Annotated in this window: 55 protein-coding genes (2 of these 55 cut by a window edge); 22 read left to right on the top strand and 33 right to left on the bottom strand. The window is 52.9% G+C overall.

The features are described 5' to 3' along the window. The 4 genes from otsA to ACMHLI_RS20255 form a co-directional block, all read left to right on the top strand. Positions 1–364: the end of an alpha,alpha-trehalose-phosphate synthase gene (otsA, locus tag ACMHLI_RS20270; RefSeq protein WP_413531037.1), read on the top strand. 1,043 nt of this gene lie to the left of the window's left edge; 364 of the gene's 1,407 nt are visible here — the last part of the coding sequence; its start codon lies beyond the left edge, outside the window; it ends in the stop codon at positions 362–364. A gap of 80 nt (positions 365–444) precedes the next feature. After that, the gene (locus tag ACMHLI_RS20265) at positions 445–2,100 is read left to right on the top strand and encodes an alpha,alpha-trehalase (RefSeq protein ID WP_413531036.1); all 1,656 of its coding nucleotides are present in this window, start codon (positions 445–447) and stop codon (positions 2,098–2,100) included. 76 nt (positions 2,101–2,176) lie between these two features. After that, the gene (locus tag ACMHLI_RS20260) at positions 2,177–2,575 is read left to right on the top strand and encodes a YybH family protein (protein ID WP_413531035.1); all 399 of its coding nucleotides are present in this window, start codon (positions 2,177–2,179) and stop codon (positions 2,573–2,575) included. Between the two features lie 111 nt (positions 2,576–2,686). Further along, entirely contained in the window at positions 2,687–3,364 is a 678-nt protein-coding gene (locus tag ACMHLI_RS20255; RefSeq protein ID WP_413531034.1) for a hypothetical protein, read from the top strand. Between the two features lie 339 nt (positions 3,365–3,703). On the opposite strand, the gene ACMHLI_RS20250 is transcribed toward ACMHLI_RS20255, so the two are convergent. Beyond that, entirely contained in the window at positions 3,704–4,687 is a 984-nt protein-coding gene (locus ACMHLI_RS20250; protein ID WP_413531033.1) for a nitrilase family protein, read from the bottom strand. Positions 4,688–4,799: 112 nt separating this feature from the next. Between ACMHLI_RS20250 and ACMHLI_RS20245 the strand changes: the two genes are divergently transcribed. Together ACMHLI_RS20245 and ACMHLI_RS20240 are read left to right on the top strand one after the other, a co-directional pair. Next, on the top strand, positions 4,800–5,651 hold the full coding sequence (locus ACMHLI_RS20245; protein ID WP_413531032.1) for a LysR substrate-binding domain-containing protein: 852 nt from the start codon (positions 4,800–4,802) through the stop codon (positions 5,649–5,651). Positions 5,652–5,813: 162 nt separating this feature from the next. Beyond that, on the top strand, positions 5,814–6,236 hold the full coding sequence (locus ACMHLI_RS20240) for an Hcp family type VI secretion system effector (protein ID WP_413531031.1): 423 nt from the start codon (positions 5,814–5,816) through the stop codon (positions 6,234–6,236). A 130-nt stretch (positions 6,237–6,366) separates the two neighbouring features. Here the strand turns inward: ACMHLI_RS20240 and ACMHLI_RS20235 are convergent, their stop codons facing one another. From ACMHLI_RS20235 to ACMHLI_RS20195, 9 genes are all read right to left on the bottom strand, one after another. Then, positions 6,367–6,858, bottom strand: coding sequence for a hypothetical protein (locus ACMHLI_RS20235; RefSeq protein ID WP_413531030.1), 492 nt, complete (start codon positions 6,856–6,858; stop codon positions 6,367–6,369). A 12-nt stretch (positions 6,859–6,870) separates the two neighbouring features. Beyond that, positions 6,871–7,341 carry a DUF1240 domain-containing protein gene (locus ACMHLI_RS20230; protein WP_413531029.1) on the bottom strand — a complete coding sequence of 157 codons (471 nt, stop codon included), beginning with the start codon at positions 7,339–7,341 and terminating at the stop codon, positions 6,871–6,873. A 44-nt stretch (positions 7,342–7,385) separates the two neighbouring features. Then, complete coding sequence (locus tag ACMHLI_RS20225; RefSeq protein WP_413531028.1) at positions 7,386–7,862, bottom strand: hypothetical protein; 477 nt, start codon at positions 7,860–7,862, stop codon at positions 7,386–7,388. Positions 7,863–7,907: 45 nt separating this feature from the next. Next, positions 7,908–8,381, bottom strand: a complete 474-nt coding sequence (locus ACMHLI_RS20220; RefSeq protein ID WP_413531027.1) for a DUF1240 domain-containing protein — start codon at positions 8,379–8,381, stop codon at positions 7,908–7,910. Continuing rightward, complete coding sequence (locus tag ACMHLI_RS20215) at positions 8,371–9,300, bottom strand: hypothetical protein (protein ID WP_413531026.1); 930 nt, start codon at positions 9,298–9,300, stop codon at positions 8,371–8,373. Before ACMHLI_RS20215 ends, ACMHLI_RS20220 begins: the two co-directional genes overlap by 11 nt. Positions 9,301–9,456: 156 nt before the next feature. After that, a complete protein-coding gene (locus ACMHLI_RS20210; protein WP_413531025.1) occupies positions 9,457–12,543 on the bottom strand; it encodes an efflux RND transporter permease subunit in 3,087 nt (1,028 codons plus the stop codon). Next, complete coding sequence (locus tag ACMHLI_RS20205) at positions 12,540–13,682, bottom strand: efflux RND transporter periplasmic adaptor subunit (protein WP_413531024.1); 1,143 nt, start codon at positions 13,680–13,682, stop codon at positions 12,540–12,542. The genes ACMHLI_RS20210 and ACMHLI_RS20205 overlap by 4 nt, the downstream gene beginning before the upstream one ends. 114 nt (positions 13,683–13,796) lie before the next feature. Next, positions 13,797–14,972, bottom strand: coding sequence for a sensor histidine kinase (locus ACMHLI_RS20200; RefSeq protein ID WP_413531023.1), 1,176 nt, complete (start codon positions 14,970–14,972; stop codon positions 13,797–13,799). Then, positions 14,969–15,664, bottom strand: a complete 696-nt coding sequence (locus tag ACMHLI_RS20195; RefSeq protein ID WP_413531022.1) for a response regulator — start codon at positions 15,662–15,664, stop codon at positions 14,969–14,971. Before ACMHLI_RS20195 ends, ACMHLI_RS20200 begins: the two co-directional genes overlap by 4 nt. Positions 15,665–15,792: 128 nt before the next feature. Between ACMHLI_RS20195 and ACMHLI_RS20190 the strand changes: the two genes are divergently transcribed. Beyond that, positions 15,793–16,581: a MipA/OmpV family protein gene (locus tag ACMHLI_RS20190; RefSeq protein ID WP_413531021.1), complete on the top strand. Its 789-nt coding sequence runs from the start codon at positions 15,793–15,795 to the stop codon at positions 16,579–16,581. Positions 16,582–16,664: 83 nt separating this feature from the next. Here the strand turns inward: ACMHLI_RS20190 and ACMHLI_RS20185 are convergent, their stop codons facing one another. Continuing rightward, entirely contained in the window at positions 16,665–17,300 is a 636-nt protein-coding gene (locus tag ACMHLI_RS20185) for a helix-turn-helix domain-containing protein (protein ID WP_413531020.1), read from the bottom strand. Positions 17,301–17,803: 503 nt separating this feature from the next. Between ACMHLI_RS20185 and ACMHLI_RS20180 the strand changes: the two genes are divergently transcribed. The 3 genes from ACMHLI_RS20180 to ACMHLI_RS20170 all read left to right on the top strand — a co-directional run bounded on the left by ACMHLI_RS20180 (position 17,804) and on the right by ACMHLI_RS20170 (position 21,356). Then, a complete protein-coding gene (locus ACMHLI_RS20180; protein WP_413531019.1) occupies positions 17,804–18,058 on the top strand; it encodes a hypothetical protein in 255 nt (84 codons plus the stop codon). A gap of 421 nt (positions 18,059–18,479) precedes the next feature. Further along, positions 18,480–19,865 (top strand): diaminobutyrate--2-oxoglutarate transaminase, encoded by a 1,386-nt coding sequence (locus tag ACMHLI_RS20175; RefSeq protein WP_413531018.1) that lies wholly within the window; start codon positions 18,480–18,482, stop codon positions 19,863–19,865. 18 nt (positions 19,866–19,883) lie between these two features. Further along, positions 19,884–21,356 (top strand): pyridoxal phosphate-dependent decarboxylase family protein, encoded by a 1,473-nt coding sequence (locus tag ACMHLI_RS20170; protein WP_413531017.1) that lies wholly within the window; start codon positions 19,884–19,886, stop codon positions 21,354–21,356. Positions 21,357–21,458: 102 nt separating this feature from the next. Here the strand turns inward: ACMHLI_RS20170 and ACMHLI_RS20165 are convergent, their stop codons facing one another. Genes ACMHLI_RS20165 through ACMHLI_RS20145 form a run of 5 tightly spaced genes read right to left on the bottom strand, consistent with a single transcriptional unit; the run spans position 21,459 to position 27,364 of the window. Then, on the bottom strand, positions 21,459–22,226 hold the full coding sequence (locus ACMHLI_RS20165; protein ID WP_413531016.1) for a FadR/GntR family transcriptional regulator: 768 nt from the start codon (positions 22,224–22,226) through the stop codon (positions 21,459–21,461). 28 nt (positions 22,227–22,254) lie between these two features. Then, positions 22,255–23,040, bottom strand: a complete 786-nt coding sequence (locus ACMHLI_RS20160; RefSeq protein ID WP_413531015.1) for an ATP-binding cassette domain-containing protein — start codon at positions 23,038–23,040, stop codon at positions 22,255–22,257. After that, positions 23,037–24,833: a dipeptide/oligopeptide/nickel ABC transporter permease/ATP-binding protein gene (locus ACMHLI_RS20155; RefSeq protein WP_413531014.1), complete on the bottom strand. Its 1,797-nt coding sequence runs from the start codon at positions 24,831–24,833 to the stop codon at positions 23,037–23,039. Before ACMHLI_RS20155 ends, ACMHLI_RS20160 begins: the two co-directional genes overlap by 4 nt. Beyond that, positions 24,830–25,777, bottom strand: a complete 948-nt coding sequence (locus tag ACMHLI_RS20150) for an ABC transporter permease (RefSeq protein WP_413531013.1) — start codon at positions 25,775–25,777, stop codon at positions 24,830–24,832. Before ACMHLI_RS20150 ends, ACMHLI_RS20155 begins: the two co-directional genes overlap by 4 nt. A 12-nt stretch (positions 25,778–25,789) precedes the next feature. After that, positions 25,790–27,364 (bottom strand): ABC transporter substrate-binding protein, encoded by a 1,575-nt coding sequence (locus tag ACMHLI_RS20145; RefSeq protein WP_413531012.1) that lies wholly within the window; start codon positions 27,362–27,364, stop codon positions 25,790–25,792. A 144-nt stretch (positions 27,365–27,508) separates the two neighbouring features. Between ACMHLI_RS20145 and ACMHLI_RS20140 the strand changes: the two genes are divergently transcribed. After that, on the top strand, positions 27,509–28,162 hold the full coding sequence (locus ACMHLI_RS20140) for a DUF1028 domain-containing protein (RefSeq protein WP_413531011.1): 654 nt from the start codon (positions 27,509–27,511) through the stop codon (positions 28,160–28,162). 2 nt (positions 28,163–28,164) lie between these two features. On the opposite strand, the gene ACMHLI_RS20135 is transcribed toward ACMHLI_RS20140, so the two are convergent. From ACMHLI_RS20135 to frmR, 3 genes are all read right to left on the bottom strand, one after another. Then, positions 28,165–28,410: a DUF1272 domain-containing protein gene (locus ACMHLI_RS20135; protein WP_413531010.1), complete on the bottom strand. Its 246-nt coding sequence runs from the start codon at positions 28,408–28,410 to the stop codon at positions 28,165–28,167. 126 nt (positions 28,411–28,536) lie between these two features. Further along, positions 28,537–29,646 (bottom strand): S-(hydroxymethyl)glutathione dehydrogenase/class III alcohol dehydrogenase, encoded by a 1,110-nt coding sequence (locus tag ACMHLI_RS20130; RefSeq protein ID WP_413531009.1) that lies wholly within the window; start codon positions 29,644–29,646, stop codon positions 28,537–28,539. 62 nt (positions 29,647–29,708) lie between these two features. After that, positions 29,709–29,984: a formaldehyde-responsive transcriptional repressor FrmR gene (frmR, locus tag ACMHLI_RS20125; RefSeq protein WP_413531008.1), complete on the bottom strand. Its 276-nt coding sequence runs from the start codon at positions 29,982–29,984 to the stop codon at positions 29,709–29,711. A gap of 361 nt (positions 29,985–30,345) precedes the next feature. Between frmR and ycgZ the strand changes: the two genes are divergently transcribed. From ycgZ to ACMHLI_RS20105, 4 genes are all read left to right on the top strand, one after another. Further along, a complete protein-coding gene (gene ycgZ / locus ACMHLI_RS20120) occupies positions 30,346–30,585 on the top strand; it encodes a regulatory protein YcgZ (RefSeq protein ID WP_413531007.1) in 240 nt (79 codons plus the stop codon). Positions 30,586–30,769: 184 nt separating this feature from the next. Continuing rightward, positions 30,770–31,063 carry a hypothetical protein gene (locus ACMHLI_RS20115; RefSeq protein WP_112167891.1) on the top strand — a complete coding sequence of 98 codons (294 nt, stop codon included), beginning with the start codon at positions 30,770–30,772 and terminating at the stop codon, positions 31,061–31,063. Further along, positions 31,044–31,379, top strand: a complete 336-nt coding sequence (locus ACMHLI_RS20110; RefSeq protein WP_413531006.1) for a biofilm/acid-resistance regulator YmgB/AriR — start codon at positions 31,044–31,046, stop codon at positions 31,377–31,379. Before ACMHLI_RS20115 ends, ACMHLI_RS20110 begins: the two co-directional genes overlap by 20 nt. Before the next feature lie 111 nt (positions 31,380–31,490). Next, on the top strand, positions 31,491–31,745 hold the full coding sequence (locus tag ACMHLI_RS20105) for a biofilm development regulator YmgB/AriR family protein (protein WP_413531005.1): 255 nt from the start codon (positions 31,491–31,493) through the stop codon (positions 31,743–31,745). 89 nt (positions 31,746–31,834) lie between these two features. Here ACMHLI_RS20105 and ACMHLI_RS20100 read toward each other — a convergent pair whose 3' ends face one another. Beyond that, positions 31,835–33,076: a diguanylate phosphodiesterase gene (locus tag ACMHLI_RS20100; RefSeq protein WP_413531004.1), complete on the bottom strand. Its 1,242-nt coding sequence runs from the start codon at positions 33,074–33,076 to the stop codon at positions 31,835–31,837. A gap of 353 nt (positions 33,077–33,429) precedes the next feature. Between ACMHLI_RS20100 and ACMHLI_RS20095 the strand changes: the two genes are divergently transcribed. After that, entirely contained in the window at positions 33,430–34,323 is an 894-nt protein-coding gene (locus ACMHLI_RS20095; protein WP_413531003.1) for a LysR family transcriptional regulator, read from the top strand. 56 nt (positions 34,324–34,379) lie between these two features. Here ACMHLI_RS20095 and ACMHLI_RS20090 read toward each other — a convergent pair whose 3' ends face one another. From ACMHLI_RS20090 to ACMHLI_RS20080, 3 genes are all read right to left on the bottom strand, one after another. Further along, complete coding sequence (locus ACMHLI_RS20090; protein WP_413531002.1) at positions 34,380–35,369, bottom strand: aldo/keto reductase; 990 nt, start codon at positions 35,367–35,369, stop codon at positions 34,380–34,382. Between the two features lie 34 nt (positions 35,370–35,403). Beyond that, positions 35,404–36,255 (bottom strand): aldo/keto reductase, encoded by an 852-nt coding sequence (locus ACMHLI_RS20085; RefSeq protein WP_413531001.1) that lies wholly within the window; start codon positions 36,253–36,255, stop codon positions 35,404–35,406. A gap of 191 nt (positions 36,256–36,446) precedes the next feature. Beyond that, positions 36,447–37,655 carry a multidrug effflux MFS transporter gene (locus tag ACMHLI_RS20080; RefSeq protein ID WP_413531000.1) on the bottom strand — a complete coding sequence of 403 codons (1,209 nt, stop codon included), beginning with the start codon at positions 37,653–37,655 and terminating at the stop codon, positions 36,447–36,449. A 346-nt stretch (positions 37,656–38,001) separates the two neighbouring features. Between ACMHLI_RS20080 and ACMHLI_RS20075 the strand changes: the two genes are divergently transcribed. The 3 genes from ACMHLI_RS20075 to ACMHLI_RS20065 all read left to right on the top strand — a co-directional run bounded on the left by ACMHLI_RS20075 (position 38,002) and on the right by ACMHLI_RS20065 (position 42,701). Next, a complete protein-coding gene (locus ACMHLI_RS20075) occupies positions 38,002–38,337 on the top strand; it encodes a helix-turn-helix domain-containing protein (RefSeq protein ID WP_112167899.1) in 336 nt (111 codons plus the stop codon). Positions 38,338–38,406: 69 nt separating this feature from the next. Further along, entirely contained in the window at positions 38,407–39,558 is a 1,152-nt protein-coding gene (locus ACMHLI_RS20070; protein ID WP_413530999.1) for an efflux RND transporter periplasmic adaptor subunit, read from the top strand. Positions 39,559–39,575: 17 nt separating this feature from the next. Beyond that, positions 39,576–42,701: an efflux RND transporter permease subunit gene (locus ACMHLI_RS20065; protein ID WP_413530998.1), complete on the top strand. Its 3,126-nt coding sequence runs from the start codon at positions 39,576–39,578 to the stop codon at positions 42,699–42,701. Positions 42,702–42,798: 97 nt separating this feature from the next. On the opposite strand, the gene ACMHLI_RS20060 is transcribed toward ACMHLI_RS20065, so the two are convergent. Beyond that, complete coding sequence (locus ACMHLI_RS20060; protein WP_413530997.1) at positions 42,799–43,068, bottom strand: hypothetical protein; 270 nt, start codon at positions 43,066–43,068, stop codon at positions 42,799–42,801. 88 nt (positions 43,069–43,156) lie between these two features. Next, on the bottom strand, positions 43,157–43,366 hold the full coding sequence (locus ACMHLI_RS20055; RefSeq protein WP_413530996.1) for a DUF6434 domain-containing protein: 210 nt from the start codon (positions 43,364–43,366) through the stop codon (positions 43,157–43,159). Positions 43,367–43,482: 116 nt separating this feature from the next. On the opposite strand from ACMHLI_RS20055, the gene ACMHLI_RS20050 reads away from it, so the two are divergent. Further along, positions 43,483–44,235, top strand: coding sequence for a hypothetical protein (locus ACMHLI_RS20050; protein WP_413530995.1), 753 nt, complete (start codon positions 43,483–43,485; stop codon positions 44,233–44,235). A 43-nt stretch (positions 44,236–44,278) separates the two neighbouring features. Here the strand turns inward: ACMHLI_RS20050 and umuC are convergent, their stop codons facing one another. The 4 genes from umuC to ACMHLI_RS20030 form a co-directional block, all read right to left on the bottom strand. Further along, positions 44,279–45,544, bottom strand: coding sequence for a translesion error-prone DNA polymerase V subunit UmuC (gene umuC / locus ACMHLI_RS20045; RefSeq protein ID WP_413530994.1), 1,266 nt, complete (start codon positions 45,542–45,544; stop codon positions 44,279–44,281). Between the two features lie 2 nt (positions 45,545–45,546). Continuing rightward, positions 45,547–45,966: a translesion error-prone DNA polymerase V autoproteolytic subunit gene (gene umuD / locus ACMHLI_RS20040; protein ID WP_413530993.1), complete on the bottom strand. Its 420-nt coding sequence runs from the start codon at positions 45,964–45,966 to the stop codon at positions 45,547–45,549. Positions 45,967–46,218: 252 nt separating this feature from the next. After that, positions 46,219–46,755 carry a GDYXXLXY domain-containing protein gene (locus ACMHLI_RS20035; protein ID WP_413530992.1) on the bottom strand — a complete coding sequence of 179 codons (537 nt, stop codon included), beginning with the start codon at positions 46,753–46,755 and terminating at the stop codon, positions 46,219–46,221. Beyond that, positions 46,742–48,949, bottom strand: a complete 2,208-nt coding sequence (locus tag ACMHLI_RS20030) for a DUF4401 domain-containing protein (RefSeq protein ID WP_413530991.1) — start codon at positions 48,947–48,949, stop codon at positions 46,742–46,744. The genes ACMHLI_RS20035 and ACMHLI_RS20030 overlap by 14 nt, the downstream gene beginning before the upstream one ends. A 346-nt stretch (positions 48,950–49,295) precedes the next feature. Here ACMHLI_RS20030 and ACMHLI_RS20025 point away from each other — a divergent pair, with 346 nt between their 5' ends. Next, a complete protein-coding gene (locus ACMHLI_RS20025; RefSeq protein ID WP_413530990.1) occupies positions 49,296–50,732 on the top strand; it encodes a glycoside hydrolase family 1 protein in 1,437 nt (478 codons plus the stop codon). A 43-nt stretch (positions 50,733–50,775) separates the two neighbouring features. Here the strand turns inward: ACMHLI_RS20025 and ACMHLI_RS20020 are convergent, their stop codons facing one another. The 3 genes from ACMHLI_RS20020 to uraH all read right to left on the bottom strand — a co-directional run bounded on the left by ACMHLI_RS20020 (position 50,776) and on the right by uraH (position 54,163). Further along, positions 50,776–52,176, bottom strand: coding sequence for a M24 family metallopeptidase (locus ACMHLI_RS20020; RefSeq protein ID WP_413530989.1), 1,401 nt, complete (start codon positions 52,174–52,176; stop codon positions 50,776–50,778). Positions 52,177–52,231: 55 nt separating this feature from the next. After that, complete coding sequence (locus tag ACMHLI_RS20015; RefSeq protein ID WP_413530988.1) at positions 52,232–53,458, bottom strand: MFS transporter; 1,227 nt, start codon at positions 53,456–53,458, stop codon at positions 52,232–52,234. Positions 53,459–53,752: 294 nt separating this feature from the next. Next, a complete protein-coding gene (gene uraH, locus ACMHLI_RS20010) occupies positions 53,753–54,163 on the bottom strand; it encodes a hydroxyisourate hydrolase (RefSeq protein WP_413530987.1) in 411 nt (136 codons plus the stop codon). Positions 54,164–54,363: 200 nt separating this feature from the next. Here uraH and ACMHLI_RS20005 point away from each other — a divergent pair, with 200 nt between their 5' ends. After that, positions 54,364–56,046 (top strand): Hsp70 family protein, encoded by a 1,683-nt coding sequence (locus ACMHLI_RS20005; protein ID WP_413531060.1) that lies wholly within the window; start codon positions 54,364–54,366, stop codon positions 56,044–56,046. 62 nt (positions 56,047–56,108) lie between these two features. Here ACMHLI_RS20005 and ACMHLI_RS20000 read toward each other — a convergent pair whose 3' ends face one another. Further along, a protein-coding gene (locus ACMHLI_RS20000; protein ID WP_413530986.1) for a DnaJ domain-containing protein crosses the window boundary here: on the bottom strand, positions 56,109–56,429 show its end. It continues 2,343 nt past the right edge of the window; only the last 321 of its 2,664 coding nucleotides appear in the window; its start codon lies beyond the right edge, outside the window — the gene reads right to left on this strand; it ends in the stop codon at positions 56,109–56,111.

The following is a 56,429-nucleotide window of genomic DNA, read 5'->3' as shown; positions in this document are numbered from 1 at the left end:
GATGAAGCTGTTCCGCCTGACCGACGTCGGGCTGGTCACGCCGCTGCGTGATGGCATGAATCTGGTGGCGAAAGAGTATGTGGCGGCGCAGGATCCGAAAGATCCGGGTGTGCTGGTGCTTTCTCAGTTTGCCGGTGCCGCCAATGAACTGACCGCTGCGCTGATCGTCAACCCCTATGACCGCGATGATGTCGCCGCCGCGCTGGATAAAGCACTGACCATGCCGCTGGAAGAGCGTATTGAGCGCTACAACGACATGATGAACGTCCTGCATAAAAACGATATCGCCAACTGGGGCGATACCTATCTGAAAGATCTGAACGCCATCTCCACCCACAGCATCGGCCATGACGCCGTGGCGTAAATAACATCGTCACATTCCACTTTCTGGCGCAGCCCTGAGTCCGGGCTGCGCTCTTTCAGCAATACAGAGGCTTGTATCATATGGAAAACACCAAAATTCAGATGAAGGATCCGACTGAGTTCGATGTGGAAGACGATCGCCTGACTGAACTTGAACCTATTGAACTGATTCTTGAAAGAATGATGGACGCCGAGCCAGAGCCGGAGATGATCGAAGGCCTGCCGCATTCTGATGCGCTAACGCCCGCCGACCGTTATCTGGAACTGTTTACCGCCGTGCAGTCCTCGCACCTGTTTGAAGACAGCAAAACCTTTCCCGACTGCCCGCCGAAAATGGATCCGCTGGATATTCTCCTGCGCTACCGCCGTATCAAAAATCATCCCGGCTTTAACTTACAGCGCTTTGTGGACGCCCACTTTTCGCTGCCTGCGCACCACGGTGATGAGTATGTTTCCGATCCGGGCGATTCCCTGAAAGAACACATCGATAAGCTTTGGCCAGTTCTGACCCGCCAGCCTGAAGATCACGTGCCGTGGTCTTCTCTGCTGCCGTTGCCACAGGCGTACGTCGTGCCGGGCGGGCGCTTCAGCGAGACTTATTATTGGGATTCCTACTTCACCATGCTGGGGCTGGCGGAAAGCGGTCGTAACGATCTGCTGCGCACCATGGCGGACAATTTCGCGTGGATGATCGAAATCTACGGACACATTCCGAACGGCAACCGCACTTATTACCTCAGCCGCTCACAGCCACCGATTTTTGCGCTGATGGTCGAACTGTTCGAGGAAGACGGCGTGCGCGGCGCGAAGCGTTATCTCGATCACCTGCTGATGGAATACGATTTCTGGATGGACGGTGCGGAATCATTGACGCCCAATCAAGCTTATCGTCACGTGGTCTGCTTGCCGGATGGCACGTTGCTTAACCGTTACTGGGATGACCGTGATACCCCGCGCGATGAATCCTGGCGGGAAGACGTAGAGACCGCCAAACTTTCCAGCCGTCCGGCCAACGAGGTGTACCGCGATTTACGTGCGGGCGCAGAATCCGGCTGGGATTATTCGTCGCGCTGGCTGCGTGATGCCGACCGCCTCGCCAGTATCCGCACCACGCAGTTTATCCCGGTGGATCTCAACGCGTTTCTCTACAAGCTGGAAAGCGCTATCTGCAATATTTCCGGCCTGAAAGGCGATAAAGTCACCGCCGCGCAGTTTCGTGAAAAAGCTGACCTGCGCCGCGAGGCGATCAACCGCTATCTGTGGGATGAAGAAGAAGGGTGCTTCCGCGATTACGACTGGCATCAGCAAAAAATGGCGCTGTTTTCTGCCGCCAGCGTGGTACCGCTGTACGTCGGCCTCGCGACTCACGCGCAGGCCAAACGGCTGGCCGGGGCGGTGCAAAATCGCCTGCTCACGCCGGGTGGAATCATGGCAACCGAATACGACACCGGCGAACAGTGGGATAAACCCAACGGCTGGGCACCGCTGCAATGGATGGCCATTCAGGGCTTTAAGCTGTACGGCAACGACGCGCTCGGCGATCTCATCGCCCGCAGCTGGTTGAAAACGGTCAATCAGTACTATCAGCAGCATCATAAACTGATCGAGAAATACCACATCTCCGGCGATGCCTCTCGCGGCGGCGGCGGTGGCGAATATCCGCTACAAGACGGTTTCGGCTGGACCAACGGCGTGGTGCGCAGGCTGATCGGTTTGTATGGTGAGAATTATGATTGACCGCTTGTCTGTATGCCGGTCTCTCTGATAAAAACGGGGACTGGCTTTCTTTCACAGGCATACAGGAACCGTTCAGATGTCGACACACCCGATACGGCAGGTCATTGAAGCCTGCGACAAAGCGATCACCGCCCGCGATTTCGACCTGCTGATGACGTACTACGCCGAAGATGCGGCGCTGGTGGTGAAGCCTGGTATGGTCGCCACCGGCAAAGACAATATCCGCAAAGCTTTCGTGGCGATCTCTGATTATTTTCAGGGGCAGCTGGTAGTGGAACAGGGCGAGATGCAGGTCATCGAAGGCGCAGGCGATGCGCTGGTCATTATGGAAACAGTATTACATTACCCGGACGGAGAAGGTGTTTTCGTGACAACGTCACGTCGCGCCACTTATGTTTTTCGCCATGATGCGGACGGGCATTGGGTGTGTACCATCGATAACTCCTATGGGACGGATTTGCTCAACATAAGGTGAGTTGACAGGATTATTTGCTGCAACCGATTCTGAAAGTAATCTCAGCATCTGGTAAGGGCAATATCACTTAGGCAGAATAAGAAAAAACGGGAGAGTAAATCAGGGATAGTCATGAAAGCCAGAATGATCGTTACCAAACTTGAAGTACGCAATATTAAGCTCACACGGAGTACGGGGAGAGTCGGACACGACTTTGATTTAGTCGCGAAAGTGAGAGTCCAGCCGCGGACAATGGGTGCGCTTTCTGGTGAGGGTATTGATTGCCCTGAATTACAATGGATTGAAACGATTGACTGGTACCGGTTTGATACGTTTGCCAATCACTGGATACATGCGGGTACGCAAACGCACAATAAAGATCTATACAAAGCGAACCCCATGTCTCAAACGTTTATCACCTGGCGGGAAGAGAGTCGTTACGCATTTGCCCGACATACACCCTGGTTTCCAGCCACACTGAAAAATACCTACGGTACTGAAGCCAAACACTGGATCGCCCAGAACGGTTTCGAATGGGAGATCCCCATCAGGGATATTCCCGCCATAAGTTTGCTGGACGGCTCGGGTGGCGGTGCAGGCGCCAGTCTGGTCATCGGCCCCACCCGCCGCCGGGTCATCCGTTTCGAACTCGGTTTTACCGGGTGTCATCATCGAATTCATTGCGCACAAATACTCGAAACCATGAATGGCCAACCCACGATAAATGCTTTTGTACAAAGAAAATTAACCGACGCAGAGCTAAATGCCCCCCACAACGTTATCGCTTGGCGAAATTTAGCGGGCTCGTAGTTCAGCCACATCACGGGCTCCCACATGGCCCGTGAAATTCCCTTTCGCACCAGCAATCACCTAAGCAGTACGCTTTCAGGATTTATCATCCGCATTTAAAAGGACCCTGAACTCTCCCGCCATTATGACACCGTCGAAAAGCTGCTCGCCAACCAGAATATTGATCTGGTTGTCGTATTAGCAACGCACGCGGTGTTGAGAATAAACATGACAACCTGGTAGAGGGAATGCAGGACGTCGCATACCTTTATGCGGCCTACGCGCGCGATAAAACGACAGGGTCGTCAGAGGCCACGACGTTTGAAGATGCATTACGACAGCACCAGCTGATCGACCAGATCACTTCCGCTGCGGTAATTCCTCAGAAAACCGTACCGTAATGGCGTCGCGTTCATACCCCTGACGCTCGGTCAGAATGTGGTACAGCTCAGGCCGGCGACCGGATATCCAGCGGCGGCCGGTGCTCATCGGGATTAACGAGAGATCGAGCACCGCGCGTACCATCGCGTCACCGGCGGCCCAGGTTTCTTCGGCGATGCGGCCATAGGGATCGAGGATCATCGCGTTGCCGGTGCGCACTTCGTCATCGTCAGCGCCGACGCCGTTGCTGAACAGAATAAACAGCCCGTTATCGTGAGCGCGGGCGGGCAGCCAGCGCATCAACCATTCGCGGCCGTTGGGGCCTTTGAACGCGGCGGTGATTTCCGCTTTGCGCTCTGCGCGTTGCTCCCAGAGTTCCAGCGGGATTGGCTTCATGCCATGCGGGCTGCGCGAATGCGTGCCGCCGGTCTGATGCGGGGCCAGCAGGATATCGGCGCCGAGCAGCGCGGTGGCGCGTACATTTTCCACCAGATTATTATCCCAGCAGATCAGGATGCCGACCTTTACACCCCAGGGTGTATCAAACACCGTAAAACCTTCGCCACTGCTGATCGCCGGATGCTCAAAGGCGTGCAGCTTACGATGGGTATGCAGCGAACCGTCCGGCATGCAGGCCACGTAGGCGTTGTAGAGTCGGCCATCCGGCGCGCGTTCTATCAATCCCGCGCCAATCAGCATCTGATGTTTCATTGCCAGCGCACGGATAAGTGCCACTGACGGGCCGGTTTCCACCGGTTCCGCCAGCGCTTCAAAGCCCGCCACGCTGAGCTTGGGCACATGCCAGTAGCCAGTGATACACATTTCTGGAAAGGCGAGTATTTTCACACCTTCGACGGCGGCCTGCCCGATAAATTTCTCCATCATCATCAGGTTATGTTTCTTGTCTCCTGCCTGATGCTGGAACTGAACCACTGCCGCTTTGACTGACTGATTGTTTTGCATCGCTGCTCTCCGGACGTTTTCAGGGGGTCTGTTGACGCTGGTATTACAGCAAACGGGCTGATAACTTTATAATGAAGAGTTTTCCAAATTTGATAACCATTCGGAATGTAAAATGAACCTGCGTTTGCTCCACGCTTTTGTGATGCTGGCTGAAAAAGAGAACTATGCCGCTGCCGCTGACGCGCTGGCGTTATCCCAGCCTGCGCTGACCAAACAGATCAACCTGTTGGAAGCGACGCTGAATGTGACGCTGTTTTCGCGCGGGCGGCACGGGACGTGCCTGACCACCGGCGGCCAGCTTCTATTGCCTGAGGCGAAGAAGGTATTAAAGCAAAACGCAGTGTTTTTACAGCACGCGACGCAGATAGCAAAAGGTGGTGAAGGTGTGATTGCCGCCGGGTTCGGGCTGTCGGGTTTTCTCTTTGCGCCACAGTGCATTGCGCGGTTCCGGGCGCAATACCCAGGTGTAGCGTTCCGGCTGGAAGATCTGCCGTCCGCGCAGCAATATGACATGTTGCAGAGCGGGGAATTGCAGGTGGGATTTGTCCGCGTACCGCCGCCCGCGCCGCTCAGCTATCACGTGCTGTTTGAAGATAATCTGGTGCTGGTCGCACCGGAAGATAACGGCCTGAGCCTCAGCGGATGGCTGAAGAAATTGCCGCTGTTGCGCTTATACGCGGATCGCGGTCGCGGCCTGAATGCGCAAACCGACCGCTTTCTGGAGGAAAACCGCTGTTTTGCGTCAGCCACGCAGCAGGCGGAAGATATCCAGACCATTGTGGCGCTGGTGATCGCCGGGATCGGGGTGGCGCTGTTGCCACAAAGCGTCATCCACATCGCGCCGCCGGGGCTGAATATTATTCCACTGACCGGCAAAGCAGCGCGCTGGCAGGTGGGTATCGCGTGGGATGCGCAGACGCCCGATCTGATCCGCGATAACTTTGTGAAGATGGTGATCGGCTAGATCGGAAAGATGTGCACGTTTTTACGCGAAAATCTCTAGGCGTTTCAGGAGATTTATTTAATGAACCTATTCAGTCATTGTAAATCCAAATAATCAGTGAGTTTTAAAAAGCAATCTCACGAACAGAACATAAATTTCATGAATATTTAAAGGAATAATATCATGGCAAATCTTATATATCTCACTCTCAATGGCCAGACTCAGGGGCTGATCTCATCCGGTTGTTCATCACTTGACTCTATTGGAAATAAGGCGCAAATAGCCCATTTAGATCAGATAATGGTTTATGAGTTAACGCACTCCATTTCCCGAGATCAGAATGCAATGCATCACCCGGTGATCCTCACTAAACCTATCGATAAGTCATCACCTTTACTCGGAAAAGCGATTTCTGAAAATGAAATGCTTACCTGCGATATTGATCTGTATCGTACGAACAGATTCGGTGCCAACGAACTTTATTATAAGTTGAAATTAACTCAGGCTCGTATTGCCGATCTTCATCTTATATTCCCTCATATTATATTTGATAGTAAAGGGCAGCCTCAGGAAGTCGTCACGTTATCTTATGAAACGATAACCTAGGAACATATCTCAGCAGGTACAAGCGCGTACAGTTTGTGGCATGACAGAGTGATGTAAGACATTGACGTATACTGGCAGGTGGGAATTTCTCCTGCCAATATTTGGAAATGAAAGTACGAATTTTAGGGATTCAATTCTGTTTTTTGCTGTCACTTTTCCCCCATGGTTTTACGCCAGTAATCTCAAAGCATTTATTTTTGTCCTTCACATAATAGACCCCCGAGAATGCACCGCCAACGGGGCAGGAGTGATAGGATGAAAAGGCAAAAGCAATATTTATGGCAGGCCCTAGCAATACTGATGAAAAGAAAATAATACAGGTTATCATCCCTAGTTTATCCACATATTTCATCACGCGTGGATCTACTTTTTGATTTCTGGTGAAAAAAGAACTCAGAAAAGCAACTTCATAGGCTAAATATAATGGCATAACAGTCAGAATGGGCAGGCTTCTCCAGTTAAAATATATTATATCCGCGAATGATAGGATTTTTAGAATATCTTGTAATGTCAGCCAAATAAGGAAAGGTATTGGCATGGGGAAAATAATTACAGCTATTAATCGAGCGATAATATTTCTATTGGATTGTAATTTTTCATCTGTTTTTTTTGAAAAACTCATTATATGTTCCTCTCAGGGATTATCAATTTTGTGCCTATTCCCTTCGCCCCATGGTTTCACGCCAGTAATCTCAAAGCATTTACTTTTATCTTTCACGTAATAAACACCGGAGAATGCACCGCCAACGGGGCAGGACTGATAGGATGAAAAGGCAAAACCTATATTGATCAGCGGACATGCAAGTAATGAAGAGAAAAACAAAACCCCATAAATGATGGACATATGCAGCATATATTTCAGTAACTTTTGGTTTGCCTTTTTATTCTCTGTAAAAAAACAACTAATAAATAGGCACTCGAGATAAATCAAGAAAGGGGCTGATACTAATATTGGTACTACCCTCCAGTTATAATAAACAACGTCAGAACCGCCAAACAAATCCATCAGATCATAAATACAATAGCGAAAAAGGAAAAACTGCAGTATAGGGAATATAGTCACCAATAAAAATAAGTACAGCAAAGTCTTGTATCTACCAGGCATGTAATCACCAATTCCTATTAGGGAAAATAAATATTATTAGCTTCTCATTCATGAAGTTTATTCACTTTATGGCCATCTCCTTTCCCCCATGGTTTTACGCCAGTAATCTCAAAGCATTTATTTTTGTCCTTCACATAATAGACCCCCGAGAATGCACCGCCGACGGGGCAAGAATGATAGGATGAAAAGGCAAAACCTATATTGATCAATGGCCCCGCGAAAATAGCAGGGAAGAAAGTAAAGATAGTGAATGCAGTAATATGAAGCATGTACTTGAGTACTGCTGGGTGTGCTTTCCAGTCCGTTGAAAAAAAACAACTGATGAAAAGGATTTCAAAATAGACCATCATGGGTATACTGGTCAGTATAGGGAGTGCACGCCAGTTAAAATAAATGACATCACTGCCAGAGAATAAAGTTAGGAAGTCTTTACCACAAACAGTGCCCAAAAAATAAATGACGAACGGCAGGGATATTACTAGTACATACAAACAACAGATACCTTTTGTTTTATCTCGCATATGAGTTACCTGGCTCAGTTTTTTTGAAAAAATCATTCGTATTTATTATTGAAGCTTCTTCGTGTTAGGGTCGTCTCTTTTACCCCATGGTTTCACGCCAGTAATCTCAAAGCATTTACTTTTATCTTTCACGTAATAAACACCGGAGAATGCACCGCCGACGGGACAGGAGTGATAGGAGGAAAATCCAAAACCGATATTGATTAATGGCCCTGCGAAAACAGCTGGGAAAAAGGTAAAGATAGTGAATGCAGTAATATGGAGCATGTACTTAAGTATAGTTGGGTGTGCCTTTCTGTCCTTTGTAAAACAACAACTGATGAACATGATCTCAAAATAGACCATTATGGGTATACTGGTCAGTATAGGAAGTGCACGCCAGTTGAAATAAATAACATCTGAGCCTGAAAAAATATTCAAAAATTCGGCACCACATACTGAGATACAGAAATAGATCACAAAAGGAAGACCAATCCCTACAGCATAAAAGGAAAAAATATTTTTTATATTACCTGACATATAAATTACCCAAACTCATTGGGTTTATTAACGGGGAGCAATTCTTTGAGTTCCATTTTTCTATTTTTTGCCTTTCAATCATGCCTTCTCTGATAAGTTCCTTTAATTTTTCAGATAATTTATATTTCTTGTCAACATAGTCAAGAGTAAATGTGATGAATACTCCTACTACTATAACGAGGATTATTCCAGCAGCCAACGGTAGCGTCGAAGAGACTACAGTTGCAAATCCTATCCCTGCTGCCAAAAGTATTTTTGCCACAAAAACAGTTACAATCACTTTCGCCATATCCATAGTAATATTCCCGACGAAATCTACTACGGAATAATTATTTTCAAAAATCAGTTCTATCGTGCGATACGCTAAAGAGAACCAGATGCAAAAACGAGCGCCGCTGATGATCCCGGCATCTTTCCCGGCGGTGCCGATACCTAACTCTAGTATTTGCGGATTATTGATAGCGTAGCGGGTGCCTTTCAGGATACGACGGATCCCGGCTCTGCCCGTGATTTTGACATACTCGATCCCCTTATACTTATAGATAAAGGCTTTAATGCCTAAACTCTTAAATCGAAAAATCAGCTGCTGCGAGCTGTTATAATACGTGGTCAGTTTCCGAATGTTTTTAATACCACCGTAGGTATCATTAATATTTCCTGCATAGGTGGCGATAGGATCCACGGAAACCAGTAACTGGTTGAGCACGGCATCGGCTTCCTCCAGTGTGAGCAACATGATATGCGTGGTATTTTTCTCAAACACCGACTCCAGCCCTAAAGTATCGAGAATATATTCATGCTGCGGTATCAGCTGATTTACCGGCACATTACCGCGCAGGTAATCACCCAGATAGCCCGCTGCCGTGCTGGTTTGCCTGAGTTCATCGGGTGCTTTCCCCCTGCCTAATTCATCCTTCATTCATATAACCCTCTCACTCAATGAGAGGGTTATATTATTCTTATATTAATAACAAGAGTTGATCCAGGTTGTCATTTCACAATCAAACATACTTAAAATATAATCATTGAAATGATGATAGCGATTAGTATTATTTGGATAACTAATAATATCTCATTAGTGGTAATTAACATTACTAACGCTTTTCTTGTATTTATCACCGATAGCCATCACCAGACTCATCGCCGCTGGTAGGACCGTCAGGGTAACCAGCGTGGCGATGATCAGCCCGCCGATAATTGCAAAGGCCATCGGGCCCCAGAATACCTGGTGGGAAATGGGGATCATTCCGAGGATGGCGGCGCAGGCGGTGAGGACGATTGGGCGTGCGCGGTGTACGGCGGCGGTGACGATCGCCTTATTGTTCGTCATGCCCGCGCTGCTGTTGTTATCCACCTCGCTGATGAGGATCACCGCGTTACGGATTATCATTCCTGCCAGCGCAATGACACCCAGCAGGGCGACGAAGCCCATCGGCGTGCCGGTGGGTAACATCGCCAGCACAATGCCGATCAGGCCAAAGGGCGCCATGAGCAAGGCGAGCAACATGCGGGAGAAACGCTGTTGCTGGATCATCAACAGGATCAGCATGGCAAACAGCGTCAGCGGCAGCATTGCATACACCGAACTGTTGCCTTTGTTTGATTCTGCCACCGTGCCGCCTTCTTCAATCTGATAACCGGGGGGCAGTGACGCCTGCAAGCGCGCCACCTGCGGTGCAAGCTGCTGCGACAAGGTTTCCGCCCGTAGCCCCGGTGCCAGATCGGTTTGGACGGTGATAAACGGCAGCATCTGTCGCCGCCAGATCACCGGCTCCTCCAGACCCCATTGCGGCGTCGCGACCTGTTCCAGCGGAATTTTGTCGCCGCCGGACGTGGTCAGCATCATGCGGGAAATCGTTGCGATATCCTGCCGCTCGGGGTCGTTGCCGCGCATCACCACATCCACCAGACGGTTGCGATCCCGCACCGTGGTGATCGTGCTCCCCGAATAGAGCGTGTTAAGCGTCTCCGCCAGCGTTTCTGAAGAGACGCCAGCTGCGCGCGCGGCGGTCTGGCTGACGTTCATGGTAATGGCGCGCTCCGGTTCTCCGGCGGTGAGATTAACCTCCCGCGCGCCCGGATTATCACCGACGATCGCCGCCAACTGGCGGGCGATCTTCTGGACTCTTTCATAATCTGACCCGCTGACGCGATACTTCACCGGCCAGCCGACCGGTGGCCCAAGCTCCAGCGGTGAAACCCGCGTGGTCAGTGCGCTGAAGTTGCTTGCCAGCAGGCTGTCAAGCTGTTCCCGGACGCGGTCACGCGCTTCCAGATTTTTAGCGACCACCACCAGTTGTGCGGTATTTTCATTATCGGTCAGCACGTCGAGCGGCAGATAAAAGCGAATGGCACCGCCGCCTACGTAACTGGAGAAGTGATCGACGTCAGGATTTTTGCGCAATGCCTGTTCCAGTTTTTCAGTCTGGCGCGCCGTTTCAGTCTGCGACGCGTTGCCCGGTAACGTCAGGCTGACCAGTAACTCGGGGCGGTCGGACGCCGGGAAGAATTCGCCTTGCATAAATGTGGTTCCCCACAGGGCGATAAGCAGTGCCGTGACTGCGCCAACCACGGTGAAAAGGCGATGACGCAGAACTGACAGCAATATGGCCTGATAAAACCTCAGCACTTTTCCCGGTTCAGCGTGCTGATGCGTTTTCTCGCCGCAAAGCAACCAGGTGCCCATCAGCGGGGAAAAGAGGATCGCTACCACCCATGAACTGAGCAGTGAAATGAGCACCACGGCGAACAGCGATAAACAGTATTCCCCGGCGCTTGAGGCGGCGAACCCGACCGGAATAAACCCGGCGATCATTACCAGTGTGCCGGTAAGCATCGGGAAGGCCGTGGTTTCAAACGCATACGTGGCTGCGCGCCAGCGGGTGTCACCGGCTTCGAGCCGCGAAACCATTGCTTCAACGGTGATCATGGCATCATCAACCAGCAGCCCGAGCGCAATGATCAGCGCGCCGAGTGAGATCCGTTGCAGGCCGATGCCCGCCAGCATCATGCCGGTGAAAGTCATTGCCAGCACCAGCGGGATCGCCGCCGCGACCACCAGACCCGCACGCATCCCGAGTGAGACGAAAGACACCGCCAGCACGATAGCAATCGCTTCCAGAAGCACCCTGAGAAAGCCGCTGACCGCCTGCTGCACCACGGCGGATTGATCCGCCACTTTGGTCATCGCGATGCCGTTCGGCAGACGGTTGCCGATATTCGTCATCCGCTGATTAACCGCTTTACCGAAATCGGTCATATTGCCGGTGGCCGCCATCGAAATTGCCAGACCCAGAGCGGGCTGACCGTTGACGCGAAAGGCGAGGGCAGGCGGCGTCTGGCTCTCGCGGCGGATGGTAGCGATATCGGTCAGCGGAATGTAGCGACCCGCGATATGCAACGTCACCGCTCGCAGACTTTCTTCCGAGTTCAATGCACCACTGACCCGCAGGGCGATATTCTCTTTATCACCGCGCAACGTCCCGGCGGGTACGACGGCGTTTTGCGCTTTCAGAGCATCGGTCACCTGTTGCAGGTCGATCCCCATTCCGGCCAGCTGACGGGGTGAGAACGCGATAACGATCTGCTCTTCCTGCACGCCGATAAGATTAACTTTACCAATGTCCGGCAGCGACATCAGGCTGCGGCGGATATCCTCCACACGGTCACGCAGCTGCCGCGCCGTGTAACCGTCGGCAGTAAAACCATAGATTGTGCCAAAGGTATCGGCGAATTCGTCATTGACCGAGACGCCCTGAACGCCCTGTGGCAGCGCCGGGCTGATGTCCTGCACTTTTTTACGCACCTGATACCAGACATCTGCGACGGCGGCGGGCGGTGTGTCATCACGCAGATTGATCATAATGAGGGTCTGACCACTACGCGTTTCGCTCTGCACGTAGTCCAGATGCGGCGTTTCCTGGAGCTTTTTCTCCAGCGGATCGGTCAGCAGGTTTACCGTATCCTGTACATTCGCCCCCGGCCACTGTGCCGAGACCACCGCCGTTTTGATGGTGAATGCGGGGTCTTCGTTGCGCGGCAGATTTTCGTAGCTCATCACGCCCGCCACCATGATCAGCAGCATGAAGAAGATCATCAGCTGCTGATGGTTCAGCGCCCAGCCTGACAGGTTGAACGTCTCTTTGAGGGAACGCGGGCTCATGGGTTAGGCTCCTGCGCGATCACTTTTTCACCCTGACGCAGCTTACTCACGCCGGCCGTCACAACCGCGTCACCGGCGCGGATCCCCGCCGTCACATAAATATCCTCGGTGGTAAACCGTCCCAGCGTCACCTCGCGCAGTTGTAATCGCTGGTTCGGTTTGTCCACCACGAACACCGCCGGTTTATCACCGTTGCGCGTCAGTGCGGAGGCGGGCAGCGCAATCATGGTCTGGCCGGATTGCGGCCATGTGCCCTGAACGCTGGCACCCAACGCCAGTGCATCGGGCGGATTGTCCAGCGTAACGCGTACACGCCATGTGCGGGTTTGCGCATCGGCCTGCGGGCTGATGTCACGAAGATGGCCAGTGGCCTGAACGGCAGGATTGGATAGCAGTGACACCGTCACTTGTCCGGTGCTGCTTTGGGCGAACGTGTGTGGCGTGGCAACGTTGAACACCGCATCGCGGCCGTTGCTGGCCGCCAGCGTCATCACGCTTTGACCGCTGCTCACCACCTGACCGGCGGACGCATTGACGGTGGTGATCACGCCGTCGTCCGGCGCGTTGAGACGCGTCCATGCCAGCGTATCCTGCGCGGTTTTCAGGCTGGATTCACTGCTCTGACGGCGTGAAAGCGCCGCCTGCCAGTCGGACTGTGCGGTATCAAACTGCGCACGGGATATTGCGCCCTGTGGCATCAGCAGTTTCATGCGGTGCAGGTTTAGCGCGGCCACGCGTTCTGCGGCGCGGGCGCTGTCCAGATCGGCACGGGCGCTGGTGAGCTGATTCTGGCTGGTATCGCTCTCCTGCGTCGCCAGCAGTTGCCCGGCGTGAACCCGATCGCCGACGTCAACCGCACGGCTCAGAAGGCGGCCATCCTGACGAAAACTCAGTGTGACATCATCATGGGCGCGGATTTCGCCGGTTTGCACAACGACGCTGGCGGAGGAAGGCGCGGACGCGATGACAAAACGCACCGGACGCGCTGGGGCGGCGGACGGTTTTTCTTTGTCATGACAGGCGACGAGCGCCAGCGCCACGGGGAGCAGTATTAACAAAAAGGACAGGGCGCGCAGACGGTGCGACGCCGCAAGGTGATGGATAGCCTGTCTGGCGTAATCGGTGAGTGTGTCGTTCATGACCCGGTTCCTGAATTGAGATGACGCTATTCAATCCGGGATGTGTCCAGATTCCCTGTATGTTTCATCAAGAAAAATGCAAGACGGGCGATTTTTATCACCCGTCCCCAAAAGTCAGAACTCTACAGCAGGAAGAAACACGGTCAGTTGCAGCCCGCCGCTCTCCGGTAGCGAGGCGCGAAGCGTGCCGCCGTGCGCCACACAAATCGCCCGCGCGATGGACAGCCCCAGCCCGCTGCCGCCGGAATGGCGGGCACGGGAAGACTCAGCGCGGGTGAAGCGTTCAAACATGCCCGGTAAAAAGTCACCGGGCACGCCGGGGCCGAAATCACGAAAAATAATTTCCTGTCCTCCCAGCAACGTCCGGATCTCGACCTTCAGACGTTTCCCTTCGGCGGCATAGCGCAGCGCATTCTCCATCAGGATGGTGAACACCTGCGCCAGTCGGAAAGGATCGCCGAGGTACAAGCAGGGCCGCAGCGGGAGGATTTCAATCGCCATGCCCGCCGCTTCTGCCTGCGGTTTCAGCCAGACGGCGCGTTCCTGCAACAGTTCTGTCAGATCGAGCGTGCTTTTGTTCAGAGAAAGCTGACCGGCATCCGCCAGTGAGAGCAGGTGAAGTTCATCCGTCAGACGACTTAGGTGCTGAAGCTGCTTCATCACCATGTTGAGTTGCTGAGGTTCCGGCTCGAAGACGCCGTCGATCATGCCCTGCAAACGCCCGATGGCAGCCGTGAGCGGTGAACGCAGTTCATGGGCCATGGCGACATGCGAGGCACGTAGCTCACGATCGTAGCGTTCCAGCTGTCCGGTCATGGCATTAAAGTTTTCCGTCAGCTGGATAAGCTCGGTGGGTGCCTTTTGTATCTGTTCGGCACGGGTGCTGAATTCTCCCCGCGCCACGGCACCGGCGGCGGTTGCCAGACGGCTTACCTGCGCTGAAAGCGGCCGCGCGGATCGTAATCCAAACACGACGATAAACGGAATGACGATGACCACCAGCACCCCGACGGTGATCCAGTCCGATGACGCAATACTTGGATCCGAATAGCTTATGCCCCAGCGCTCATCGACTATCTGATGAAAACGCGCCAGATTGAGCGCCGGTTGCTGGCGCAGAAGCGCAAATTCCTCTCTCAGCGCCGGTGGCATATGGTGGAGGATCCACAGATTCTGGATGACAAACCGCAGCCACATGCACAGGGCTATCAGGATCACCGATCCTATCGCCAGCGTCAGGACGCGGACGCAGATCCAGCGCCAGAGGGACTGATGTTGTTGCTGTTTCATGGCTGTCTGAACCTGTAACCGATACCGCGTACGTTAATCAGCACATTCGGGATACCCGCTGACTCCAGTTTTTTCCGCAGATTGTAGACGTGCGTATCCACCACCCGCTCCAGCGCCTCGCTTTCCGGCAGGCAGCGTTCCAGCAGCTGTTGGCGTGTAAATGGCCGCGTCGGAGCACCCATCAAAATCACCAGCAGTGCGAACTCTGTCGGCGTCAGTTCCAGCGTTTTTGTCAGGCCTGAGTGCTCTGTTATCGTCGCGGTAAGCGACTCGGTATCCACTTCCAGCCCTTGCCAGCGCAAAGTATCAGCCTGTCGGGATTTCGGAGCAGCGCGACGCAGCACCGCTTGCACCCGCGCCACCACCTCGCCGGGGTTATAAGGCTTGACCACATAATCATCTGCGCCGTAGCGCAGCGCGCCGATCCGGTCTGGTGCATCGCCCATTGCCGTGACCATAATTACCGGCGTATCGCTGGTGCGCCGCAGGGTCGACAGCACCTCTGTACCATTCATGCCGGGCAACATCACATCAAGCAGGATCAGATCAGGTTTCCAGCTTCGCACCTTTTCCAGCCCTGCCAGCCCGTCGCCCGCGACCGCCACATCGTAATTCTCGCGCTTCAGGTAGGCTTCAAGAACGCCCGCCGCATCGGCATCATCTTCTATAACCAACACTCGTTTAGTCTGCATTAAGGCAACCTTGACAGTTTCTTCATAATTCCCAAGCAGTTTATTGACACTGCCTCTCCATACTTTCTGCTTCAGACGTGCCCTGAACCCCTTCCTGGCCGTCAACACTATGGGGCAATGAGGAATTCATGATAACCAGAAAATTGATCATGCACATGACATGCTTTGCAATCACCGCGGCGACGACCGTCGCGCACGCTGACGACAGCAGCACACCGTCGTCGAGCTTCACGCTGGGCGTGGGCGCGCTGAATGCGCCAAAGTACAGCGGTTCTGATAAACGTCACACCGTAATCGCGCCAGTCATTCAGGCGCGCGATGGCGCATTTTTCTTCGACGGGATGAAAGGGGTCGGTTACGATCTGCAAAGTGATAACGGGCTGTATCTTGAGCACACGCTGGGATACAGCCTCGGGCGGACGGAGAAAGATTCTGTCTGGCGCGATGGCTCGACACAGCTGAAAGGCATGGGCAACATAAAAGCGGCGCTCAACACGTCTGTCGCTGTGGGCTGGCAGGCGACGAGCTGGTTCTCAATGGAAGGTAAAGCCACACTGCCGCTGACCGACGGGCAGGGCGGGCAATATCAGGCCTCGCTAACGCTGCTCCCGTGGCAGGATGAAACGGATACCGTGGCGGTGCAGTCAGCAGCGCTGTTTGGCGACAGCCGCTATATGCAGACGTTTTATGGTGTGAATAAGAAACAGAGTGAACGCAGTGATTACGCTCATTATCAGTCGGGCGGCGGATTCTACGGCATCAATACCGATCTCACCTGGAGCCATACGTTTTCACCTCACTGGGCGACCGTGTTGATTGGCGGCTATACCTGGCTCGGCGACCACGCCGCAGACAGCCCGATAGTGTTTCGCCGCAATCAGGCCACGGCGTCAGCGGCAATTTTATACAATTTTTGATTTTTCCTCGTTAACGGACATAACAAAATCGCTACTTTGTTATGCTCAGCGCCGGAGGCATTCTCCGGCGCAGGGAATAAATTTCAGTATTTCTTAGGCAGTTTTCGGGAAATTGAAATTAGTTTCCCTCTGCAGACCTCGATATATCCGCCTTTGCGGAGGGTAGAGATAATACTGACAATGCCGCTTTTTGAAAGGTTACTGCGATATTTTATATAATTAATTATGCTGGTTTTTATTCTGGTTTCATGAGGTAATCTTTCGAGCTCATACAATAATCCGCGAACCATTTCATAGGAGGTTCTATTGACTAATAGCTCAATTCTGCTGGCGGTATAATCATTGAGATAAGCCTGGTAATTGAGAACCGTTTTTATCAAATCATGCGCGCTGATCAATTCTATACACTGGTTTAACGTCAGTGTTTTTACAATGCAATGGTGATGTAATCGGAAACGGTAAAAATCATATCGGTAAAAAGACCCCTCAATGCCTAAGATGAATGGCGCCATAGCACAGGCATAGAGTAAATTGTCAGAGGTTTTATAGATATCAATCTTCCCCTCACACAGTAACAAGACGAGTAACTCGCCATTTTCTACAAAATCAAAGTCTTTACCCTCTGCTTCAATATCCACATCTTTAGCGTTCCGTTTAAAAATGTTAATTAATTTGATGATTGCAGCTTCATTTTTGACGGGCTCATTGACGGATTTCATTGGCTCACCTAAAAATCATAAAACATATATCTTCAAGCCTTAGCCTCAGGGTTAAGGTATGTGTAATTTTCCCTTTCTCCTATAAGGTAACAGATAATGCTCTGATTACTTTTTACTTCAATGAACGCTCAGTCAGTAACGGAGCGGGATGAACTACGGAAAATCAACATGATCGGATAAATGCCATGCTGAGGCCCGGGGGCATGAAGGATAAACTCGATTAAGTTTTTTATCACACAACAGGAAATAAATTCACACTTGCTGGATTTGTATATTGGGGGAAGGCCATTTTTATTTTACTAATGCAATGCGCTAATTTCTCTGGTGATTATAGATTATTTTCTTTGTGAAGATAGCGGTTAAAAGTACCATTATTGTACTTTATGATTATTATTACGCATTGTGTTTTTCATGCTATAAAGTGTAATTGCCTCGCGCAGTGAATAATTCATCAATCATCTTTTAACTTTACCAGTAAGAAATATAATTTAAGGAGCATGCTCATGAAATTGCTTAGAAATAAATCGGATTACACAGAGTGGATGATGAAGGATTTTATTAAGATAGTCAGTGAAGGGGACGCGCTGGATTATCTTGAATTGGAAAAAGAAGTTGAATTAGGTATACCGGAGTCTTTTCCCTGCCTGGCTTTTATTGTTTCAGGCAGGAGTATCTTGGAACCAGAAGTTCCTGCATTTATGTCTCGTGAGGAATTACAGAGTTGGATAGAAATAATGAAATTAGCCGATGAGAATTAGGATTTTATAAATATCAGGGTGTTATGAAAAAGCGGGTCAGTGGCTGAGGATGGGTGGATAAGCCTCACTGCGATAAAGAGGGCGACCACTCATCAGGGATCCTTTATTAACCACAATTTGCTATCATTCCTCCCCCCGTAGATACCGTCAAATTCCCCTCGTTCAGCCCCTCTGTGCGCACCTTTAACTGCAATTTTGTGCCTTAGTAATGCTCTTATAAGCGAGCTGTGACAGCATTATCGGTCATAAAATCAGCATCTTATTGATTCGTATGCAAAAGAATAAACAATTCTATACAAAATAAATTATTGAGCCGGGGGCAAAAAAGCCATATATTGGCCGCGTTTTTTCACGGTAGTTACCTTTTTAATTCATTTATTCAACTGAGACGTTAGCGATAACACTCGGTTGTAGGAGAGATATGATGACGGATAAAGTCCGTATTGATAATTTAGGTGCGAATTCATTACATGGAAACAATGAAACCTATTTGGCGAGACAAGCTGAATTTGAATCGAACGTCAGGAGCTATCCACGTAAATTGCCGTTAGCGATTGCTAAAGCAAACGGCGTGTGGATTACAGATGTTGAAGATAATCAATATCTTGACTGCCTGGCGGGCGCAGGAACGTTAGCCCTTGGACATAACCATCCTGACGTGCTGCAAAGCATCCAAACTGTCATTACCAGCGGCTTGCCGTTACATACACTGGATCTGACAACGCCGTTGAAAGACCAGTTCTCTGAATATCTGCTTTCTTTATTGCCGCAACAGGGCAAAGAGTATTGCCTCCAGTTCACCGGCCCGTCTGGCGCCGATGCGGTGGAAGCCGCGCTGAAACTGGCCAAAAAGTACACCGGCCGTTCTGGCGTGATCAGCTTCTCCGGCGGCTATCACGGCATGACTCATGGCGCGCTGGCGGTGACAGGTAACCTGTCTCCGAAAGAAGCCGTCAACGGCATGATGCCTGAAGTGCAGTTTATGCCTTACCCGCACCAGTACCGTTGCCCGCTGGGCATTGGCGGTGACGCCGGCGTTAAAGCATTAACGTACTACTTCGATAACCTGATCAACGACGTTGAAAGCGGAGTGCGTAAGCCTGCTGCGGTCATTCTGGAAGCTGTCCAGGGTGAAGGCGGCGTGAATCCGGCGCCTGCCGAGTGGTTGCAGCGCATCCGTAAAGTGACTCAGGAACACGGCATTCTGCTGATCCTCGATGAAGTTCAGGCTGGCTTCTGCCGTACCGGCAAACAGTTCGCCTTCGAACACGCAGGCATTGAGCCGGATATCATCGTGATGTCTAAAGCTGTCGGCGGCGGTTTGCCACTGGCCGTTCTGGGTATCAAAAAACAGTTCGACGCCTGGTCTCCGGGTCATCATACCGGTACCTTCCGCGGCAACCAGCTGGCGATGGCGACCGGCCTGACCACGCTGAAAATTCTCAAAGAAGAGAAGATTGCCGAGAAAGTGGCGGCACAGGGCGAGTGGCTGAAAGGCAAACTGGCTGATATGCAAAAACGTTACCCGGTGATGGGCAACGTGCGCGGTCTGGGCCTGATGATCGGTATTGAGATCGTGAAACCGAATGAAGCGCAGGATCACATGGGTTGCTACCCGGCTGACGGCGATTTGTCTGCGTTGTTGCAGAAAAAATGCTTCGAAGCCGGTTTGATCCTTGAACGCGGTGGCCGTAACGGCTGCGTTCTGCGTCTGCTGCCATCCCTGCTGATCACCAATGATGAACTGGGTATTTTCCTGGATAAATTTGAGCAGGCCCTGTTAGCGGCTGGCGTCAAACCTGTCTGAGTGGAGTGAATGACCGCGATGTCCGAGTTAAACCCGATTCTGGCGGCTTCAGCGCAAAGCACTGAAGCGTACCAGCAGGCGATTGCACAAAGCAGCGCAGCTGTCGTGCAGTGGCTGCAACAACCTGAGATGTATCAGGGGAAATCCGTTGCCGAACTGCGTGAGCGCATTACGCTTGATTTCAATCCAAACGGCCTGGGCAATCAGGCCGCCATTGAACGTGCGATTGAGTACTTTTTAAAAGACAGCCTGTCGGTGCATCACCCGCAGTGCGTCGCGCATTTACATTGCCCGAGCCTGGTGATCAGCCAGGCCGCTGAAGTGTTGATTAATGCCACTAACCAAAGCATGGATTCCTGGGACCAAAGCCCGTCGGCCACCATCATTGAGATGAAGCTGATTGAATGGCTGCGAACTCAGGTTGGTTACCAGGCTGGCGATGCGGGTGTGTTCACCAGCGGTGGCACCCAGAGTAACCTGATGGGGCTGATGCTGGCGCGTGACGCCTTCTTCGCCCGTCAGGGGCACTCTGTTCAGCAAGACGGTCTGGTCGGCAATCTGAAAAAGATCAAAGTGTTCTGTTCTGAAAATGCCCATTTCTCGGTGCAGAAGAACATGGCGTTGCTCGGTCTGGGTTATCAGTCGGTCACCCTGGTGAAAACCGATGAGTTTGCCCGTATGGACGTTAACGATCTGAAAGAGAAACTTGCTGCGGCACAGGCCAACGGCGAGCAGATTCTGGCGATTGTAGCGACCGCAGGCACCACCGACGCCGGTGCGATCGATCCGCTGCGTGAGATTGCCACGCTGGCGGCTGAGCAGCAGATCTGGGTGCATGTGGATGCGGCATGGGGTGGTGCGCTGTTGCTGTCTGAAAAATACCGCGACTATCTGGATGGCATCGAGCTGGTGGATTCCATCACGCTGGACTTCCATAAGCAGTTCTTCCAGACCATCAGCTGTGGCGCGTTCCTGTTGAAAGAAGCACGTCACTATGAGCTGATGCGCTACCAGGCGGCTTACCTGAATTCCGAGTTTGACGAAGAAGCGGGCGTGCCGAATCTGGTGTCCAAATCGTTGCAAACCACTCGACGTTTCGATGCATTGAAACTGTGGATGGGTCTTGAAGCGTTAGGGCAGAAACAGTACGCCGAAATTATCGATCACGGTGTGACGCTGGCACAAGACGTGGCGAAGTTCGTCACCGCTGAATCGTCGCTGGAACTGGTCATGCAGCCCCAGCTGGCAAGCGTGCTGTTCCGCTACCGTCCTGAGCAACTGGCTCACAGCAGTGACGCGGCTATCGCATTGCTGAATCAGAAAATCGGCGACGCGTTGCTGGACTCAGGCCGCGCCAACGTGGGTGTTACCGAGCACAACGGCGTCACCTGCCTGAAACTGACCCTGCTGAACCCGACCGTCACGCTGGAGGACATAAAAGTCCTGCTGGCGCTGGTGGATAAAACGGCACAGCAACTGCTGAACGCGTAAGTTCTGGTTCTGCGCCAGTGGGCAGCAAAAAGCCGGTGATACGAAAGTATTACCGGCTTTTTTGTGTCTGAAATTCAATGAAACGATGCGTTGTCCGTCATATCATCGCTCACTCAAAAACCGTTCTTCCAGCGTCGCCTCGAGCCCCAGCATGGCGTCTTCGGCGTGCTGCATGTGTTCGGTCATGATTTGCGAAACGGCGGCGGCGTCCTGACGGCGCATGGCGTCGATCAGCTTATATTGATAATCAATACCCGCGCTGCGCTCTACCGGTTCGGGGCGCTGGTAAATGTCTTTGCACACCGCCAGGTCTTTTAGCAGACGTTGCAGGAAGTGACAGATAAACGCCAGCAGGACGTTATCGGAATAACTGGCGACCACGCCGTGGAAATCCAGTTCGGCCATGCGCTGTTCCCAGCGCTCGGTTTCGTCTGCGGGCTCGTGATCGTATACGGCGATCAGCTGATGTAACTGCTCAAACCCTTTGGCGTCGATATTGCCGATGGCGCTGACCGCCACCAGTGGTTCCAGCGCTTTGCGCAGCGCGTAGATATTACTGATCGAAAGCTGGCGGGTAAAAAGGTAATTCGACAGCAAACTCATGGCGCGCGATTCGGTCATGGAATCGATAAACGCGCCGCCGCCGGGCCCGGTTTTGGTTCGGATCAGCCCCTGAACCTCCAGAGATTTCAGCGCTTCGCGCACCGTGCCTTTGCCTGCCGCGTAACGGGTGATCAGGTCTTTTTCCTGCGGCAGACGGTCACCCGGCAGCAGGTTTTCACTAATAATACTTTCTTTGATCGCGTCGACAATTTCGTCAGTGCGTTTACGGCGTACCGGTTCCGGCGGGTGTGACGTTTCAGTGCTCATAAATCCCTTCATCGGTTCCTTCATTTGTTCAAACCCCTGGCGCGCTGGCCAGCAGACGTTGCGTGTAGTCGTGCTGCGGCGCGTTGAACAGCATGTCATTATCGGCGCATTCTACCAAATCCCCGTGATACATCACCGCGACGCGATCGGCAATAGACTCTACCACCGCCAGGTCATGGCTGATGAACAGATAGGAAAGCCCGAAATCGCGTTTAAGTTGATCGAGGAGTAATAGCACCTGCGCCTGCACCGAGACATCCAGCGCGCTGACCGGTTCGTCGAGCACCAGAATCCGTGCCTCGGCGGCCAGCGCGCGGGCAATCGCCAGCCGCTGCGCCTGCCCGCCGGAGAACTCATGCGGATAGCCGGTGAGTGCGTCGGCGGGCATTTGCACCGCGTCCATCAGTTCCAGCATCCGCGCTTTACGCCGCGCGGCAGGATAGTCGCACAGATATCGCAGCGGCACGTCGAGCGTAGCGGCAATGGTTTTACGCGGATTAAGCGACGCCACCGGATCCTGAAACACGTACTGAATCATCTTGCCGAACGCCTTATCTCCGCGCCGGACGTGCGCTGACATCTCTTCACCCATGAGTTTGATGGTGCCGGACGACGGGCGCTCCAGTCCGACCAGCATCCGCGCCAGCGTACTTTTTCCTGAGCCGCTTTCGCCAACTACTGCCAGCGTTTCGCCCTCTGCCAGACAAAACGACATGTCTTTAACCGCCTCGACCTGATGCTGTTTCCCTGAGAACCAGCCGGAGGTGCTGCGGAAGGTTTTTACCAGTCCGCTGACTTCAATCACATTGCTCATCGTGCCTCCGGCTGTGTATTTTGCGTGGCGTACAGTTTGCTCACCTGTTTAAGGAAACCGCGTCCCTGACCGAGTTTCGGCACGCTGGCGATCAGTCTGCGGGTGTATTCATGTTGCGGATCGCGCAGCACTGCGGCGGTTTCTCCGCTTTCGACAATTTCGCCGTGGCGCATCACCGCCACGCGGTCACAGATCTGGGCGATTACACCAAAGTCATGGGTGATGAACAGCAGCGTCAGGCCGCGTTCACGACGCAGCTGTTGCAGCAGATCGAGAATGCGCGCCTGCACGGTAACGTCCAGCGCGGTGGTGGGTTCATCGGCGATGATGATGTCCGGATCATTGGCCAGCGCCATGGCAATCCCGACGCGCTGTCGTTGCCCGCCAGAAAGCTGATGCGGGAAGGCGTTGAAACGCGAAGCAGCATCCTTAATGCCAACGCTTGCCAGCAGCGCCAGCGCTTTCTCTTTCGCCACGTGGCCGGAAAGCGCCTGATGCGCCTGAATGGCTTCGATGACCTGCGCGCCAATGCTGAACTGCGGATGCAGGGTCGTGAGCGGATCCTGAAAAATGTAGGCCACACGGGCACCGCGCCGCTGTTGCAGCTGGTTTTGCGACAGCGACAGCATCTCTTCGCCGCCGACATAAATCGCGCCGCCGGTGATTTCTCCCGGCGGTGACGAAACCAGCCCCATCACCGAAAGCGCCGTAACGCTTTTTCCCGATCCGCTTTCGCCGATAAGCCCCAGACATTCGCCCCTGGCAACGTGAAAACTGACTCCTTTGACTGCCGCGACCGACTGATTGCCCGAGCGGAAATTCACCTGCAAATCCACCACTTCCAGCAGTGCATCATGGCCTTTTACGGCAGGCGGGACGCTGGCGCGGTTGACCGCCGTTATTGCACGGGCGCGCAGCAGAATGCCGGATTTCAGACGCGGATCCAGCAGATCGCGGATGCCGTCGCCGAGCAGATTAAAACTCATCACCAGCAGGAAAATCATCAATCCCGGCACCACGGAGACGTGCGGCGCACTGAACATCTGCGCGCGCCCCTGACCGAGCATCGAACCCAGATCGGCATTTGGCGGCTGTGTACCGAGTCCGAGGAACGACAGTCCGGCGGTTTCTAAAATCATCCAGCCGACGGTCGTCGACATAGTGGCTACCACCACCGGCATGACGTTAGGCAGCACTTCGGTGAGCAAAATTTGCAGATGATTTTTACCCGACAGCCGCGCGGCCTGAATAAAATCGCGCTGGCGCAGGCCGACGGTCAGCCCGCGAATATTACGGGCGAAGAACGGAATATTAACCACCGCAATGGCGTAAAGCGCGTTGAGCAGGCCAGGGCCGAGCACCGCGACGATCACCAGCGCCAGCAGAATATAAGGGAAGGCCATCAGCATATCGATGATCCGCATCAGCAGGCTGTCGGTTTTGCCTCCGGCGTATCCGGCGACGAGGCCGATCAGCGTGCCGAAAAACGCCGCCAGCAGCGTGGCGCAAATCCCCACCGCCAGCGACACGCGCGTCCCCCACAGCAGGCGGGAGAGCATATCGCGGCCCAGTGGATCGGTACCCAGCCAGTGGCTGGGAGAAAACGGCGGCAATAGTCGGTTGAGCAGATCGGTGGCGTCCGGATCGGGGACTGGCAGCAGCGGCGCGGCGAGGGCGGCAGCGAAAGCCAGTACCAGCAGCGTCAGGCCGAGCGTTGCCAGCCGGTTTGCCAGCAGCAAGGCCCACAGGGACTGACGGTGGCGCGGCGTAGGGGAAGCAATAGTCTGGCTCATGATTTTAACCTCGGATCGAGAAGCGCTTGCAGAATGTCCGCGCAAAGGTTGATTAACACGTAAGCCGCAGCGGCAACCAGCACGCCGCCCTGAACCAGCAGCAGGTCTCGGGTGGCCACGGCTTTCACCATCATCGCGCCCAGTCCCGGCCACTGGAAAACGGTCTCGATATACACTGCGCCGCCGAGGACAAAACCGGCCTGAATGCCGATGACGGGGATCACCGACACCAGCGCCATGCGAAAGGCGTGCTTATAAATCACTTTGCGTTCAGACAGACCTTTGGCGCGGGCGGTGCGGATAAAATCCTGTCGCAGCACTTCGAGCATCGCTGTTCGGGTCAGACGGGCGATCACACCAGTGGCGACAATCGCCAGCGTAATGGCGGGCAGGGTCAGATGGTGCAACAGATCCAGCCAGTCGCCACCGCCCCACACCGCGTACATGCCTGACGCGGGGAACCATTGCAACTGGACGGCGAACAGCATGATCAGCAGCAGCCCTATCCAAAACGAAGGCATGGAAATTCCCAGCAATACCAGCAGCGTAATGATGCGATCGCCCCAGCCAAACTGTCTCACCGCCGAGAAAATTCCCGCCAGCAAACCCAGAACGGTGCTGAGCAACAGTGCGCAACCGCCGAGCAGCAGCGTCGCCCCGAAGCGCTCCATCACTTCATCAATCACCGGCCGGTTGAGCACGTAAGAGCGACCAAAATCGCCGTGCAAAATATTTCCCGCCCAGATCAGATACTGCTGGTACAGCGGCTTGTTCAGCCCCAGCTCCTGATTGATTCGCGCGACGTTTTCCGGCGTCGCCCAGGCACCGAGCAGCGCCTGAGCCGGATTTCCCGGGATCATCGCCATAATCAAAAAGACAATCAGCGACAACCCGATAAACACCGGAATAGTCGAGAGCAGCCTTTTAAGCACGTAACTCCCCATAAATATCTCCGATTACTTTTTGGTCACCCGGTTGAGCAACAGGTTGAAGTTAGGTTGCAGCGCGAAGTGCTGAATACGTGTTGAGGTCACAGCGTTCTGCTTCCAGTTAGCAACAAAAATCCACGGCGCGTCGTCGTGTACCTGCTGTTGTACCTGACGATAAAGCGCGGCGCGGGCGGCGGTATCTGTGGTCATGCGTGCTTTTTGCAGCAGAATATCGACCTGCGGATTGCTGTAATACCCCGAGTTGAAACCGCCTTTTTTCGGCCAGGCGTCGGTGCGCAGCGTCAGGAACGGCAAGGTATCCGGGTCGTTAGTCATCCACGCCATTTCGGCCATGTGGGTATGATTGTCGAGACCGGCATTGACCTTCGACAGATAGGTATTCCATTCATAGGTTTGGATCGAGACGTTCAGCCCCACGGCTTTCAGATCCGCCTGAATGGCGGTCGCCATCGGGATGGGATCCAGCATCCCGGATCCCCCTTCGGTGACGTAAAAAGTCAGCGTTGCCCCTTCGGCCCCGGCGGCTTTCAGCAGCGCGCGGGCTTTGGCGGGGTCATACGGGTAAGGCGTCACGTCTTTGTTGGCCGCCCAGTTAAAGGCGCGAGGGATCGGGCCGTCGGCAACGTCAGCCGAGCCTTGCAGGATATTATCCGCCAGCGACTGTTTGTTGACGGCGTAGTTCACCGCCTGCCGCACACGCACGTCGTTGAACGGTGGCACCTGCGTATTGAGCATCACGTACCAGACGTGCGGGCCGGTGGTCTGATAGAGACGGAAGCGATTGCTTTTCTCCGCGAACAATTTGACCGTATCCGGTGGCACTTCGACCATCGCATCAATGCCGCCGGAAAGCATTTCCGCTACCCGCGTATTACCATCGGTGATCGGCCTGAACACCACGTTTTTGACCGCCGGTTTACCGTCCCAGTAGCCGTCATTGGCAGTTACCACCACGCGCTGATTAGCTCTCCATTCGGCAAACGTGAATGCGCCGGTGCCGACGGGATGACGTCCAAAGTCTTTACCGTATTTCTTCACCGCAGCGGGCGAGACGATAAGCCCGGTCGGCGTGGCAAGGTTAGAGAGGAACGGTGAGAAGGGCTCTTTGAGGGTAAATACCAGCGTATTTTCATCCGGCGTTTCGATAGTTTTTATCGACGAGAAGAAGAACGACAGCGGGAACGGACCGGTGTTGTGCCACGAGTTTTTATCATCCAGCATGCGATCAAACGTGAATTTAGCCGCTTCGGCATTGAACGGCGTACCGTCCTGAAATTTTACCCCTTCACGCAGATGAAAACGGTACGTCAGGCCGTCAGGGCTGATTTCCCAACCGGTGGCGAGTGCCGGTTCGATATCCAGCTTCCCTTCGCCGTTGCGCACCAGTCCGTCGAAAATATTCACCAGAATACGTGAGTCGTTGGCCGCCGTGGCGACCTGCGGATCCAGCGATTGCGGCTCCGCCACCTGACCAATTAACAGCGCATCCGCTGGGGTTTTTGCCTGCACCGGCACCTGCCACAACAGCGCGCCAAGGCAAAGACAGAGCGGGATAAGACACTTTCGCAAAGCTGGCAGCATATCGACCTCGTCGCTAAGTAAAACCTGTGATGAACACCTCAGGGGAAAAATCAGGCGTTGTCCTGTCTATTATTTATGCGTATAAATAAACGTAATTGCAATAATTTATGCGCATAAATTTAACCAGACTGTCACGGAGTGCTTATGACCTTTTCGATTGTCGCGCGGGATCCCGTCTCCGGGGCGTTGGGCGTGGCGACCGCCACCGCAGGCCCTGCCGTCGGTGCGCTGGTGGTTCACGGTCACGCGCATACCGGTGCGATCGCCACGCAGGCGATGACCAATCCGCTGTATGGCGAACAAGGTCTGGCGCTGTTAAAGGAAGGATATGACGCTGCCGCAACGCTGAAAAAAATACTTAACAACGATGAGGATGCAGACAGAAGGCAGGTGCTGATTGTGGACAGTCAGGGCAATACCGCGCAGTGGAGCGGCAGCGCATGCGGTATTTGGGCGGGAAGCCTGAAAGGGCAGCAGTGTGTGGTCGGCGGAAACCTGCTGACCGGCGGTGAAACGCTGGAGGCGATGCTGAGAACGTACAAAGCGCTCGACGCTGTGCCTTTCACCGACCGCCTGCTGGCAGCGATGAACGCCGGTGCACAGGCCGGAGGCGACCGGCGCGGGCTGAAGTCCGCCGCGCTGAAAATCTGGCACGATCGCCAGTACGCCAGCGTCGATCTGCGCGCCGACTGGTCGGATGTACCGCTGCAAATGTTAGCAGACATCCTGCAACAGACCCGCGCGCCCGCCCACGCTGACTTCTTTGCCGCGCTGCCGAAAGGGCGGGTGGGTAAATAAGACTATTTCGCTGCGCATCCCGACGGATTATGTACCCGCGTCATCGAAGGCGGATTATTGGCTAACTTCCCGACAGGACGGCGAGGGCGACTGACCAGCTCCCCGCCGCAGTTCGGGCAGATCCCCTCCAATTTACTTTCCGCGCACGCGGCGCAAAAGGTGCATTCGAACGAACAAATCTTTGCGTCCGTTGCGTCGGGCGGGAGGTCTTTATCACAACATTCACAGCCGGGTCTGAGTTCAAGCATGGCAGGTGTTCCTCTGTTAAAAAGAGTGATAACGGCGGTGCAGCTGACAAGAGGAGGGCGGAAAACGAACATTCATCCCCCGCGCCTCACTCGTACAACCTGCTTTATGTTTTCAGGCAAATACGCTTAAAAATGAATAACCGTACGGATAGATTTGCCTTCATGCATCAGGTCGAAAGCGTCGTTAATCTTTTCCAGCTCCATGGTGTGCGTGACGAACGGCTCTAGCTCAATTTTACCCTTCATGGCATCTTCCACCATGCCCGGCAACTCGCTTCGACCCTTCACGCCCCCGAACGCAGAACCTTTCCACTGACGCCCTGTGACAAGCTGGAAAGGACGCGTGGAGATCTCTTTCCCTGCACCGGCGACGCCGATAATGACGGACTGCCCCCAGCCACGGTGTGAGCTCTCCAGTGCGGCACGCATAACATTCACGTTACCGATACATTCAAAGGAATGGTCGACACCCCATCCGGTCATTTCGATAATGACTTCCTGAATAGGCTTATCAAAATCATTCGGATTAAGACATTCTGTCGCGCCGAATTTTTTCGCCAGTTCGAACTTCGCCGGATTGGTATCAATGGCAATAATGCGACCCGCTTTTGCCTGACGCGCACCCTGAAGCGCTGCAAGGCCAATGCCGCCCAGCCCAAAGATGGCAACGGAATCACCTTCCTGAACTTTCGCGGTGTTGTGTACCGCGCCGATGCCGGTGGTCACGCCGCAGCCCAGCAGGCAAACGTGTTCATGGTTCGCTTCAGGATTGATTTTTGCCAGTGACACTTCAGCCACTACGGTGAATTCGCTAAAGGTTGAACAGCCCATATAGTGGAAGATTGGCTGGCCGTTGTAGGAAAAACGCGTTGTTCCATCAGGCATAACACCTTTGCCCTGCGTGGCGCGAACGGCGACACACAGATTGGTTTTACCTGATTTACAGAACAGGCACTCCCCACATTCTGCGGTATAAAGCGGGATAACGTGATCGCCTGGCGCGACGCTGGTCACACCTTCGCCAACCTCTACCACTACGCCGGCACCTTCGTGGCCCAGCACGGCGGGGAATACGCCTTCAGGATCCTCACCTGAAAGGGTAAAAGCATCGGTATGGCAAACACCGGTATGGGTAATCTTAACCAGTACTTCACCAGCGCGTGGTGGCTCGACGTCAATTTCGACAATTTCAAGCGGTTTGCCGGGGCCGAAGGCGACTGCTGCACGTGATTTCATGAACTTTCCTTTTGGTCAGGTATAGGGCGATTTGAGTTTTCAAATGGCCATAAATAGCGGGGTTAACGGAGATAAGTACGTATTAATGCAACGGCATCATCGATAGATGCGTCTCTCGATTCTTCTGTGGCATCTGCACTTTTCAGTTCTTCACGCAGATGACTTTCCAGCACACCAGCCATCAGGCCGTTGACGGCTCCGCGGATGGCAGAGATCTGCTGTAACACCGGGCTGCAGTCATCCCCACGTTCAAGCGCTAATTCAAGCGCTTCAAGCTGGCCGCGCACACGTTTGACGCGTGCTAAAACCTTTTTCTTTTCTGCGGGTGTGTGTGGCATTGATGGCAACTCCTCGTATAGTGGGAGGGAGTATATAATTATACTGTGGGGGAGTATAGTATAAGTTGGTCGCTCGTCAGATTATAGAACATTACCCCTCGCAGGGTGATCAAACTCAGTTCACGTTAAACATACATTCTTGCCTGTACAACTTTACCGTCCCCGAATTCCACCGGTGTAACAGTTTTTAGATTTAGCAATAAATACTTAATATTCATAATCTTACTATTAGTTTCCCTGCGAATTAAAATATTGCTAGCTTTTTTTTCCTAAAATACCTGTACAACTTCTCATATCTTGTATAACTTTATGGTCACACACTAAATTATTATTCACACACGTATTAACATAAGAGTTAATCATGCGACAGAATAGACACAATGGATTGTCTTCGGACACATCTCCTTCAATGTACAGTCTGGTATTTTCTGAGGAAGAGACAATGGGGCGGGTTGTGGTCGAAATTCTGGAGGCAGGCAAGAATCTCAATCGCAAAGCCTTATGTTCTAAGCTGTTAAATCGTGTTGAAGCGGCTGGCAGTGAAGAAGAGGAACGGCATTATTTGAAGCTGATCCGTCTGGTGCTGGAGCGTGATTCGTAAGCAACAGTGAGTGAGTTATAGAGTTAAAGATTGGCTTGAAAGCATTTCAGTATGACATATTATGCGGGCTTGATTAATTCATAGCCTAACAACGTTTTACTGCTTTTGGCGTAAAATAATAACTCTGAACCTGAAGCTAATCTGCCGAAGACCTTTGGCCGGCGTATATTCAGAGGCTGCTAATATGTATAGAAGTACCGAAGAAAAATTGACGGATAAGCTGATTGGTGAGGCGGTTGTTTCCTTGCTCAAATCAAAGAATCCAATATCAACAGACAGACTCATTGCGCAATTACAGTTTATGGCTGTAAACGCGGATAACATTAATCGAAAAAGCGCCTGCGAACGGGTCATTAACGAGATCCGTCATAATCTGGCTGAAAAGCGTGCGCAGATCAGCTACGAAGTTCGGGACGTCGACAATGTACGACACTTTTTCAATGCTCAAGGGCCGTCCGATGACCAGAAAAAACACTGATTCCTCCCGCGCTGGCACCGCTCATTTCAGCGATGCGATGACATCAAACCAATCCCGGCCGATGACAGGCTCTGTAAGCGGTACAGAGATTTATAAGCACTTTGCTAAAGCGGGTGAGTTGTACTCCAGTGAAACCGAAGTACTGGGTGCAGCGATCCGCCTTATTCTGGCTGAGAAGGGAACGGTGACCAACAAGGCCATCATTTTACACCTTATCAATCAGCTGGAATGCACGTCAGATGTCGTGCAACTGGATGTTCTGCGCAATGCACTCGAAATGGTCGTGGGTATGACGCCGGATGATTCCGGTTTCTGAGTTCGACAGATTTTACCATTATCATTTTAAATAACGCTGCGCTCGGGTTTCAGCACCTGAGCGCAACGTCTCATTAAACGTTAACCACAGCAGGTCGCGGAGGGTATTAAAATGCAAGACGTGTCTTATACTCATGTGAAATTGGCCGATTATATTCTGACAGAAGACCCTGAGCTTCTGGTTGGAAATGAAACCGTCATCCGTATATATAACAATTTGAAGAGTCAGAAAGATAATGTGACCCACAAAGATATTATTCTTTGTCTGATTCAGAAAATTGAACAGGAAAGCGAATTGAGTAAGCAGGATGTTTACTTGGAAGCGTTGGAATATGTGGTTTACCGCACGTCGGATGATAATGATTAATACCGGCGGGACAGAATTTTGAAATGAGCCCGATAAATAGGGTTATTAACCGGGCTTAGACTTTCTCTTGAAAAACCGTGCTCAGACTGTCAGAGAGTTTGATCTCTTAACTGATATTCCTGCTTAACTTCCGGCCAGGCGACAACTGGCGCACCATTAAGCCTTGGCGTGGCAAACAGTTCGCCCTGGAAATTACAAATCCCCGCCGCATCGAGCCACATCCATTCTTCTGGTTTTTCCACACCCGTGGCAATAACCGAGACCTCCAGTGAAGAACAGAATCTGATGATCGCCTGTACCACCGCCTGTTTCGGCCCGCTGGTGTGTACATCACAAATGATGTTGCGATCAATCATGATCTTATCTGGCTGGCACTGCGTCAGCAGCAACAACCCGGCCGATCCAGCCCCGAAATCATCAATCGCCAGCCGCATTCCCGATGCTTTTAACTGCTTCATGGCTGCGGTAAATTTATCTTCACGCGTAATAACGCCGTTCTCGGTGATCGCTACCACAATCTGCTCCGGCACCAGGCCGTTAGCGGTGATTTCTTGCACCAAAAACTCGACCGCATCGGGTACCATCACCAGCGTCATCGGCAGAAGTTTGATGCACAGCGTTTTGTTACTGATACCCATCTTATTGGCGAGTGCAAAGGCCAGCTTTTTAGACTTGAGATCGGCTTCGTAAATGGTGGTGCGGGACAGCTGAGAAAAATAGCCCATCGGCGAACCGCCGTCCGGACCGCGCAGCGTGGCTTCGTAGGAGACAATTTCCTTGCTCAGTGGATCGACAATGGGCTGGAAAGCGAAGCTGTAATCCTGCATTTCGGGAAAGATAAATTCTACTTCAGGTTTGAGCGCTTCATCGGCGATGAAAGACCAGGAACCGGCCGGCAGAATTTCGAGATAGTTTTCTTTTTCGCGGGCCTGCACAAAGGTGCATAAAAATTGCAATGCCCGGTCATCATAGGTAAGGCGGTATTTTGACGTCCCTTTGTCGAGGACAGCCTGAAGCACCACATCTTCATGATGCTTGCGCAAATCAAACAGTTCCATGCCCACATTGCCGAACCGGCGGGACGGCGCGTAATCACGCATCAGTTCCACCACGTTATGATGACGACGATCTTGGCAGATGTTGCTGTAAAGGGCATCGACGGCTTCTTCGGGGCCTTCCAGCAGCTGGAAGAAATGCGTTCCGTCAAACAACAGGATGCCGGTAATGCCGGATTTTTCGTTCTTAATGCTGGCTTGCGCAACCAGCCCTTCCAGAGAGGCTGACTGAACATGTTCGCTGACATGACTGCGATAAACGAGGGTTAAAAGCATTGAATCTTCCAGAGTGGAAACTTGTAATAACCCATACAATATCAGATATATTTTTTTTATGGAAAAGTCTTAATTGATCAGTTTTTCTTACGTATCTATGCCAGTCGTATCGCTATTTCAGCCCAATGGCCCCCGTTGAGGTACCATAGAACATTCGCAGATTAATGCCTTTGCGCGGTAACTTATGAGAAGATAAGGAAATTTTTCACCTAAACAGACATCATCAAAAATGACGCTTTTACATCGTTATGGCAGGACGTAGCTGACAGGCGAAAGTAGCGTGGCGTTTATCGTTACGGTCGAGGTTTTCTGGCTGGTTTAACCGGCAACGGATGGATGTAAGGAATTACGCAATGCTTAAAGAGAACTTCAACGAGTTGCAGATCTTTCTGGTGGTTGCCCGGGAGAGAAGTTTTACCAAGGCGGCGGGGAAGCTCGGCGTTTCACAGTCGGCGTTAAGCCACGCGATCAAGGCGCTGGAAGAGGGCTTAAATATCCGTCTGCTTACCCGCACCACCCGCAGCGTGGCGCCAACACAAGCCGGGGAACGGATCATCGCCTGTCTTGAACCACGTCTGGCCGAGATTGAACATGAACTTCAAACCCTGCTCCAGCTCAACGGCACGCCTTCGGGCAATATCCGCATCTCAGCGGGCGAACATGCGGCGCAAAGCGTGCTGTGGCCCAGGCTGAAGCCTTTTCTACAGGAATATCCGGATATCAATGTTGAGATGGTGGTCGATAACGGCTTTGTCGATATCGTCGATGGTCGTTTCGATGCCGGGGTGCGTCTGGGCGAAAGCGTGGATAAGGATATGGTTGCAGTCAAAATGGGCGCGGATATGCGCATGGTTGTGGTGGGTTCGCCAGCTTATTTAGAGAAGAACGGCATCCCTCTGACGCCGCATGAGTTGCAAAATCACCGGTGCATCAATATGCGTTTACCGACCGCCGGAGGCTTGTATCACTGGGAGTTCGAGAAAGAGGGTAAACCGTTACGCGTGCGGGTAGAAGGGCAGCTGATTTTCAATCATTTGTCCGAGCGGATCGATGCGGTTAAGTGCGGATTTGGGCTTGCCTGCGTGCCGGAAGATCTGGTGGAAGAGGCGGTGACGTCGGGCGAACTGATTCAGGTCCTCGACGAATGGTCCCCGTCGTTTCCCGGCTATTACCTTTATTACCCGAGCCGGAAACAACATCCCCCGGCCTTTGCGCTGATGATTGATGCGCTGCGATATTCAGAGTAACTGACCCGCTAAAAAAGCCTGCGATATCTTTATTATATCGCAGGCCAAAACAGATTTTAACGGCCTACGCGCGCCTGCAATGATGCCGGATAGCGTTCGCCGGTGATTTTCACCGTGTCCAGCGCCTGCGTGATTTTCCTCAGATCTTCTGGTGAAAGAACCACGTCCGCAGCGCCCATATTTTCCTCCAGACGATGCAGTTTGGTGGTGCCAGGGATCGGCACGATCCACGGTTTTTGCGCCAGTAGCCAGGACAGGGCAATTTGCGCAGATGTCACGCCTTTCCCCGCAGCCAGTTCAGACAGCAAGACCACCAGCTTTTCATTGGCTTCGATCGCCTCAGCGGCAAAACGCGGCACCTGGCTGCGGAAATCGTCGGCGCCAAAGGTGGTGCCGGTTTTAATCGCGCCGGTCAAAAAGCCTTTACCCAGCGGGCTGAACGGCACAAAGCCGATCCCCAGTTCTTCGAGCACCGGCATGATCTCCTGCTCGGGCTCGCGCCACCACATTGAATATTCACTTTGCAGCGCCGCTACCGGCTGAACCGCATGTGCCCGGCGGATGGTTTGCGCACCGGCTTCCGAAAGACCAAAGTGTTTCACTTTCCCTTGTGCAATCAGATCTTTTACCGCGCCCGCAACCTCTTCGATCGGCACATCGGGATCGACACGGTGCTGATAGTAGAGATCGATAACGTCTGTTTTCAGGCGACGCAGCGATCCTTCCACCGCTTCGCGAATATGCTCCGGGCGGCTGTTGAGGTTCTGCTGCTTGTTATCCTCGCCAAAGGTAAAACCGAACTTAGTGGCAATGACTACGCGGTCGCGGAAGGGTTTTAACGCTTCCCCGACCACTTCTTCGTTCAGATAAGGGCCGTACACTTCAGCGGTGTCGAAAAAGGTCACGCCGCGTTCAACCGCTGCGCGGATGAGCTCAACCGCCTGACGGTGGTCCGTCGCCGGGCCGTAGCCGTGGCTCAGGCCCATACAACCTAAGCCGAGCGCCGAGACTTCCAGTCCGGATTTTCCAAGGTAACGTTTTTGCATGGGTAAGATCCTCATGGTTTAGTGGAATAAGTTATTACACGTCAAGTTTGCGGCCCGCCAGCCATTCAACCATTGCCGGGTCACGGTGCGAGAAGAAGGCGCTGGTTGCGGCATCCAGCGCGGTGATTTGCATCATCTGGTCTTCGCTGAGTTCAAAATCCGCAATAGCGATGTTCTCTTCCATGCGCTCTTTGCGGACGGATTTTGCCAGCGACACAATGCCGCGCTGGGCTAACCAGCGCAGAACGACCTGCCCCACGCTTTTGCCATATAGTTCACCCATCGCGCTCAACAGCGGATGCTGGAACAGGCCATTGCGGCCTTCGGCAAACGGTGCCCATGCCTGGGGCTGAATGTTGCGACTTTTCATCCACGGCACGGCGTGCAACTGCTGATTGAAAGGATTCACTTCTACCTGATTGATCGCAGGCACTACGTTGTTAAACGCCATCAGATCGGCAAGCCGGTCTGGATGAAAATTGCTGACGCCAATCGAACGGATTTTCCCCGCCTGCTGTAATTCTTCCATCGCACGCCATGCACCATGCACGTCGCCGTAAGGCTGATGGATCAAATAGAGATCGACATAGTCCAGTTGCAGACGGTTAAGCGAACGTTCAAATTGTGCTTTCGCCCCTTCGTATCGGGTGTCCTGCAGCCATAACTTGGTGGTGATGAACAGTTCGCTGCGCGGGATGCTGCTCTGTTTCAGCGCATTGCCGACCTGAGTTTCATTCTGGTAGGAAGCCGCAGTATCAATCAGGCGATAACCGGTTTCCAGCGCGTCGAGCACGGCGCGTTCGCATTCCTCCGCATCGGTCATCTGGAAGACACCAAAACCCAGCAGAGGTATTTCAAAACCATCATTCAGTTTGATTTTTTGCATGTCGTTATCCTTGTATTTGGGTATGTGAAAAGCATAACGCAGAAGGATTTATCAGATTAGAGGCTGTAAACGGATAGGCTTTATTAGCAGGGTTCATTAATCGCAAAATGAACCCTGCGGAGGTGTGATTGCAGATTCTTTTCCTTCAGGAACTGACTGACCTGATCGGGCATTGCCACAGGCTTGCCTTTTTATTGCGCCTTCGGCACGCGGGTCGTCAGCGCAATTAACGCGCTGGCCACAGTAAAGACGGCGATGATCCAGGCCATGGTCCACGGCGTGCCGTCGCTCATCAGTGCGAGAAGTAATGACGAGATAATGCCGCTGCCGTATTGCAACGCGCCAATCAGCGCGGAGGCGGAACCGGCCACGTTGGGTGCCGCATCCAGCGCAGCGGCGGTCGAGGTGGCGGCAATCACGCCATTCATCGAGAAGAAGACAAAGATGCAGGCGAGGATCAGCAGCATGCCGCCGATGTTCAGTTTCGCGCCGAAGGCCAGCACCAGTGCGGCAAGGGCGGCGACTACAACGGCGCGTTTAAGCAGAACTTCCAGCGGATAACGATGCACCAGACGGCGATTGAGCATACTCACGCCCATCAGCCCGACGATATTCAGCGCAAACAGCCAACCGTAGTGCTGGGGATCGATGCCGAAGTAGGTGATATAGACAAAGGGTGAGCCGGTAATAAACGCGTAGGCCGCCACGTAATAAAAAGTCACGCAGAGCGTAAAACGCATAAAGGTTTTGTTTTTTAACAGTTGCAGGTAATTGCGGAAAGCGCCGGGCAATGAGGCTTTCACCCGTTTTTCTTCGGGCAGCGTTTCCGGTAACCAGTAAAGTGAAATAAACATAACGGTGCCGATGACTGCCAGAAGCCAGAAAATGGCGTGCCACGAAGTGAAGATAATCATTTGTCCGCCGATCAGCGGCCCGGCGATGGGCGCGATGGCCATCACCACCATCAGCGTGGACAGCATTTGTGCGGCGCGGGTGCGGCTAAACAGATCGCGGATCATCGCCCGCGCCAGCATCGGCCCGGTGCAGGCGCCGAGCGCCTGAAATACACGCCAGAACACGATCTGCGGAATGTCCGTTGAAAGCGCGCAACCGACGGAGCCGATGATAAACAGCGCCAGCCCGGCGAACAGCGGTTTGCGACGACCAAAATGATCGCTCAACGGCCCCCAGATTAGCTGGGCAATACAAAATCCCACCAAAAATCCGGTGATGGTCAGTTCCACATTGCCGTGCAGTGCTTTCGCCATCGCAGGCATGGCGGGAAGATAGATATCGGTAGAAAGCGAGGTGAAAGCCATTAACGCGCTGAGAATGAGAACAAAAGGCAGACCCGACGTTTTGACGGCGTTGGGCGGCGTTCGCGCCTGAGAATCAGTCATTATTTTTCTTCTGAACATGAATACGTGAGCTTATGTTACTGGCGATCCCTCCGCAGATAATGCCCTGAAAAAGGATAGGCTTTATGAGTGGGGCTCATTAATGAATTCAACTCATAGAGCTATTCGTAATTGATGATCTTATAACAGAGAAATATGAATGCTAATCTCGCCCTATAAGAGTCAGGACAGTCCTGTCGCTTTTACTCTTATCCACGCCTTATTACTGCTGCCAGTTCACTTATCGTTGTACCGACCGCCGTTATTTCGACGGTCATTATATTGAAACTCACGTGTGATTCCGTTTCGTTTCGCGCACTGCATACTCCGGTTGTAAGAGGTATTTGTGATGCATAAAGAAATCATCAGGTCGTTAATTGGCTGGATTGAAGAAAATATCGACAAGCCGTTAAAAATTCGGGATGTCGCTGAAAAATCCGGCTATTCCAAATGGCATTTACAGAGGATGTTTCAGCAGGAAACAGGTCACACGCTGGGGAATTATATTCGTGACCGTAAGCTGGCGCTGGCCGCAGATGAGCTTCTTCATACTAAAAATCCGGTGGTCGATATTTCATATAAATACGGATATGACTCTCAGCAGTCCTTTTCGCGAACTTTTTCCCGGAAATACAGTTTACCGCCACAGGCCTACAGGAGAATGCATCAGTCACATCCGGCGTAATTTATGTGGTTTTTTTATCGGGTACTTTTTTTGCATTAATCATTACGTTGTTATCTGAGGTGGGAATTCATGAATCATTTAGGGCTTTTAAAGCCTTTGGCAGCCTTTTGTCTGTTATCAGGGAGTGGGGTATTAACGGGGTGTGATGAGAGCGGAAATACTGCCTCGGCACAGCAAAAATTAACCGACGTTAACGTGGTAAAACTCAGCACTGCGCCGCTGAAGATGACCTCTGAATTACCGGGCAGAACGTCTGCGCTGCGTATTGCCGAGGTGCGTCCGCAAGTGTCAGGGATTATCCAAAAACGCTTATTCACTGAGGGCAGCGACGTGAATGCAGGGCAGGCGCTGTACCAGATCGACCCCGCGCCGTATCAGGCCGTTTTGGACAGCGCAGCGGGAAATCTGGCGCAGGCAGAGGCCAGCGCGCGTATCGCAGTGACGACGGTGAACCGTTACCGCACGCTGACCGGCACGCATTACATCAGCCAGCAGGATTTCGACCAGGCACAGGCCACTGCCCAACAAGCTCAGGCCGCAGTCGTGGCAGCCAAAGCAGCGGTGAAGTCAGCCCGTATTAATCTGCAATACACCACAGTCACGTCGCCGATTTCCGGGCGGATCGGGCGCTCTTCAGTGACAGAAGGGGCGCTGGTGCAAAATGCACAAACTCGTTCGCTGGCAACCGTGCAGCAGCTGGATCAGATGTATGTCGATGTAACCCAGTCGGGGGAGGAGTTCCTGCGCCTGCGTCAGGCGATGTCCGACGGCGAAATCAAACAAACCTCCGGAAAAGCCGAGGTGACGGTGAGGCTTTCTGACGGCAGCACTTACGCGCCAAAAGGATGGCTGGAATTCTCCGATATCACCGTCGATGAAACCACCGGTTCTATTACGCTGCGCGCGGTGATCCCCAATCCTCAGCACCGTTTACTGCCCGGCATGTTTGTCCGTGCGCGGTTGGACGAGGGCGTTAATCCAGCCGCATTGCTGGTGCCACAGGTGGCCGTCACCCGCAATCCGCGTGGTGAGGCGACCGCACTGGTGGTCGGCGCGGATAATAAGGTGGCGCTGAAAAATATCACCACCGGCAAGACGTTGGGTGACCAGTGGCAGGTGCTGTCCGGTCTGTCGGCGGGCGAGCGCGTGGTGGTATCAGGCGTACAGAAAATTAAGCCGGGAGAGGCCGTCGAGCCTCATGAGCAGCCAGCAAAGTCTTAATCAGGGAACGCTGAAATATGTCTAAATTCTTTATCGATCGCCCCATTTTTGCCTGGGTGATTGCCATCATTGTGATGCTCGCTGGCGCGATTTCCATCCTCAATCTGCCGGTGGAACAATATCCAAGCGTTGCGCCTCCGGCGGTGCAGATCCGCGCACAATATCCCGGCGCGGATGCGACGACTTTGCAGAACTCGGTAACGCAGGTCATTGAGCAAAATATGAATGGCCTGGACGGTCTGATGTATATGTCATCGACCAGCGACTCTTCGGGCACCTTGCAGCTCACGCTGTCGTTCAAAACCGGCACCGATGCAGATATCGCGCAGGTTCAGGTGCAGAATAAATTGCAGCTGGCCACGCCGCTGTTGCCTTCTGAAGTGCAGCAGCAGGGGATCACCGTCAGAAAATCGTCCAGCACCTTCATGATGGTGGTCGGTTTTGTGAACAGCAGCGGCACGATGACCCAGCAGGATATTTCGGATTACGTTGGCTCGAATATCAAAGATCCGATTAGCCGCATTGACGGCGTCGGCGATACGCAGATTTTCGGCTCGCAGTACGCCATGCGCATCTGGCTGGATCCGAACAAGCTGAACAATTTTCAGCTCACGCCGGTGGATGTCATCGCCGAGCTGAACACTCAGAATGCGCAGGTGGCCGCCGGGCAGATTGGTGGCGCACCGCCGGTGCCGGGGCAGCAGCTCAATGCTTCCCTGATTGCGCAAACCCGCCTGATTTCACCGGATGAGTTCGGCGATATTCTGCTGAAAGTGAACGCCGGCGGTTCTCAGGTGCGGCTGCATGACGTCGCCCGTATTGAGCGCGGTGGTGAGGATTATCAGTTTGTGGTGAAAATCAACGGACAACCGGCGTCAGCATTGGGGATCCAGCTGGCAACCGGTGCTAACGCGCTTGATACCGCTGCGGCTGTGCGCACCGAGCTGGAACAGCTGCGCCCGTTCTTCCCGGACGGCCTGCAGGTGGTGTATCCGTACGACACGACGCCGTTTATCAAAATCTCGATTAATGAGGTGGTGAAAACGCTGTTCGAAGCCATTGTGCTGGTGTTTCTGGTGATGTTCCTGTTCCTGCAAAACTTCCGTGCAACGCTGATCCCGACGATCGCCGTACCGGTAGTACTGCTGGGCACCTTCGGCATTCTGGCAGCCTGTGGTTTTACCATCAACACCCTGACCATGTTTGGCATGGTGCTGGCCATCGGCCTGCTGGTTGATGACGCCATTGTGGTGGTGGAGAACGTCGAGCGCGTCATGGCCGAGGAGGGGTTGTCGCCAAAAGCGGCGACGCGTAAATCGATGGAGCAGATCCAGGGCGCGCTGGTCGGCATTGCGCTGGTGCTCTCGGCGGTGTTTGTGCCAATGGCATTCTTCGGTGGCACCACCGGCGTTATCTACCGTCAGTTCTCCATCACTATCGTGTCAGCAATGGCGCTGTCGGTGTTTGTTGCACTGATCCTCACGCCTGCGCTGTGCGTCACGTTGCTCAAACCTGTGGCAAAAGGCGAACACGGCAAAACCACTGGATTCTTTGGCTGGTTCAACCGCAAGTTTGACCAGAGTACACAGCATTACACGTCTTCGGTGGCGCGGATTTTACAAAGCTCCGGACGCTATATCGTGATTTATCTGCTGATCGTCGCGGGCATGGTGGTGATGTTTGTTCATCTGCCGACGTCTTTTCTGCCGGAAGAAGATCAGGGCGTACTGGCAACTCAGGCCATTTTACCGGCGGGCGCGACGCAGGAACGGACGCAGAAAGTGCTTGATACCATTACCGATCACTATCTGCATGACGAAAAAAACAACGTGGCTAACGTTCTGACGGTCAACGGCTACGGATTTGCCGGACGCGGGCAAAATGTCGGCATTGCCTTTGTCGGCCTGAAAGACTGGAGCGAGCGGCCAGGGGATGACAATAAAGTCACCGCGATTGTGCAGCGTGCCAATGCGACGTTTTCAAAAATCATCGACGGCACCGTCGTGGCCTTTAATCTGCCGCCGATTATCGCGCTCGGTAACGCCACCGGTTTTGATTTTGAGCTGATCGACCGGGGTAATCTGGGGCACGAGAAACTGCTGGAAGCGCGTAATCAGCTGCTGGCGCTGGCGGCGCAGCATCCTGACGTGCTGATGGCGGTGCGTGCGAACGGCATGGAAGATACGCCACAGTACAAAGTGACCATCGATCAGGAAAAAGCCAAAGCGCTGGGGCTGTCGCTGGCGGATATCAACACCACGCTGTCCGCCGCGTGGGGTGGCAGTTACGTTAACGACTTCGTCGATAACGGCCGCGTCAAGAAAGTCTATGTGATGAGCGATGCGCAGTACCGCATGATGCCGGACGATCTCAACGACTGGTTCGTGCGTGCTACTAACGGCAAAATGGTACCGTTCGCCAGCTTCTCCACCGCAAAATGGGTTTACGGTTCACCGCGTCTGGAGCGCTATAACGGCCTGTCTTCTCTGGAGATCCTGGGGCAACCTGCACCTGGGAAAAGTTCGGGCGAAGCGATGGCGCTGATGGAAGAACTGGCGGCGCAACTGCCAGCGGGTATCAGCCATGACTGGACAGGAATGTCCTATCAGGAACGCATGAGCGGTGAACAGGCACCGGCGCTGTATGCCATTTCGCTGGTAGTGGTTTTCCTCTGTCTGGCGGCATTGTATGAGAGCTGGTCGATCCCGTTTTCGGTCATGCTGGTGGTGCCGCTGGGCGTGGTCGGTGCGTTACTGGCGACCAGCCTGCGCGGGCTGAATAACGACGTGTACTTCGTGGTCGGGCTGCTGACCACGATCGGGCTGGCGGCCAAAAACGCCATCCTGATCGTCGAGTTCGCCAACGATCTGATGCTTAAAGAAGGCAAGCCGCTGATTGAAGCGACGCTGGAGGCGGTGCGGATGCGTTTGCGCCCGATCCTGATGACCTCACTGGCGTTTATTCTCGGGGTTCTGCCGCTGGCTATCAGCAACGGTGCGGGTTCTGGCGCACAGAATGCCGTCGGTACCGGCGTGATGGGCGGGATGATTTCTGCCACGCTGCTGGCGATCTTCTTCGTGCCAGTGTTTTTCGTGGTAGTGCGTCGTCGTTTCAGTAAAACCGCAAACACGGGCGAAGAGTAAAAATTAGCGCGGCTACCGGTTAAGTCACCGTCGTTGATCACTTAATCCATCGGGGGCGGAGGAAGGTATTTCCTCCGCTTTATCATTATGCAAGCTTCTACCTGAGTAAGAACTGAATGAGTGATCCTAAAATATACAGGCCGAATGCGATTTGTATCAGAGTGAATGCCCGCCGGACATAGCGCCATTCATGGCGTTCTCTGGCATTTGCCTGCGAAATAGCGCCACCGGGATCCTGCCTTTTTCTTCTTTTCCATCTCAGGTTTTCCCGAACCCCAATAATAATAATCAGTACAACCAATATTTTGAGAAGTACCAGGCTATCTATATTGAAATGTGTTTCCCAACTCCAGCTGGTATTGTGCATTCCTTGTTACCCTTCACCTTTTTGTTATAGAACATTATGGGTTATAACAACTAATCGGCTTTATATCCATGCATTAAACGGGGTTAATTTAAGGCGCCTGCCGGCGCGTCCATTCATCTGCCACGTCACCCAGATTTTTAGGCTGGTCATTGCGTATCCATGCCATAAAATCCCGATCAAATTTAAACTGTGCACCGCATTGCTCAAGCATGAAGCGCCGGACATTTTGGGTGTTTTTATAGTGCTTATCTACGGGGGTGGCGCGGGTTAATGTCTCGCTGTGCCAGTCAAATGCCATCTGTTTCTCCGGCGGAAAATGGTATGGTGAATAATAACGCAAAGCATGAGTATTTGGGGGAATGACATGACGAGTATCGGGATAATCAGACACACTCTGTGCAGGCATTGGGTAACATGTTAAAAAAAATCATTCTCTCAGTCAGTCTCTGTGGAATTTTATCGGGTTCAGCCGCAGCCGCTTCGGACAGTTGGTATGTCCTCGAGAATTACGAAGGAACGATCGGGAAATCTCCGGTTCATGTCTCTCTTCAGCGTTATTCCTTTGGCGGGAAGACAAATATCAAAGGAAGTTACTATTACGATAAATATCGTTCTCCCATTCCGCTCTATGGAAAAATAACGTCTGATGCCATCGTGCTTTGTGAGGTAGCTAATGATCAGGAATATGATGATTATCTGACCGAAGGTAAAAAATATGACCTCAGTACCTGCCCGTTAAAACTTAAAAAGGGTGGGGATGTTCTTCATGGTACCTGGCAGAACACCAAACGTACGCTGGATGTCGTCCTGAATATGACGGCTTCCATGGATAAAACCACAATCTCGGGCAACCCTGCGAAAACGATTGAAATTCCATTTTGGGGGCAAACGGCGTCTCATAGCTTTATTGGCGTTTATGAAATGAAAGATGATGGCCTTTCAGTGAATAAAGTGAAGGCTCTCAACAAGTCTTCAGGAAAAGTGGATCAGATCATCGATCCTCAATTACATCAATGTGATTTTGGATTTTACATGACGGCTATTTACCAAAATATCGAGAGCCTGAGTAATTCCTCACAAATAGCATTGAATTGCTACAGCAAAACCGATTTCAGTGTCATTTACGGCCTTAATCAAGATAAGCAGACTTATTCTTTCGTCGATTAGCCCCTGAACCTCAGGGGGATCGTACATACAGCGACGGTTCCCCTTACACCTTCACCTGCAATAATTCATCCACCCGCGTGGTATACGCCGGCGACAACATTTCCCGTTTCATTGACCAGCCGCGCTGGATGCCTTGCCCGGCGAACCACACTTTGCCCATCCCTTTTTTGTGGATCTCATCCAGCGTCGCCATCAGCTGCTCGCTGTTCTTTTTCGGCTGGTACTCATCGAAGAGATTCAGCTGCGCCACGCCCTGACTGAAAAAATCGCCCAGCATCACGCCGCCTTTCTGATAGCGATAGCCCGGTTTCCAGATTTGATCGAGGCAACGCACGGCGGCGTTGAGAATGTCGCGGCTGTCCTGCGTCGGTGTGAGGAGTTTGAGCCCGGCGTAGTTGCTGTAGTAGGGAACTTTTGGGTCGTGCGGGCTGGTTTTAACGAACGCCGAGACGAAGCGGCAGTACTGATGCTCGCCGCGCAGCTTCTCGGCGGCGCGCACGGCGTAGTTGCAGATGGCTTCGCGCATATCCTGATACTCGGTGATGCGTTCGCCAAAAGACCGTGAACAGATGATTTGCTGTTTGGTCGGCACCGATTCTTCCAGCGGCAGGCAAGATTCCCCGCGCAGTTCGCGCACCGTGCGCTCCAGCACCACGCTAAAATGTTTGCGGATCAGCGCAGAAGGGCTGTCGGCCAGCTGTAATGCCGTCTCGATCCCCATCATGTTGAGTTGTTTAGTCAGACGCCGCCCGACGCCCCACACTTCATCCACCGGCAGCAGGTTCATCAGCTTTCTCTGACGCACGGTCTGGGATAAATCCACCACGCCGCCGGTATCCTTCCACTTTTTCGCCGCGAAGTTCGCCAGTTTGGCCAGCGTTTTGGTCGGTGCGATCCCGACGCCGACCGCCAGATGCGTCTCTTTCCAAATTTTCTTCTGCACCTGCTTGCCAAAATCATGCAGTGAGATGCAGTTTTCAATGTTGGTGAGATCTAAAAACGCCTCGTCAATCGAGTAAACATCGACGGCGGGCGCCAGTTGTTCCAGCGTCTCCATCACGCGGTTGGACATATCGGCGTACAGCGCATAGTTCGAGGAGAACACCACCACGTTATGCTGGCGGATCGCTTCACGCATTTTGAAAAACGGTGCGCCCATGGCGATGTTGGCCTTTTTCGCTTCAGCGTTACGGGCGATCACGCAGCCGTCGTTATTACTCAGCACAATCACCGGTCGTCCCTGCAAATCCGGCCTGAACACGGTCTCGCACGAGGCGTAGAAGGAGTTGACGTCAACGAGGGCAAACATAATCAGCGCGCGGCGTAGATGATGAACGTGACGACGCCGAAAATCTCCAGCGACTCTTCGTCATTGAAGGTGATCGGCGAATAATGCGGGTTCATCGGCACCAGCTGAACCGACGGGCGGGTGCGCAACTTTTTCACCGTGAACTCGCCGTCGACGGCTGCCACCACGATGTCGTCGTGAACGGCGGTCAGCGAGCTGTCGATGACCAGCAGATCGCCTTCGCTGATGTTGGCATCGGTCATTGAATGGCCGGAGACCCGGACAAAGTACGTCGCGCTCGGGTGCGCAATCAGCAGTTTATTGAGATCAAGGCGCGACTCTACGTAATCCTGAGCGGGCGACGGAAAGCCGCACGGCACGCGATCGAGGAACAGCGGCAGGTCGATTTTTTGCTGATGCTCAGCGGGTGTGTACAAAATCATAGGAAATTCTCGCGATACTGGTTTTATATACAGTATTCACGTAAGCGGGATACCGATCAAGCCTGACAGCAGAAGAAAATCCTATCAGGCTGATGGGGGAGGGAATTTAGTATGGGAGGAGGTAAAAGCAGCACGTTAACTCAATTCTAATTCGAAAATAAAAAGTGCAGTGCTCAATGGTGCTCCTGTGCCCGACGCGGTTCATCGGGCATTTTTATGCTGGAAGGTGCAAAACCTTGGCGGAGTACTGCATTAAGGCTCAATCACCTCACCGCCCTCATCCAGCATGGCGGTCAGCAATGCCGTACCGTCTTTACCTACCCGAAATGCCCCGTAGCGCGCATGAGCGAAACGTTCGCCGTGGCCCTCCTGAAAGAAGTAAGCGTTGGTTCCTATCGTCAGTGAACCGGAATTCATATGGTATTTCACCCGTAACTGATTCGCTTTCAGGGGTTCACCTTGATCAAACCGTGCCTGAGTGACCTGCCGCTGAGTATCGAGATCCACAATTATTTTCCCGCTGAGGGGTAAACAAGGCGTGGAGGGGACGGAGATGCAAACCTGACGTTGCTGATATAACTCCAGCTGTAAAGGTCGGGTAATGGCATAGTTGAGAGCCATATAATCGCCCTGCATGAGAGAGCGCGGATCAACCGGCGCAAGTTGTAAGATCATCACCTCGCCCTGTTTCAGTAGCCGTTCTTTCTGCCAGATACCGGCATTGACTGCCACCAGCGCCAGCAATATCACACCCCCGGCCAGCCATTTCCTCAGATTACTGGTTTTCATAGGCACCTCCGGTGCGTGCAGGTAAAACCTTTTTGACCACCCATGTCAGCATCAGCAGTACCACACCGCTAACCAGCAGCAGCAGAGATTTTTGCAACAGAGTGACATCCAGGAAGTAGTACCAACCGGAAACATACAGCATGATGAAACAGCCACTGACCAGTAGAATATCCTGACTCCCCTGATAGCGTGCCATCAGTAACAGCCACAGACCGAGGCCTATACCGGGAGCATAGACGGCGGCGGCGCCACAAAGGATTGCAGCCGGTAAAGTGATCATCGATAAAGGGGTCTTTTCAACCAGCCGCTGGTACAGCGTATTGAGTAATAAACCTCCCGCGATCCCGCCCCCTAAACCGAATTGAAGAGTGGTAAACCGCGGCATATCCCAGAAAAAATCAGAGATAAACCCGCCATTTATTGCCAGAAGGCACAGTACTATCAGGCCCGCAGGAATGCCATGAAGAAGCGGAAGAACGGCTTGTGCAAAATGTCCCGCCTGAAGATTCAGCTGATTCCTGACGATCCATAACCAAAATATGATGACACAAGCGACCAGCGCCGAAATTACCCAGAGACCGGCAGCCGGGAGTAAGTACAAACTGGTCAGAGAATGCCCCGACAGAACCAGCAATAGCGTTATGACAGTGATAGCCATAAACCGGTAAGACCGGTCGGGCATGGCGATTGCCATCACGGCCAGGACCGGCAGCGCACACAGAGAACTCACCAGAATAAAGGTTTCTCCGTCGGGTTCGACGAGCAGAAAGACACCGAAACAAAGCCCGCACGTCGCCGCAATTGCCCATGCCAGTCCGATATGATGTTTTCCCTCTCCCCGGGTGCGTAACAGGCCGCCCGCGATGGCGGCAAGGATCAGCGAAGGGAGAATGACGGTGGCGGCATTAGGGTCGTTGAGCAAGTCAGCCATATAGAGAACCAGCGCCAGCAGCAACAGAATGAGCATGGCTGCGACCCATCCACCGATGCTCAGCGCAAGCCTCAGATACCAGGGGAGATGGGAAGAGTGATCCTGCTGCTGAATTTCCTGAATCTGCGTCTGATTCAGCAAACCATGCTGACGCAGTTTTTCTGTCAACATGGTTAATTCTGCCGGTGCTACGTCGACGGGGGCGCGTTCGTACAGCCTGCGTCGCCAGTGCAGGAGTAACACACCGTTACCAGCCACCCACACTGCCATCAGGCAACCGATCAGAAACAGATCCCCCACATCGTAAGAGTTATCAAATAACTGCATGATCAGAACGCAGCCCGTGGCCGTCAGGCTGGCAGTCCCCAGAGTCAGCATGCAAAGATCCGGATGGCGATAACGGTAAAGGTAATAGCCCGTCAGCAAGGTGATTAACCAGAAGCCGGTAATCAACGTAAAGTGGATATCCCGACCCCAGTCGTACAGCCTTCCGGCGACGATGGAGGTCAGCAGCAGTAACAAAAACCCCGCCATAACCCGGGAGAACCAGCGGCTCGCCAGCCAGCTTTCGGGATGATGTTTTATCGCCTGCAAGGCCAGCGCCTCGCGCAGAATCAGGCACAGTGCCAGCACGGCCAGATAACCGTAAAGTGCCGCAGTGGGAAGATAGGTCAGGCTGTCAAACGATAGGGCATTCTCCAGGGACAGCGACAGAGTGGTGTAATAGAGCTGGAACGCCAGATTAGCGACCAGCCAGCTGCAAAACCATAAACTGTTTTGCCGCGCAATCAGCGCCAGGGGCAGGAGAACGCATAGCCAGGCTCGGAACAACTCCCAGCTATCAGCACCGGTCTGATACACCTGCCCATACAACGCAAACAAGGCGCCGAAGCTCAGCCCCGCCGCAAGCAAAGCGCTGCGCGCCGCGCGGTGATACCAGCGCCACCAGACAACGGCAGCCAGCGCGACGATCAGCAACTCCATCAGTGCGAATTTAGTTATCTTCGGCATGTGGGCCCAGTTCCACGCGACAAAAAACAGAGCACCGGCAACCAGTGACAATAAACCCAGACAAAAGAGCACCGGGATCAGGAAAGTACGCCACTGGGCATATCCTGGCCGCACACCGCAAAAAGCGTAAATACGCTGACAGGCATCAGGGGTGAGATTCCCTCCTTGCACTAAGCGCTCGGTCTGACGGCAAAGATACTTTGCCGTTCGTGAAGGCATCCAGCTTATGCCATCTGGAGCGATGTCAATCATGATTCCCTGCCTTGAGTCGCGGTTGCATTAAAGAGAACCTTCTTTCGAAGGCATTAGTCTTGTTTGCCAGCGTATGTTTTATAACATCTTGTCATCATTGTAGCGTTCAAATTTCTGTTTTCCTGAACTCAGGTGGTTTTCAGGGGGCGTTGAAATCGCTGCTTTTATTTCGCCCTCGTGAAGTTACAGTGTATCTTTTAGTCCATCTGTCAGCTTACGGACAACGATGTCGTGGCTGATGTGGCTTTCTGCAAACGCTAAAACTGACGGGGAGAAACGTCGGTGGCGGTGATGATCAGGCAGACGTTATGAGTCGATCCCAGACCGGGATTTTAAGGAGGAAGTGATGAAAGAGAAGTTTCCGCAGAACTTTATGTGGGGTGGGGCGACGGCCGCCAATCAGGTTGAAGGGGCATACGATCAGGACGGCAAAGGGCTGTCGATAGTCGATGCTATCCCCGGAGGAAAAAAACGGTTAAGAATCGTCTCCTCGCCTGAGTTTGATTTCTCCCTCGACACAACGCGTCATACTTACCCTAATCACAAGGGGATTGATCATTACCATCGCTTTAAGGATGACATTGCGCTGTTTGCGGAAATGGGGTTCAGGTGTTACCGGTTTTCAATTGCCTGGACCCGAATTTACCCGAACGGCATCGAGCAGCAGCCCAATGAAGCGGGACTGCAACACTATGATGAGGTGATTGATGCCTGCATCGCGCAAGGCATTGAACCCGTTATCACTATTTCCCATTATGAAATGCCGCTGCATCTGGCGAAAGAGTTTGGTGGCTGGAAAAACCGTGAGCTGATAGGTCATTTTGAGCGTTTTGCCCGCACGGTGCTGACGCGTTATGGCCATAAAGTGAAATACTGGATGACCTTTAACGAAATTAACAGCGCGGCACATTTTCCTATTATGAGTCAGGGGCTGACGGTAAAAACCGGCGCACTCGACAATCAGGCCAAATATCAGGCGTGGCATAACCAGTTCGTCGCCAGTAGTTTAGCGGTGAAAATTGCCCATGAAACCAATGCTCAGATTCAGATAGGTTGCATGATCCTCTATGCGACGAATTATGCTTACGACTGTGATCCGGTTAATCAGCTTGAAACCCTGAAAGAGACACAGGCATTCAATTTTTATTGTGCCGACGTGCAGGCAGGCGGTAAGTATCCGTACTACGCAAAACGCCTCTGGCAGTCTAAGGGCGTCGAACTGGACATTCAGCCGGGTGATTTGGCGCTCATTGAACAACACACCGTGGATTACATTGGTTTTAGTTATTACATGTCTTCGACCATCAATAAAACCAATCCGGATGCGCAATCTGCGGAGGGCAACTTGCTCGGTGGCGCACGTAATCCTTTCCTGGAGGCCAGCGAGTGGGGCTGGGAAATTGACCCGGTAGGACTTCGTATCGCCCTCAATCAGCTTTATGACCGTTATGAGAAGCCTCTGTTCATTGTTGAGAACGGTCTGGGTGCTATCGATAAGCCAGATGAAAATCACTACATTGCCGATGACTACCGCATTAATTATTTGCGTCAGCATATTGAAGCCATGGCCGATGCGGTTGAAGACGGTGTGGAACTGATGGGATACACCCCGTGGGGCTGCATCGATCTGGTGAGTATGTCTACCGGTGAGATGAGCAAACGCTACGGGCTGATTTATGTCGATCTCGACGATAACATCAGCGGCACGGGCAACCGTTACAAGAAGAAATCATTCCACTGGTATCAGAAAGTTATCGCGACGAATGGTGCCGACCTGAGTTGAGGATGCGGGCTGATGACACCGTCGTCAGCCCTGAAAACGCCTGTCAGCGCTGACGAACCAGCGCTCTGTTTTTATCAAGCAGGAAAGGACGCAAATATCCCACAGTGTTAGACAGGAGAATGACGTCTTCTGACACTGTGATATTCAGCACATCCCGCAGATAGGCTTTGCGCGTTTCCATTCGTTGCCAGACGTCCGGGAAATGGCTTTGCAGCTCGTTTCTCAGTGCGGCATCAGCCAGCGCGACAGTATCTTCAATGCTGCATCCGCCGTAGCCGGGCAGCGAAGGGATAATATCGATCTGAAAAATCATCCCGCTCTCCAGTGTGATCGTCGAATTTGCGTAGACAGGGGAGCAGAGCCACTCTTCATCGGCCACCAGATGACCCGGGTTAAGATGCCAGTGCCACTTCTCTTTCGGCATTACGTTTTCGATGGTTTGATAAAGTTCACCCCCCGTCAGGCCGGGTTGAAGCGTTTCGAGCCAGGTGGTGACTGCGTGATAGTAAGGAATAGCCAACGCTGAAAGGTAGTCAGCCACCGCAGGATCCAGTTCATTTTCTGTTGCCACCACATAGGCGGAACGGCTGCTCAGCCCGCCCTTAAACCCGACGGTCAGCGAAAATTTATCTCCGCGCCGGATCTCTTTATCCGTCGGATATAAACAGGCATTCGCGAAACGGTCACCGGTGGCGGCAATCATCACGACGCTGCCCGGCTGCCCATCAGCAGACAGCAAATGACCTATCTGTTTCTCCGTTTTCCCCGGTGCAATCTCGTCCAGCGCCGCCAATATATTGGTGGAAGCCAGATTTGCGCCGTACTCATAAAAGGCGATTTCGCAGGCTGTATTTAAACGGCGCACACCCTGCGCAGGGGAGATAAACAATGAGGTTGCATTGACCACGTTTTCCCGTTTACCGGCAATGTCGACAACCGCTTCCACAATGAAAGCAGGCACATCGAACTGATACTGCGTATCGCAAAGCTTGCTGGTGAACAGCTTCCAGCCAACGACACCAATACGATGTTCGCGCTTCAGGCCAGCCTGAGCCAATACCTCAGTCAGCGGAGCATCGTTATCCATCGGCTGATTCGGCAGCGAGAAAGCCGGCGCATGGAAACACTTTCCGCCGTTTCGCGCATAAGGCACCAGCTTGAGATTCTCATTCCCCATCACGTAGCTAAGCTGACCGTCAGCGGTCAGTATCAGCAACGCCTCTTCAAATCGCGGAATAAAGCCAGCGAGGTATTCAAAATTCCCGCCATGTTCTTTATCGGCATAGATGGCCAGGGCATCGAGATTATGCTGCTGCATAGCCGTCACAATATTCTTCAGCCGCCGCGCCATCACCTTATCGCTGATAACAGGCGTTTTCACAGTGGGAAACGTCTTTGGTGCCGGGACGGCAGTCAGTTCAAAACGGGGTTGTGACCAGGTCATTGCCATTCTCCTTAACGCAATAATATAGGGTGGTGCATAAGATCTTATGGCTATCTTAGCCCGTTCCGACGCGGTTTGTGTCACCCGCCGAAGGAAAGACGTGCCTGCAAAAGATCAGCCAGATGGCAAGGGCACACAGGGCGATTCCCCCAAGAATGAAATAGGCAAAACTCCAGGATGTGTGGCTGACGATGGCACCGGCCAGCGCAGGGCTCAGCGAGGCGCCGAGTCCCTGCAACAACATCACGAGGCCAAGTGCTGCGTTGATATGCCCGGTACCATTAAATAACGAGGCAATCAGCCCTGGAACGGCAACACCCAAAATACCTGCGGCGACACCGTCCAGCGCTTGTACTGGAAATAACACGAACTCGTTACTCCAAAAAGACGCAATGGCGGCCCGAAATGGCAACACGATAAGCGCAATGACGATAAGCTTTGCATAGCCATACTGAGATGCGTACCGCGCAGTGAGCAGCGCCACGGGGATCATGACTGCCTGAGAAATAGCGACGGTTAATGCGGCATACGTGCCCGGCGTGAACAGAGAACCTGAAGGGGAGGAGGCGACCTGCATGCTCAGCATCGGTAATTGTGCCGCATTAGCAAGGTGGAAGAGAAGCAGGGTAAAGCCGGTTACGGCCAGTTCAGGCCGTTTCAGTAACGCAAAAAAAGGAACAGAAACAGCAGGACCTTCGTGTTTTTCAATACCACGCGCCACATTATGATCGATGTCGTTTTTGTTAATCGCTAATGTCGTTATGACGGTAAACACCGCCATTGTTGTCATGAGTAAAAATACCGATCCTGTCCCCCAAATCCAGCATGTCACTGCCGCCAGCACCGCGACCGCCATATTGCCGCCGTGGTTGAAGGCTTCATTGCGGCCCATCTGCCCCAAAAAACCTTGCTGACCGGCGATCCCTAAAGTGATCCCGGCAATGGCGGGTGCGACGATGGCGGCCGCTAAACCGGTGATGATTTGCGATGCAATCACGACGCCAGACGTAGGGAAATACCAGAGGGCCAGAGTGCTCAGGGTAATCAACAGAGATGAAGTGACAATTAACAGTCGCTTATAACGCGTGGCATCCACAATCATGCCGGAGGGGAAGGTGGCCAGCAATCCGGCCAGTCCGCCCAGCGTCATGACCAGCCCAATCTCCTCCGCCCGCCAGTGGTGGGATACCAGAAATATGCCTAAAAAAGGCCCCAGCCCGTCGCGGACATCGGCGATGAAAAAGTTGAGCAAACAGAGAACTTGCAGTGAACGTAATTTCATAAACAGCCTCAGGCAATGATCATGCTCGTTACCCGTTTGAAAAGGTCAAAAAGGGTACGCAACGGAATCTATCTCCTTCTGTATACATTGCAAAAGTGAAAGAAAGACAGTCATGTATCGTCGTCTCTGACAAAAAAAGCGCAAACGCCTTATTTTTAGGTTTTTTCTGAACAGCAGAGGGATTTTTCGCGGGAGTGAGGAACAGATTCACGGTGCCGGGCCGACGCCTGACCTGATAGTTAATGGCCGGAACCCCGACCATTATTAAATTTCATGCCTGTTATATAACGTCAATTAATTGCCGCGATAACTGGAGAAACCGTAAGGGCTCACCAGCAGGGGAATATGATAGTGTGGAACGGAACCGTCAGCTTTGAATATCACCGGGATCTCCGGGAAGAAAGTCGGCGTGTGGTGTTTTTCAAACCATTCGCCTGTTTTAAATGTCACACGGTAATTCCCTTTTTCTATTGTACCGTCTTTTGGATAGAGTGCTGGGATCCTACCCTGATCGTTAGTGACACCGTCACTCAGGCGAACCCACTGGTTACCTTGTTGTTTTTCAAGCAACACTGTGACGCCGGCAGAGGGAAGTCCGTCCTGCAAGTTCAGTACATGAACGCTCAGCGGGTTCGCTGCAAGTGCAGAGGTCAGGCAGGCGACATTCAGAAAAAGTCCAGCGAGTAATGTTTTAATCGGGGTCATGTGAAATCCTTTTTATTTTAAATGTTGATATTTAAATTCAAAGAATGAAAAGCAGCCCTTTATTATTAGTCTGACTTTTCAGTGCTGTTTGAATAAAGAAATAATACATTCCTGAGGTTAACCACCACATGTCAAAACGATGACATTTATGTCATTATTCATCCGGAATACATCCCCGACGAGAAAGAATCATGATGGAACTGAAGATGGCTGTCCCAGCGATCGGCATTGATTTAGGCACCACTAACAGTCTGATCAGTGTCTGGCAAGACGGTGAGGCGCGGCTGATCCCTAATGCATTGAATGAATTTTTAACGCCTTCGGTGGTGAGTCTGGATGACGATGGCCGTATGCTGATTGGCCGCCCGGCACTTTCTCGTCTGACCACCCATCCGCAGCGCTCAGCGGCGCTCTTTAAGCGTTTTATGGGCAGCAAGAAACAGTTTCGGCTGGATACACAAACTTTTGATGCACCGGAGCTGTCGGCAATGGTGCTTAAATCCCTGAGGGCGGATGCGCAGGCCTATCTCGGGCACGACATCACCGATGTGGTTATCTCAGTTCCCGCTTATTTCAGCGACGAGCAGCGCAAACAGACCCGTTTTGCCGCAGAGCTGGCCGGGCTGAATGCCGTCAGGCTGATTAACGAACCGACCGCCGCCTCGATGGCCTACGGGTTGCATACCCAGAATACCGGCCGCACGCTGGTGTTTGATCTTGGCGGTGGAACCTTTGACGTCACGGTGCTCGAGTATGATCTGCCGCTGATTGAAGTGCATGGTTCGGCGGGCGACAACTATCTGGGCGGCGAAGATTTTACGCAGGCGATCATTAAGGCCTGTCTCAGTGAATGGAAGCTTGATGTCGGGGCCATTCCCGCAACCGAGCTGGCGCGTCTGTACGACAGTGCTGAACAGCTAAAATGCCAGCTCGGTCAGCATAATGCTACGCATCAGCTGTGCTGGCAGTGGGGGGATCAGGCATGGACGCTCTCCTTTGACGAACCGAAACTGGAAGAGATTTGGTTGCCGCTGATGACCCGGTTACGCGCACCCGTAGAACAGGCGCTGCACGATGCACGCCTGCGTCCGGAGCAGCTTGATCACCTGGTGTTGGTGGGCGGGGCATCGCGTATGCCGGCCATTCAAAAGCTCGTCGTCAAACTGTTCGGAAAATTACCTCACCAGCATCTGGATCCCGGCACCATTGTGGCGCTGGGCGCGGCCGCACAGGCGGCCTGTCGGTTGCGCAATGAAGATATCGAAGAGGTGATCCTTACCGATGTCTGCCCCTATACGCTCGGCATTGCCACCGCCAGCGAGCAAAGGAACGGGATATTTTCCCCGATCCTTGAGCGTAATACCGTCGTGCCTGCTTCGCGGGTAGAGACGTTCACCACCCGTCACGTTGAACAGACGTTTATCCGCATTGCTATCTATCAGGGCGAGAATCCTCTGGTGGCAAATAACATCTTTATTGATGAACTGCAGGTGCCGGTCAAACCCAATGGCGCGTTACAGAATATCGACGTACGTTTTAGTTATGATATTAACGGATTGCTGGAAGTGGATGTGAACTTGCCCGACAGCGGTGAGACATTGAGTAAAGTGATCGACCACAGTCCGATTGGTCTTAGCCCCGAACAGCAACAGCGCAGCCGTGAGCGGTTGACGGCGGTGAAAATTCATCCCCGCGATACGCTGGCAAACCGCAACCTTCTGGCGCGTTTAGAGAAAGCCTGGGCACAATCGCTGGGCGATACCCGTGGACAGATTGGTCTTTGGCTGGAGGAGTTCGAAAAGGAGTTAGCCAGCCAACAGGAAAGTCGCATCGCACCGTTGCGCCAGCGGCTGGAAGGTCTGCTTGCGGAGTTAACGTTATAAAGTGAAAAAGTATGCCGCCAGGTAAGAAGGGCGGCACACTCATTTTTTCGACTGGATTTTAGCTATTTTTTTCGCCGCCAGCCGGGCGGCGGGCCATAGCGGTTCGGCTCTGGCATTCCGCGTTTGAACAGATACATTGCCAGCAATTTGAGCACGGGAATTTTAATCTCTTTTAGTTTATCCGCGCTGGCCAGACCCAAATCCCGCCCACGGCGCACCACTGCGCTGTAAAGGTTCATCACGACCAACAGCGCCGACAGTGCGGTATTCGCCAGTTGCCCCTCAGCCACAATTGCGTTAACCAGCATGATCGCGATCTCGCTTCCCAACACAATCTGCAAGACCAGCCCTAGCCGTCCAATACGTGAATTAATTCGCCAGAA

Source organism: Rahnella inusitata (genome assembly GCF_965118895.1).
Lineage (GTDB): Bacteria > Pseudomonadota > Gammaproteobacteria > Enterobacterales > Enterobacteriaceae > Rahnella > Rahnella inusitata_A.
Note: the sequence above shows the minus strand (reverse complement) of the source record. Positions and strands in the feature narration are given on the sequence as shown.

Excerpts from the sequence above, each read along its gene's own strand:
- ACMHLI_RS20200 (WP_413531023.1), bottom strand. The coding sequence starts at position 14,972 with ATGAAACAGCAACAACATCAGTCCCTCTGGCGCTGGATCTGCGTCCGC.
- ACMHLI_RS20150 (WP_413531013.1), bottom strand. The coding sequence starts at position 25,777 with ATGGGGAGTTACGTGCTTAAAAGGCTGCTCTCGACTATTCCGGTGTTT.
- ACMHLI_RS20085 (WP_413531001.1), bottom strand. The coding sequence starts at position 36,255 with ATGCAAAAAATCAAACTGAATGATGGTTTTGAAATACCTCTGCTGGGT.
- ACMHLI_RS20020 (WP_413530989.1), bottom strand. The coding sequence starts at position 52,176 with ATGACCTGGTCACAACCCCGTTTTGAACTGACTGCCGTCCCGGCACCA.
- ACMHLI_RS20030 (WP_413530991.1), bottom strand. The coding sequence starts at position 48,949 with ATGATTGACATCGCTCCAGATGGCATAAGCTGGATGCCTTCACGAACG.
- ycgZ (WP_413531007.1), top strand. The coding sequence starts at position 30,346 with ATGCGACAGAATAGACACAATGGATTGTCTTCGGACACATCTCCTTCA.
- ACMHLI_RS20255 (WP_413531034.1), top strand. The coding sequence starts at position 2,687 with ATGAAAGCCAGAATGATCGTTACCAAACTTGAAGTACGCAATATTAAG.
- ACMHLI_RS20260 (WP_413531035.1), top strand. The coding sequence starts at position 2,177 with ATGTCGACACACCCGATACGGCAGGTCATTGAAGCCTGCGACAAAGCG.
- frmR (WP_413531008.1), bottom strand. The coding sequence starts at position 29,984 with ATGCCACACACACCCGCAGAAAAGAAAAAGGTTTTAGCACGCGTCAAA.
- ACMHLI_RS20070 (WP_413530999.1), top strand. The coding sequence starts at position 38,407 with ATGAATCATTTAGGGCTTTTAAAGCCTTTGGCAGCCTTTTGTCTGTTA.
- ACMHLI_RS20235 (WP_413531030.1), bottom strand. The coding sequence starts at position 6,858 with ATGAGTTTTTCAAAAAAAACAGATGAAAAATTACAATCCAATAGAAAT.
- ACMHLI_RS20140 (WP_413531011.1), top strand. The coding sequence starts at position 27,509 with ATGACCTTTTCGATTGTCGCGCGGGATCCCGTCTCCGGGGCGTTGGGC.
- ACMHLI_RS20100 (WP_413531004.1), bottom strand. The coding sequence starts at position 33,076 with ATGCTTTTAACCCTCGTTTATCGCAGTCATGTCAGCGAACATGTTCAG.
- ACMHLI_RS20250 (WP_413531033.1), bottom strand. The coding sequence starts at position 4,687 with ATGCAAAACAATCAGTCAGTCAAAGCGGCAGTGGTTCAGTTCCAGCAT.
- ACMHLI_RS20035 (WP_413530992.1), bottom strand. The coding sequence starts at position 46,755 with ATGAAAACCAGTAATCTGAGGAAATGGCTGGCCGGGGGTGTGATATTG.
- ACMHLI_RS20245 (WP_413531032.1), top strand. The coding sequence starts at position 4,800 with ATGAACCTGCGTTTGCTCCACGCTTTTGTGATGCTGGCTGAAAAAGAG.
- ACMHLI_RS20155 (WP_413531014.1), bottom strand. The coding sequence starts at position 24,833 with ATGAGCCAGACTATTGCTTCCCCTACGCCGCGCCACCGTCAGTCCCTG.
- ACMHLI_RS20015 (WP_413530988.1), bottom strand. The coding sequence starts at position 53,458 with ATGAAATTACGTTCACTGCAAGTTCTCTGTTTGCTCAACTTTTTCATC.
- ACMHLI_RS20180 (WP_413531019.1), top strand. The coding sequence starts at position 17,804 with ATGAAATTGCTTAGAAATAAATCGGATTACACAGAGTGGATGATGAAG.
- umuC (WP_413530994.1), bottom strand. The coding sequence starts at position 45,544 with ATGTTTGCCCTCGTTGACGTCAACTCCTTCTACGCCTCGTGCGAGACC.
- ACMHLI_RS20175 (WP_413531018.1), top strand. The coding sequence starts at position 18,480 with ATGATGACGGATAAAGTCCGTATTGATAATTTAGGTGCGAATTCATTA.
- ACMHLI_RS20060 (WP_413530997.1), bottom strand. The coding sequence starts at position 43,068 with ATGCACAATACCAGCTGGAGTTGGGAAACACATTTCAATATAGATAGC.
- ACMHLI_RS20195 (WP_413531022.1), bottom strand. The coding sequence starts at position 15,664 with ATGCAGACTAAACGAGTGTTGGTTATAGAAGATGATGCCGATGCGGCG.
- ACMHLI_RS20145 (WP_413531012.1), bottom strand. The coding sequence starts at position 27,364 with ATGCTGCCAGCTTTGCGAAAGTGTCTTATCCCGCTCTGTCTTTGCCTT.
- ACMHLI_RS20065 (WP_413530998.1), top strand. The coding sequence starts at position 39,576 with ATGTCTAAATTCTTTATCGATCGCCCCATTTTTGCCTGGGTGATTGCC.
- umuD (WP_413530993.1), bottom strand. The coding sequence starts at position 45,966 with ATGATTTTGTACACACCCGCTGAGCATCAGCAAAAAATCGACCTGCCG.
- ACMHLI_RS20170 (WP_413531017.1), top strand. The coding sequence starts at position 19,884 with ATGTCCGAGTTAAACCCGATTCTGGCGGCTTCAGCGCAAAGCACTGAA.
- uraH (WP_413530987.1), bottom strand. The coding sequence starts at position 54,163 with ATGACCCCGATTAAAACATTACTCGCTGGACTTTTTCTGAATGTCGCC.
- ACMHLI_RS20205 (WP_413531024.1), bottom strand. The coding sequence starts at position 13,682 with ATGAACGACACACTCACCGATTACGCCAGACAGGCTATCCATCACCTT.
- ACMHLI_RS20110 (WP_413531006.1), top strand. The coding sequence starts at position 31,044 with ATGACCAGAAAAAACACTGATTCCTCCCGCGCTGGCACCGCTCATTTC.
- ACMHLI_RS20130 (WP_413531009.1), bottom strand. The coding sequence starts at position 29,646 with ATGAAATCACGTGCAGCAGTCGCCTTCGGCCCCGGCAAACCGCTTGAA.
- ACMHLI_RS20090 (WP_413531002.1), bottom strand. The coding sequence starts at position 35,369 with ATGCAAAAACGTTACCTTGGAAAATCCGGACTGGAAGTCTCGGCGCTC.
- ACMHLI_RS20240 (WP_413531031.1), top strand. The coding sequence starts at position 5,814 with ATGGCAAATCTTATATATCTCACTCTCAATGGCCAGACTCAGGGGCTG.
- ACMHLI_RS20215 (WP_413531026.1), bottom strand. The coding sequence starts at position 9,300 with ATGAAGGATGAATTAGGCAGGGGGAAAGCACCCGATGAACTCAGGCAA.
- ACMHLI_RS20220 (WP_413531027.1), bottom strand. The coding sequence starts at position 8,381 with ATGTCAGGTAATATAAAAAATATTTTTTCCTTTTATGCTGTAGGGATT.
- ACMHLI_RS20210 (WP_413531025.1), bottom strand. The coding sequence starts at position 12,543 with ATGAGCCCGCGTTCCCTCAAAGAGACGTTCAACCTGTCAGGCTGGGCG.
- ACMHLI_RS20025 (WP_413530990.1), top strand. The coding sequence starts at position 49,296 with ATGAAAGAGAAGTTTCCGCAGAACTTTATGTGGGGTGGGGCGACGGCC.
- ACMHLI_RS20190 (WP_413531021.1), top strand. The coding sequence starts at position 15,793 with ATGATAACCAGAAAATTGATCATGCACATGACATGCTTTGCAATCACC.
- ACMHLI_RS20115 (WP_112167891.1), top strand. The coding sequence starts at position 30,770 with ATGTATAGAAGTACCGAAGAAAAATTGACGGATAAGCTGATTGGTGAG.
- ACMHLI_RS20230 (WP_413531029.1), bottom strand. The coding sequence starts at position 7,341 with ATGCCTGGTAGATACAAGACTTTGCTGTACTTATTTTTATTGGTGACT.
- ACMHLI_RS20185 (WP_413531020.1), bottom strand. The coding sequence starts at position 17,300 with ATGAAATCCGTCAATGAGCCCGTCAAAAATGAAGCTGCAATCATCAAA.
- ACMHLI_RS20105 (WP_413531005.1), top strand. The coding sequence starts at position 31,491 with ATGCAAGACGTGTCTTATACTCATGTGAAATTGGCCGATTATATTCTG.
- ACMHLI_RS20095 (WP_413531003.1), top strand. The coding sequence starts at position 33,430 with ATGCTTAAAGAGAACTTCAACGAGTTGCAGATCTTTCTGGTGGTTGCC.
- ACMHLI_RS20050 (WP_413530995.1), top strand. The coding sequence starts at position 43,483 with ATGTTAAAAAAAATCATTCTCTCAGTCAGTCTCTGTGGAATTTTATCG.
- ACMHLI_RS20165 (WP_413531016.1), bottom strand. The coding sequence starts at position 22,226 with ATGAGCACTGAAACGTCACACCCGCCGGAACCGGTACGCCGTAAACGC.
- ACMHLI_RS20135 (WP_413531010.1), bottom strand. The coding sequence starts at position 28,410 with ATGCTTGAACTCAGACCCGGCTGTGAATGTTGTGATAAAGACCTCCCG.
- ACMHLI_RS20265 (WP_413531036.1), top strand. The coding sequence starts at position 445 with ATGGAAAACACCAAAATTCAGATGAAGGATCCGACTGAGTTCGATGTG.
- ACMHLI_RS20080 (WP_413531000.1), bottom strand. The coding sequence starts at position 37,655 with ATGACTGATTCTCAGGCGCGAACGCCGCCCAACGCCGTCAAAACGTCG.
- ACMHLI_RS20225 (WP_413531028.1), bottom strand. The coding sequence starts at position 7,862 with ATGCGAGATAAAACAAAAGGTATCTGTTGTTTGTATGTACTAGTAATA.
- ACMHLI_RS20075 (WP_112167899.1), top strand. The coding sequence starts at position 38,002 with ATGCATAAAGAAATCATCAGGTCGTTAATTGGCTGGATTGAAGAAAAT.
- ACMHLI_RS20160 (WP_413531015.1), bottom strand. The coding sequence starts at position 23,040 with ATGAGCAATGTGATTGAAGTCAGCGGACTGGTAAAAACCTTCCGCAGC.
- ACMHLI_RS20055 (WP_413530996.1), bottom strand. The coding sequence starts at position 43,366 with ATGGCATTTGACTGGCACAGCGAGACATTAACCCGCGCCACCCCCGTA.